Source organism: Thermomicrobium sp. 4228-Ro (assembly GCF_026241205.1).
GTDB lineage: Bacteria > Chloroflexota > Chloroflexia > Thermomicrobiales > Thermomicrobiaceae > Thermomicrobium.
The window spans coordinates 403,701-460,381 of record NZ_JAPFQM010000006.1 but is presented as its reverse complement, the minus strand read 5'-3'; the positions used below and the strand labels follow the sequence as shown (position 1 = coordinate 460,381).

At 69.3% G+C, this 56,681-nt stretch carries 51 protein-coding genes and 1 riboswitch (2 of these 52 cut by a window edge); of the genes, 28 read left to right on the top strand and 23 right to left on the bottom strand.

Features of this window, described 5'->3' with window-relative positions:
- Both OO015_RS11670 and OO015_RS11665 read left to right on the top strand, forming a co-directional pair.
- Positions 1-3,322, top strand: partial view of a hypothetical protein gene (locus OO015_RS11670; protein WP_265941441.1) — the 3' portion only. 470 nt of this gene lie to the left of the window's left edge; the window shows 3,322 of its 3,792 coding nt (coding positions 471-3,792); its start codon lies off the left edge, out of view; its stop codon occupies positions 3,320-3,322.
- A gap of 272 nt (positions 3,323-3,594) precedes the next feature.
- Positions 3,595-5,580 (top strand): EAL domain-containing protein, encoded by a 1,986-nt coding sequence (locus OO015_RS11665; protein ID WP_265941440.1) that lies wholly within the window; start codon positions 3,595-3,597, stop codon positions 5,578-5,580.
- A gap of 254 nt (positions 5,581-5,834) precedes the next feature.
- On the opposite strand, the gene OO015_RS11660 is transcribed toward OO015_RS11665, so the two are convergent.
- Positions 5,835-6,602 (bottom strand): hypothetical protein, encoded by a 768-nt coding sequence (locus tag OO015_RS11660; protein ID WP_265941439.1) that lies wholly within the window; start codon positions 6,600-6,602, stop codon positions 5,835-5,837.
- A gap of 972 nt (positions 6,603-7,574) precedes the next feature.
- Between OO015_RS11660 and OO015_RS11655 the strand changes: the two genes are divergently transcribed.
- Positions 7,575-9,239, top strand: coding sequence for a DnaA N-terminal domain-containing protein (locus OO015_RS11655; RefSeq protein ID WP_265941438.1), 1,665 nt, complete (start codon positions 7,575-7,577; stop codon positions 9,237-9,239).
- A gap of 185 nt (positions 9,240-9,424) precedes the next feature.
- Here OO015_RS11655 and OO015_RS11650 read toward each other — a convergent pair whose 3' ends face one another.
- Complete coding sequence (locus OO015_RS11650) at positions 9,425-10,363, bottom strand: hypothetical protein (RefSeq protein ID WP_265941437.1); 939 nt, start codon at positions 10,361-10,363, stop codon at positions 9,425-9,427.
- A gap of 212 nt (positions 10,364-10,575) precedes the next feature.
- Here OO015_RS11650 and OO015_RS11645 point away from each other — a divergent pair, with 212 nt between their 5' ends.
- Positions 10,576-11,337: a DsbA family protein gene (locus tag OO015_RS11645; protein ID WP_265941436.1), complete on the top strand. Its 762-nt coding sequence runs from the start codon at positions 10,576-10,578 to the stop codon at positions 11,335-11,337.
- 118 nt (positions 11,338-11,455) lie between these two features.
- Positions 11,456-11,827 carry a vitamin K epoxide reductase family protein gene (locus OO015_RS11640; protein ID WP_323053866.1) on the top strand — a complete coding sequence of 124 codons (372 nt, stop codon included), beginning with the start codon at positions 11,456-11,458 and terminating at the stop codon, positions 11,825-11,827.
- Here OO015_RS11640 and OO015_RS11635 read toward each other — a convergent pair.
- Genes OO015_RS11635 through OO015_RS11620 form a run of 4 tightly spaced genes read right to left on the bottom strand, consistent with a single transcriptional unit; the run spans position 11,809 to position 14,551 of the window.
- On the bottom strand, positions 11,809-12,408 hold the full coding sequence (locus tag OO015_RS11635) for a YkoP family protein (RefSeq protein WP_265941435.1): 600 nt from the start codon (positions 12,406-12,408) through the stop codon (positions 11,809-11,811). The genes OO015_RS11640 and OO015_RS11635 overlap by 19 nt on opposite strands.
- Positions 12,405-13,109 carry a glycosyltransferase gene (locus tag OO015_RS11630; RefSeq protein WP_265941434.1) on the bottom strand — a complete coding sequence of 235 codons (705 nt, stop codon included), beginning with the start codon at positions 13,107-13,109 and terminating at the stop codon, positions 12,405-12,407. Before OO015_RS11630 ends, OO015_RS11635 begins: the two co-directional genes overlap by 4 nt.
- Positions 13,110-13,122: 13 nt before the next feature.
- Complete coding sequence (locus tag OO015_RS11625) at positions 13,123-13,836, bottom strand: glycosyltransferase family 2 protein (protein ID WP_265941433.1); 714 nt, start codon at positions 13,834-13,836, stop codon at positions 13,123-13,125.
- Positions 13,811-14,551, bottom strand: coding sequence for a polysaccharide deacetylase family protein (locus OO015_RS11620; RefSeq protein ID WP_265941432.1), 741 nt, complete (start codon positions 14,549-14,551; stop codon positions 13,811-13,813). The genes OO015_RS11625 and OO015_RS11620 overlap by 26 nt, the downstream gene beginning before the upstream one ends.
- A gap of 243 nt (positions 14,552-14,794) precedes the next feature.
- Between OO015_RS11620 and OO015_RS11615 the strand changes: the two genes are divergently transcribed.
- Together OO015_RS11615 and OO015_RS11610 are read left to right on the top strand one after the other, a co-directional pair.
- The gene (locus tag OO015_RS11615; RefSeq protein ID WP_265941431.1) at positions 14,795-14,974 is read left to right on the top strand and encodes a hypothetical protein; all 180 of its coding nucleotides are present in this window, start codon (positions 14,795-14,797) and stop codon (positions 14,972-14,974) included.
- Between the two features lie 24 nt (positions 14,975-14,998).
- On the top strand, positions 14,999-15,205 hold the full coding sequence (locus OO015_RS11610; protein WP_265941430.1) for a hypothetical protein: 207 nt from the start codon (positions 14,999-15,001) through the stop codon (positions 15,203-15,205).
- A gap of 40 nt (positions 15,206-15,245) precedes the next feature.
- Here the strand turns inward: OO015_RS11610 and OO015_RS11605 are convergent, their stop codons facing one another.
- The 3 genes from OO015_RS11605 to OO015_RS11595 all read right to left on the bottom strand — a co-directional run bounded on the left by OO015_RS11605 (position 15,246) and on the right by OO015_RS11595 (position 17,819).
- Positions 15,246-15,470, bottom strand: coding sequence for a hypothetical protein (locus OO015_RS11605; protein ID WP_265941429.1), 225 nt, complete (start codon positions 15,468-15,470; stop codon positions 15,246-15,248).
- Between the two features lie 88 nt (positions 15,471-15,558).
- Positions 15,559-16,155 carry a hypothetical protein gene (locus tag OO015_RS11600; RefSeq protein ID WP_265941428.1) on the bottom strand — a complete coding sequence of 199 codons (597 nt, stop codon included), beginning with the start codon at positions 16,153-16,155 and terminating at the stop codon, positions 15,559-15,561.
- 260 nt (positions 16,156-16,415) lie between these two features.
- Positions 16,416-17,819, bottom strand: a complete 1,404-nt coding sequence (locus tag OO015_RS11595; RefSeq protein WP_265941427.1) for a dipeptidase — start codon at positions 17,817-17,819, stop codon at positions 16,416-16,418.
- 125 nt (positions 17,820-17,944) lie between these two features.
- Here OO015_RS11595 and OO015_RS11590 point away from each other — a divergent pair, with 125 nt between their 5' ends.
- The 11 genes from OO015_RS11590 (at position 17,945) to OO015_RS11540 (ending at position 30,570) form a co-directional block, all read left to right on the top strand.
- Positions 17,945-19,285: a peptidase domain-containing protein gene (locus OO015_RS11590; RefSeq protein WP_265941426.1), complete on the top strand. Its 1,341-nt coding sequence runs from the start codon at positions 17,945-17,947 to the stop codon at positions 19,283-19,285.
- Complete coding sequence (locus OO015_RS11585; protein WP_265941425.1) at positions 19,282-20,160, top strand: zinc-ribbon domain-containing protein; 879 nt, start codon at positions 19,282-19,284, stop codon at positions 20,158-20,160. The genes OO015_RS11590 and OO015_RS11585 overlap by 4 nt, the downstream gene beginning before the upstream one ends.
- Before the next feature lie 9 nt (positions 20,161-20,169).
- The gene (locus OO015_RS11580; protein WP_265941424.1) at positions 20,170-20,976 is read left to right on the top strand and encodes a S1C family serine protease; all 807 of its coding nucleotides are present in this window, start codon (positions 20,170-20,172) and stop codon (positions 20,974-20,976) included.
- A 13-nt stretch (positions 20,977-20,989) separates the two neighbouring features.
- Positions 20,990-22,144, top strand: coding sequence for a type III-B CRISPR module RAMP protein Cmr1 (gene cmr1, locus OO015_RS11575; protein ID WP_265941423.1), 1,155 nt, complete (start codon positions 20,990-20,992; stop codon positions 22,142-22,144).
- Positions 22,137-23,951 carry a type III-B CRISPR-associated protein Cas10/Cmr2 gene (gene cas10 / locus OO015_RS11570; RefSeq protein WP_265941422.1) on the top strand — a complete coding sequence of 605 codons (1,815 nt, stop codon included), beginning with the start codon at positions 22,137-22,139 and terminating at the stop codon, positions 23,949-23,951. Before cmr1 ends, cas10 begins: the two co-directional genes overlap by 8 nt.
- Positions 23,948-25,018: a type III-B CRISPR module-associated protein Cmr3 gene (cmr3, locus tag OO015_RS11565; RefSeq protein ID WP_265941421.1), complete on the top strand. Its 1,071-nt coding sequence runs from the start codon at positions 23,948-23,950 to the stop codon at positions 25,016-25,018. Before cas10 ends, cmr3 begins: the two co-directional genes overlap by 4 nt.
- 1 nt (position 25,019) lies before the next feature.
- On the top strand, positions 25,020-25,943 hold the full coding sequence (gene cmr4, locus OO015_RS11560) for a type III-B CRISPR module RAMP protein Cmr4 (protein WP_265941420.1): 924 nt from the start codon (positions 25,020-25,022) through the stop codon (positions 25,941-25,943).
- Between the two features lie 14 nt (positions 25,944-25,957).
- A complete protein-coding gene (cmr5, locus tag OO015_RS11555; RefSeq protein WP_265941419.1) occupies positions 25,958-26,368 on the top strand; it encodes a type III-B CRISPR module-associated protein Cmr5 in 411 nt (136 codons plus the stop codon).
- 4 nt (positions 26,369-26,372) lie between these two features.
- Complete coding sequence (cmr6, locus tag OO015_RS11550) at positions 26,373-27,320, top strand: type III-B CRISPR module RAMP protein Cmr6 (protein WP_265941418.1); 948 nt, start codon at positions 26,373-26,375, stop codon at positions 27,318-27,320.
- Between the two features lie 4 nt (positions 27,321-27,324).
- Positions 27,325-28,659, top strand: coding sequence for a TIGR02710 family CRISPR-associated CARF protein (locus OO015_RS11545; RefSeq protein ID WP_265941417.1), 1,335 nt, complete (start codon positions 27,325-27,327; stop codon positions 28,657-28,659).
- A 567-nt stretch (positions 28,660-29,226) separates the two neighbouring features.
- A complete protein-coding gene (locus OO015_RS11540) occupies positions 29,227-30,570 on the top strand; it encodes a polysaccharide deacetylase family protein (RefSeq protein ID WP_265941416.1) in 1,344 nt (447 codons plus the stop codon).
- 110 nt (positions 30,571-30,680) lie between these two features.
- Here the strand turns inward: OO015_RS11540 and OO015_RS11535 are convergent, their stop codons facing one another.
- From OO015_RS11535 to OO015_RS11525, 3 genes are read right to left on the bottom strand one after another with little or no spacing between them, the layout of a single operon-like run.
- Positions 30,681-31,451: an enoyl-CoA hydratase/isomerase family protein gene (locus OO015_RS11535; protein ID WP_265941415.1), complete on the bottom strand. Its 771-nt coding sequence runs from the start codon at positions 31,449-31,451 to the stop codon at positions 30,681-30,683.
- A gap of 23 nt (positions 31,452-31,474) precedes the next feature.
- Positions 31,475-33,688, bottom strand: coding sequence for a 3-hydroxyacyl-CoA dehydrogenase NAD-binding domain-containing protein (locus OO015_RS11530; RefSeq protein ID WP_265941414.1), 2,214 nt, complete (start codon positions 33,686-33,688; stop codon positions 31,475-31,477).
- Positions 33,685-35,280, bottom strand: a complete 1,596-nt coding sequence (locus OO015_RS11525) for a long-chain-fatty-acid--CoA ligase (protein ID WP_265941413.1) — start codon at positions 35,278-35,280, stop codon at positions 33,685-33,687. The genes OO015_RS11530 and OO015_RS11525 overlap by 4 nt, the downstream gene beginning before the upstream one ends.
- A gap of 456 nt (positions 35,281-35,736) precedes the next feature.
- Between OO015_RS11525 and OO015_RS11520 the strand changes: the two genes are divergently transcribed.
- From OO015_RS11520 to OO015_RS11495, 6 genes are all read left to right on the top strand, one after another.
- Positions 35,737-36,753 carry an amidohydrolase family protein gene (locus OO015_RS11520; RefSeq protein WP_265941412.1) on the top strand — a complete coding sequence of 339 codons (1,017 nt, stop codon included), beginning with the start codon at positions 35,737-35,739 and terminating at the stop codon, positions 36,751-36,753.
- Between the two features lie 78 nt (positions 36,754-36,831).
- Positions 36,832-36,910, top strand: a riboswitch (Fluoride riboswitch).
- A 41-nt stretch (positions 36,911-36,951) separates the two neighbouring features.
- Positions 36,952-37,938, top strand: coding sequence for a hypothetical protein (locus OO015_RS11515; protein ID WP_265941411.1), 987 nt, complete (start codon positions 36,952-36,954; stop codon positions 37,936-37,938).
- Positions 37,939-37,954: 16 nt separating this feature from the next.
- The gene (locus OO015_RS11510) at positions 37,955-38,362 is read left to right on the top strand and encodes a HEAT repeat domain-containing protein (protein WP_265941410.1); all 408 of its coding nucleotides are present in this window, start codon (positions 37,955-37,957) and stop codon (positions 38,360-38,362) included.
- On the top strand, positions 38,359-39,363 hold the full coding sequence (locus OO015_RS11505; RefSeq protein ID WP_265941409.1) for an AAA family ATPase: 1,005 nt from the start codon (positions 38,359-38,361) through the stop codon (positions 39,361-39,363). The genes OO015_RS11510 and OO015_RS11505 overlap by 4 nt, the downstream gene beginning before the upstream one ends.
- Before the next feature lie 2 nt (positions 39,364-39,365).
- Complete coding sequence (locus tag OO015_RS11500) at positions 39,366-40,604, top strand: DUF58 domain-containing protein (RefSeq protein ID WP_265941408.1); 1,239 nt, start codon at positions 39,366-39,368, stop codon at positions 40,602-40,604.
- On the top strand, positions 40,588-41,994 hold the full coding sequence (locus OO015_RS11495) for a DUF4129 domain-containing protein (RefSeq protein ID WP_265941407.1): 1,407 nt from the start codon (positions 40,588-40,590) through the stop codon (positions 41,992-41,994). Before OO015_RS11500 ends, OO015_RS11495 begins: the two co-directional genes overlap by 17 nt.
- 6 nt (positions 41,995-42,000) lie before the next feature.
- On the opposite strand, the gene OO015_RS11490 is transcribed toward OO015_RS11495, so the two are convergent.
- Positions 42,001-43,197, bottom strand: a complete 1,197-nt coding sequence (locus tag OO015_RS11490; protein ID WP_265941406.1) for a trans-sulfuration enzyme family protein — start codon at positions 43,195-43,197, stop codon at positions 42,001-42,003.
- A gap of 101 nt (positions 43,198-43,298) precedes the next feature.
- On the opposite strand from OO015_RS11490, the gene OO015_RS11485 reads away from it, so the two are divergent.
- Positions 43,299-44,330, top strand: coding sequence for a TIGR03557 family F420-dependent LLM class oxidoreductase (locus OO015_RS11485; RefSeq protein WP_265941405.1), 1,032 nt, complete (start codon positions 43,299-43,301; stop codon positions 44,328-44,330).
- A gap of 2,171 nt (positions 44,331-46,501) precedes the next feature.
- Here OO015_RS11485 and OO015_RS11480 read toward each other — a convergent pair.
- Positions 46,502-46,699 (bottom strand): hypothetical protein, encoded by a 198-nt coding sequence (locus OO015_RS11480; RefSeq protein ID WP_265941404.1) that lies wholly within the window; start codon positions 46,697-46,699, stop codon positions 46,502-46,504.
- 1,192 nt (positions 46,700-47,891) lie between these two features.
- On the opposite strand from OO015_RS11480, the gene OO015_RS11475 reads away from it, so the two are divergent.
- Both OO015_RS11475 and OO015_RS11470 read left to right on the top strand, forming a co-directional pair.
- Positions 47,892-48,176, top strand: coding sequence for a hypothetical protein (locus OO015_RS11475; protein WP_265941403.1), 285 nt, complete (start codon positions 47,892-47,894; stop codon positions 48,174-48,176).
- Entirely contained in the window at positions 48,173-49,372 is a 1,200-nt protein-coding gene (locus tag OO015_RS11470; protein WP_265941402.1) for a right-handed parallel beta-helix repeat-containing protein, read from the top strand. The genes OO015_RS11475 and OO015_RS11470 overlap by 4 nt, the downstream gene beginning before the upstream one ends.
- Here OO015_RS11470 and OO015_RS11465 read toward each other — a convergent pair.
- Complete coding sequence (locus tag OO015_RS11465; protein ID WP_265941401.1) at positions 49,291-49,953, bottom strand: hypothetical protein; 663 nt, start codon at positions 49,951-49,953, stop codon at positions 49,291-49,293. The genes OO015_RS11470 and OO015_RS11465 overlap by 82 nt on opposite strands.
- A 172-nt stretch (positions 49,954-50,125) precedes the next feature.
- A complete protein-coding gene (locus OO015_RS11460) occupies positions 50,126-50,935 on the bottom strand; it encodes an SIR2 family NAD-dependent protein deacylase (protein WP_265941400.1) in 810 nt (269 codons plus the stop codon).
- Positions 50,936-51,877: 942 nt separating this feature from the next.
- Between OO015_RS11460 and thiO the strand changes: the two genes are divergently transcribed.
- On the top strand, positions 51,878-52,996 hold the full coding sequence (thiO, locus tag OO015_RS11455; protein WP_265941399.1) for a glycine oxidase ThiO: 1,119 nt from the start codon (positions 51,878-51,880) through the stop codon (positions 52,994-52,996).
- 9 nt (positions 52,997-53,005) lie between these two features.
- Here thiO and OO015_RS11450 read toward each other — a convergent pair whose 3' ends face one another.
- From OO015_RS11450 to OO015_RS11420, 7 genes are all read right to left on the bottom strand, one after another.
- Positions 53,006-53,269, bottom strand: coding sequence for a hypothetical protein (locus OO015_RS11450; protein ID WP_265941398.1), 264 nt, complete (start codon positions 53,267-53,269; stop codon positions 53,006-53,008).
- Positions 53,270-53,525: 256 nt separating this feature from the next.
- A complete protein-coding gene (locus OO015_RS11445) occupies positions 53,526-53,873 on the bottom strand; it encodes a hypothetical protein (RefSeq protein ID WP_265941397.1) in 348 nt (115 codons plus the stop codon).
- A gap of 334 nt (positions 53,874-54,207) precedes the next feature.
- Positions 54,208-54,507, bottom strand: coding sequence for a hypothetical protein (locus OO015_RS11440; RefSeq protein WP_265941396.1), 300 nt, complete (start codon positions 54,505-54,507; stop codon positions 54,208-54,210).
- A 276-nt stretch (positions 54,508-54,783) separates the two neighbouring features.
- On the bottom strand, positions 54,784-55,122 hold the full coding sequence (locus OO015_RS11435; RefSeq protein WP_265941395.1) for a hypothetical protein: 339 nt from the start codon (positions 55,120-55,122) through the stop codon (positions 54,784-54,786).
- A gap of 62 nt (positions 55,123-55,184) precedes the next feature.
- Positions 55,185-55,568, bottom strand: a complete 384-nt coding sequence (locus tag OO015_RS11430; RefSeq protein ID WP_265941394.1) for a hypothetical protein — start codon at positions 55,566-55,568, stop codon at positions 55,185-55,187.
- Positions 55,569-55,759: 191 nt separating this feature from the next.
- Entirely contained in the window at positions 55,760-56,095 is a 336-nt protein-coding gene (locus tag OO015_RS11425; protein WP_265941393.1) for a hypothetical protein, read from the bottom strand.
- Positions 56,096-56,165: 70 nt separating this feature from the next.
- A protein-coding gene (locus tag OO015_RS11420) for a Tat (twin-arginine translocation) pathway signal sequence domain-containing protein (protein ID WP_265941392.1) crosses the window boundary here: on the bottom strand, positions 56,166-56,681 show its 3' portion. The gene runs 501 nt beyond the window's last position; the window shows 516 of its 1,017 coding nt (coding positions 502-1,017); its start codon lies beyond the right edge, outside the window; the stop codon is at positions 56,166-56,168.

Below are 56,681 nucleotides of genomic sequence, written 5' to 3'. Positions count from 1 at the left end.
CGGCACCGTCACGGTCGAGCTGGCAGCGGGCGACACGATCCAGGTGAGCGAGACGGTCAACGACCCGGACTGGGTCGCCGTGGCTGGCCCTGGGACCTATACCTTCCAGGGGTTCCAGACTTCCACTCCGATCGACCCCAACCCGGTCCTCCCTCCCTCCTACCCAGGATATAGTGGGACGACGGTCTGGGACTGCCTCAACCCGGAGGTCTACTGCGGGCTCAAGCTCCTCAACGAGCACCGTACCAAGCGGCTGCAGATACTCAAGCTTTGGGACGACCCGGTCACCCGTCCGCCGGGGCCAGCGACCCTGGAGGTGACCGCCTATGACGCCAACAATACTGTGCTCGGGACCTACACGGTCACCTGTGGCGTACCCGGCGTCGTCGGCGGCACTGTCGCGTGTGCCCCCGACCTCGACCTTCCCGACGACACCGCAGCCGTCGAGGTCCGCGAGGTCTCCATGCCACCCGCCTGGTTCACGCGTCCCCACACCGTAGGGCGTCGACCGTGGCGCTGGTTCTACTGGGTGTCCTATGATGGCTGCCTCGGTAACGGCTGCGTGTGGTACGCTGTCGAGAATTACCGCCGCATCGTCATGCTTCAGGTCTGGAAGACCTGGGACGACCCGTACGGACTCGACCCGCGGGACCCCGGCGCGACCGTCGACGTCCAGCTCAGCGGGTCGGGCGTCATCGACAACACGGGCGGTACGCAACAGGCAACCGTCAACTGCCCGATGGGCGGGTGGTCAGGACCATTCGAGCCGACCAACGTCAGCTGCGGCGTCCTCGTCCTCGCGGGTCTCAGCGATGGCGACCAGATCACCCTCACCGAGACCCTGCCGCCCGGTACCCCGAGCTGGCAGCCGGTCCAGCCGGCTGGCGGGACCTTCACCTTCACCTGGAGCTGGAACCCCTTACCCGCTAGCGGCCAGTTCCTGGCCTGCCGCGACAACCTCGGTCGCATCGAATGCGATGTTCGGTTCCTGAACCGTCGCGAGCGCCCACGCACCTATACTCTCGACGTTCATGTCATGAAGACGTGGCGCAGCTTCGACTACTGGCCCGCGAGCGATGCGACCATCGAGCTGACGCTCGCCGGTCAGACGCAGACGGTCACCTGCCCGAAGGCCGACCCCAACGACCCCGCACGGCCGCTGAACGCCCAGATCAGCTGTGGCATGGTAACCTTCACCGGCTACTCCCCGCCTGACCATACCGTGCTGTCCTACGTGGAGAACCCGCCGCTTCCCGACTGGCAACTCGGCCTCACCCACCCATATGCGAATCGACCGTCCTTCCCACTCGCGTACTGTGGTTGGGTCGTCGTCGGTGAGCGCGTTGGCTGTCACGTTGGATTCCTAAATACCCCCTACCTCTCCTCCCTGACCGTCGAGAAGGTCTGGACCGATCCGAGCGGGAGCGGGGCGACACCGGGTGGGCCGGCCACCGTCCAGGTCACGAACAGCCGCACCGGTGCGGTCTTCACCTTCACCTGCCCACCGGCCCCGCTCGGCCAGGTCGTCACCTGCGGGCTCGCCCGCGGCGACCTCAAGGCCAATGACCTGTTGACCGCCGGCGAAACGCCTCCCGCCCAGTGGCAGCCCGTCTCGCATCTCGGCCCGCATCTCGTGAGCACGACGTCCTCGGATCCCAACTTCTCCTGCCGGAGCGTGGGGAGCAACGACTTCGCCTGTACGCTCCGGATCGTCAATCAGTATCGCCCACCGTGGCAGCTGACGCTCCGCAAGCGCTGGCTCGATGCCCTCGGCAATGACTTCGTCGGCCCGCCGACCACGCTCCTGGTGACGGTCGATGGCCAGCAGGTCCTGGTCCCGTGCCCAGCCGGTTTCTCGCCGGTCACCTGCGCGACCCTCACCTTCCCCTCCCGCCCGTCCCAGCTGATCGTGGAAGAGCCGAATCCGCCGGACGGCTGGACCGTCATCGGTGGGACCGGCGACTGGAGCAACGCGGACTGCCCCGCTTCGGGGTGTACGGTCACCGTCCGCAACCAGCTCCGGGACCTCGTCATCACGGTCTGGAAACTCTGGAATGCGCCCAGCCCACCTGGCAGCCCGGCGACGCTGACGCTCGACACACCAGGAGGCCCGGTCACGCTCACCTGCCCGGGCACAGCGAACCCTGACTCGTGCACGCCGGGTCCAGTCACCGTGCCGGACTGGGCCCACAACCGCGGCCCCATCACGGTCCGCGAGGAGACCATGCCGTCCGGCTGGTCCCCCTGGCAAGGTTTCGGCACCTGGGACGGGTGGACTGCGACGCCGATGGGTGGCGGCGGTCCCGTGCAACCGTACTCGGTCGGTCCCGGGTGGATTCTGGTCGGCAACAACCTCATGATCTCCGTCAGCAACCGGGCGGGCCGGTGCTCCCCAGACGACAAGACCTGTTCTCCCACTGGCGAGCCGCGTGACGGCATCTGGCTCGAGTTCACCAAGCTCTGGGCCGGTTCCCAGCCGCCCGGTCAGGACGCGACCGTGCAGGTGACGCTCTGGCCCGAGTGGTACCCCGACCACCAGGTGGTCACCCTCACGTGCCCGGGCACGGCCTCCCCAGCGACCTGCACGCCACGCGTCTTCCTTCCCTTGCCGAAGGTTTCCTCCGACTGGCGGGACTTCGTCCTGACGATCACCGAGCTCAGCGGTCCGCCGGGCTGGATACCGACGCAGGGCTTCGGCTCCTACGACTTCCCCGGCTTCCTCGAACTCCTCGGTTGCCCGGACGGCGATCCGGACAAGTGCGACATGCCGAAGGCGTGCTCCTTCGACAAGGAGACCGGCGAAGTGCGCTGCGTCGTCACGCTCGCCAACCAGTCCGTACCGGTCCCACCGCCCCCACCGGGCGGCGGGAACCCGCCACCCACCGGCGGCAACCCACCGTCCGGCGGCAGCCCACCACCCACCGGAGGTAGCCCCCCGACCGGTGGCAACCCGCGGTCGGGTGGGAGCCCGCCACCGACCGGTGGGAATCCACCGGCACCGGCGAACCCGCCCGCCGGTTCGCCGCCAGCACCCGCTGGCCAGCCTGCCGGTCCCGAGAATCCGTACCTGGAGACCGTGACCAACCGGCCGCCGGCACAGGACCTGGACAGCGCCAGCCTCCAGTCAGCGAGCGACCGGAACACATCGCAGGCCCAGTCGGCCCAGGGGACGGTCCAGCTCCTGCCCAAGACGGGGTACGGCCGGCTCCACGCACCCTGGTGGGTCGCCCTGCTCCTGGCGCTCCTGCCCACCCTCAGTGGTCTCGTCTTCGCGCTCCACGCCCGCAGTCGGCGACGTCCACCTCTGCAGCGGCGTTGCTGACCGACGGCGCAGCGAGACACCGGGAGAGCCCTCTCTCGGGCTCTCCCGGTGCGCCGCCCACCGGCCAGTCGGAACTCCGCACGGACCACCCTCTTCCGATGAGCGGATACATGCAGTGAGCTGAGTCATTCTCCACATCGATGAATTTTGAACAGATTTGATTGATTTGAAAAATCGGTCCCGCATACAGCTGTACCTTGCTTGAAGTGTGTTTCTGGTGATAAAATACAAAGTCGTGATATATCAGATGACAGGGGATAGGGACGGCTCGGATGTTCACCGACAAGCCCTCTCAGGCCCTGGAGGCCCTCGACACCTTCCTCGGTACCCTGCCGTGCAGTGCCAGCGCGCTCTGGCTGCGGATGACGCGCCAGGAGCCGTTCGTCCTCGTCACGAGTTCCCAGACAGGCGACGACGAGATCCCGCTGCTCCTCCCCGCTGCAGTCCTCGATGCCCTACCCGCCGAAGCGGACCTGCTCCGACTGCCTGCCCCCATCCCGACACTCACCATGCCCGCCCTCTTCCGTAAGGCAGGCGTCCTCCTGCCGCTCCGCCGCAGCGACGGTTCTCCTCACGCCCTGCTCTGGTGCCAGCCACGAGACGGCACCGACCCAGATACGCTTTCCGCGCTCCTCGGGACGGTCACGCCCCTGCTGGAAGCCGCGCTGGCTGGTGTCATGACGTCCGTGACACTGGGCGAACTCTGGTCGCTCAGTAGCTCCCCCCTCTGTCTGGTCGACCCCGAGTGGCATGTGCTAGCTGCCAACCCCGCCTTCTTGTCCCTGACGGGCCAGCCAGCAACCGGGAGAAAGCTCGAGGACCTAGTGCAGGCCTTGCCTGGCTGGGACCGCCTGCGTGCCGCCCTCCAGGAGCACCACCGGGCGACCGAGTACGCGGTGGTGCTGGTGACGCAGGAGACGGTGGCCACCTTCCGCGTCGACGCTCAAGTCATCCCCTGCCAGGTCACTGACCAGTATGGCGCGGGTGTCCTCCTCCAGTTCACCCCCAGGCAGCGCAGTATGACGACCTCGCGATGGGATGCCATCGACCTGAGCGAGCGACCACCCGGCTCCGCCCAGCTCTCGCTCGCGAACACGGCACGCATCCTCGCGCGCCGAGCAGCCCAAGGCCTGGCGACGACCCTCATCGTCGGCTACCTGAGCTGTCCCTCCACCATCGCTTCCTCACTCGACTGTCTGACGCTCGATACCGTCTCGTCCATGCTGCTCGATCAGCTCCGGTCCAGGCTCCGGCCCCTCGTCGCCGTCCGGCTCGATGCCAGTACCCTCATCGCTGTGACCGACGAGCCAGCAAGCCAGCAGCTCATCGAGACGCTGCACGATCTCCGGGATGCGACTGGCGACCGTTTCCCTTCCCTCACCGCCTGGCCCTTCCTCATCCGGCTGATCTTCGCGGTCATCCCGGTGACCGAACGCTGTGTGGTCAGCGAGGAGACGCTCCACACCACGATCGAGCGAACACGACAGCTCGTCACCCGCCTCGATCACCCTGTCGCCGTGTTTTCCCCGGACGAGGCCAATCCAGCTCCACCACCACTGACCGCTGTCGTCGAGGCACTTCTCGACCGCCGGTTCACCTTCGTGGGCCAGCCGATCGCACCGCTACAGCCGAGCCAGCCACCGCGTGTCGAACTCCTCGCCCGCCTCACCGTCGGTGATCGCCGGCTCTCGCCAGCCTTCTTCCTCCCGCTCGTCCAAGAACTGCGGCTCCAACCTGCTCACCTCCAGGCGTCCCTCGAACAGGCCAGCCGCCTCGCTGCCACCGGTGCCATCGTCCACGTCAACGCCGAACCGTCAGCCCTCCTCGAACTCGCTGCGGAAGGAAGACTCTCCTCGCTTTCTGCGCGAACCTTGCGCGGGCGGCTGGTCCTGGAGGTCACCGACGGGCATGTCGGCGCAGATGTATCTCGACTCAGCGCGACGCTCGAAGCCCTCCGGCAGGAGGGCATCGAGATCGCGCTCGACGACTTCGGAGCCGGCTTTCAGGGCTGCCTCCCGCTCACCCTCCTTCCGGTCGATCTCGTGAAGATCGACCGGGCACTGACCCGGACTCTCCCCCACGAACGAGGCCGGATCGTCACCGAAGCGATCGTCCAGACCTGCCGCAAACTCGGTTTGGCGACGGTCGTGGAGGGGGTCGAAGACGCAAGGCTTTTGCCTATCCTGACGTCCTGGCGTGTCGACTATGTCCAAGGCTTCGCGACAGGCCGTCCGTACCCACTCCCCGTCGGATCGTGAGCACGAGCGTCGGTTCAGGGGACCCCGCCAGCGCTGGTCGGTACAGACCCAACGTTACCCGCAGTCACGCACCCCGACGGCTCCGACGTACCATCGCAGACGCGTACCGGTCACCGTTGCACCCCCTCCGCGTACCCGGAACGAGACGGTCCTATCTGGTACGAGCTCGAAGGGGGAGACCAACTGCTCAGTGCGTCTCCGCTCCGGTGATGCCCGCCTGGAACCCGCTCGGCATCACGCCTCACCGGTGTTCCTCAGCGTTCGTCGCGCAATGGCACGACTCCGAGTAAGCGGAAAAACGCATCGATCTTTTCCAAATCCCAGGCCGTCAGGTCCACCGTCACCGTTACGGCGACCGCGACACCACTCGCTCCGGCCAGCCTCCGCTCGAGTACTGACGACGCTTGGCCGGGCTCAGGCACGGAGGCGGCACTCCCGGGCTCGGCTGTCTCGACCGTCTCACCCTCCGGGGTCCCGCTACGCCCCTCGACCAGCAGCGGTCGCAACGCACGCACCTGCTCCTCGCTATCGGACGCCAGGATGAGCCGCGAGGGCTGCCCCCGCACACCGCGCCGGAACACTCCCAACCCAGCCTCCTCCGCGAGCTTGAAGAAGAAGGTCCGCGCCTCCTCGACGCGGTTCCGCGGCTGGCCCAGCCGCATCTCGACTTGCCACACTCGCTCCACCCACGGACCGTCGATGACGGCAAGCCCCTCGCGCAACGCCCGCTCGATCGCCCCACCGTACGGTGGATAGCCGAGCACCGCGCGGGCCAGTTCGCGCCGTCGCTCGGCGGCATCCGTCGCATACGCGAGACGCCTCCCCGCTTCCGTCAAGCGAATCTCGGCATCGTCGCGTTCGATCAAGCCGAGCTGCTCGAGTGCATTGAGCGTCTCGCGGAGCGGCTCTCCGCCGCCGAGCCGTGCCTCCAGCACACTGCGGTCGACCCCACGCCCCTTCGCGTACTCCAGCACCTGGAACAGTAAGCGCGGATCGGTCCGATACGGCAGCAAGATCTCCATCGCCATTCCTCCAGCACTATCGCTCACGTAACTATTCTAGCGCATACCCACGTTACTCGTCAAGCAAAACGGCACCCTGAAGCACGCATTGTTACACGCAATCCATCACGCAAGCGATGCGGCCGCTGATGCGTATGAGCGTGCGCTCGCGTCACGCGAAGCGAATGCGGTGAACGAATCTCCAAGCACGCGTGTCGTGGAAATACGTCACGCACCCTGTTCTCCGCGCCTTCTGCTCGAACGAACCCACCCCGCCCCGGTGCCGGGAGCCACGGATCCACGAACCGGCACGCATACCGCCTCGGTCGCCCTCTCGCACTCCTGCACGACTCGTCCACCCCCACGCGCGTGCCAGCAAGACGCCCGTTGTCGTGCTGCGTGCTCGAAGTCCGCCGTGACGGTGTCCAGGAGCTCCGCCGCGTGGTGGACGACGACCTCGCTCTCCGCTTTTCCCTGCTTGCGAGTGTGTCCCGGTTCTGGAGCGGGGGCCGAACCGCGTCGATCGCTCACTCGACGTGGGCGTTGCTGCCGCCATGGCGCCGGAGCCGGGGTTGCGCGAGTGCATCCGAACCAGCTAGGAGCGTCATGCCACCCAGCGAGTGCTGGACGCCCGTCCCGGTCGACCGGGACGCGCGGTACGAGAACACCACTTCCTCGGCACTGTTTCGTCACATGACCGGCATCGGGGGCCGTCTCCGCCGCCAGGTAGCGTTCCCTCCCGTCGTCCTCGGCACGAGCGTCACGCCAGCAGGCAGCGAACTACTGCACGTCCGATCGCACAGCGACGACTCCCTCTGCCGCGGGTGCGCTCCTCCGAGAGACTGGACACCCTCACGCGAACGAAGACTCGGCACGCGTGCACAACGATCGCGGAAATATCACGGAAGCAATGGAAAGAAATGACCTGACACTTGAATCACGCGGCACGTGCTACTATGCTCGACGGTGGGGACGCAGGAAAGGGGCCGGAGCATGGCCGACCCACCGGCTGAAGCGAACGCCCAGCCGGAACGCAGCGGTGAGGACAGCCGTCGCCGCGGCTGGTTCTGGCACTGGAACACCATCATCACGCAGTTCGCCCCCTTGATCGGCCTCAAGGGGGTGGGGTTGCTCAACTCCTACACGGTCTGGACGGATCGCCGCGAAAACTCGCCCTACCGCGGCTATGCCTTCCCTTCCCAGCACGCCGAGGCAGCCTTCTACGGCGAGGACCGCGGTGAGCTCATCACGATCAACAAGATCCTCGTGGCGCTCGATCTCATCGAAATCCGCAAGGAGATGGTGACCCGTACCGACGAGGCCGGTCGGCGCTGGCGCGTCCCGCACAATTTCTACCGCGTCAAGGATCGGCCCGAAGGCTTCGTTCTCACCCCGGAGGCGGTGCTCCGCGTCATCGAGCTGGCCGAACGCGACGAGGCGGTGTACCGCTACATCCGCCACATCTTCTCGTCGCGCTTCGCACCGATCGACCGCGAGAACGTCTGGCACCAGATCCTGCCGGTCGTTCGCCGGCACCCCCTCTGGCAAAAGCTGGCCGCTCGAGCAGCTGCCGAGGACGCCCGTTTCTCGGCTCGCACCCGAGCCGGTCATGCTCGCCGCAAGGCCGCTGCAGTCGACGGCTCTCCCGCCGACCCGACCAGTGTTGGAGGGAGCGACAGTGGTTCGGTGACCGATGTCGGACTGAGCAACGATGGTTCCCCGACCGTCGTTGCAACGAGCGACAGTGGTTTCCCCCTCGGCGACCTGACCACAGTTGGCCCGTCCAACAGAGAGGAGGCAAGCAGTGTTGCTCCTTTCGACACGACGTATGACCAAGTTGTTGCAACGACTACGACGACTGCTGACCTCACCGGAGAAGCACCCCCGGCCGATGCCGCTGGTCCGGTGCTCGAACCGTCGCCGGAGGTGGTCGCCTGCTACGAAGCAGCGAATGCCCGACCGGCTTCGCCGCTCGAGCGCTCGTTGCTGGCCGAACTGGAACGCGAGTTCGTGCTCCTGGCTGCGGCACGCGGTGAGCGACCAGCCGAGGTGGTGGTCGCGGCGATCCGCGAGGCGGTCGCCAGCGGCTCGCGGTACGTCGCGCCGAAGCGGGTCCGCGAGATCCTCGCCCGCTGGTCGCGCCATGCCGTTCGGTCGAGCAGTGGACCGCCCCGCGAGCTGAACGCTCGTGCGGCACCGCCCCTCCCGCCGGCATCCGCCGATGCACGCGTACCGCTCGAGGGGCTGTTGGCGCCGGAGACGCTCGATCGGCTGGTCTCACTGCTCGAAGAAGCGATGGCTGCACGCCTCGCCCGGGCGATACCGGTCGAGGTCGAGTCTACCGGAGGGCCGACAGCATCGTCGCTTCCCCAACCACCGGCGGGGCTGGCGCCGCTCTGGTCGCTCGCGCAGGAGCACCTCAGCGAACGCTTGCCCCCAGCAGTCTTCGCGGAGTGCATCCGCCCGGCTCGTCTGCTCGCGGTCCTCTCCTCCGGGGAAGTCGTGCTCGGCGTCCCCAATGCCTCGGTGCGTCGCACGCTCGAGCGTCGCTGGCTCTCGCAGCTCGAGGATGTCCTCGCGACGCTACTCGCTCGCCCGGTGCAGGTACGGATCGTCACGTTCGCGGAGTGGGGTGAGAGTCATGCGTCACCGTCCTGACGACCGCTGCCACCGGATGAGCATCCAACGAGTCGCGTGCGGCCAGTTGTCCGATCGGCTTCCGGTGCCGGGCGTCGTGGCTTTGCGAGCAGGTGACGGCACGCGACACCGTCTGCCGCTGGCTTATGTGCAGCACACGGTGTTACCAGAGAGGGCGCGTGACGACGAGTCCCGGCCGGATACCATCACCACGCGACGAGCGGTATCGGCATACCTGGTCGCGCTCCGCCCGCTGCCGGCGATCCGCGCCGGGGATCGAGCAAGTGTTCGCCGACTCGACGTACTGCCGGGTGCGGACTCTCCAGCGCTGCCTGGGCTGGCAGCGGATGACGGTGCTGGGTCCAAAGAAGATCTGCCGCCACTTCGGCGAGTTCACGGGCAGAGTCGACGACCGCTGCCGCCAGCAGGGGGGCGATCTCGGCAGTCGTCATCACCTGTGCGAGTGCCCACAGGGCGTCGCTCCGCACGTCGGCGGGCAGTCGCTCGTTGTACATGAGTGCCAGTGCCTGCTCGCGCGCCAGCGGATCGGCCCGCAGGACGCTGCGCCAGGTCGCACGGCGGGCGCGTCGGCTGGCATCCAGCACCCAGCGTCGCCAGTGCGGGAGGACGAGGTCGGGCACGCGTTGCGCGGCGATCTCGACCGCTAGTCCGCGTATCACATCGTCCGGATCAGCGAGGGCAATGGCGAGCAGCGCGCGCTCGGCACCGGCCGGTAGTTCCCGCTCCCGGGTCGGATCAGCCAGAAGGAGCGTGAGCGCGGTTTCCCGCGCGATCCGCGTGCCCTGCCGTAGGACACGCAGCGCGGCTGTGACGAGCGTCGCTGTCCCTTCCTCCATCAGTCGCGCCCACAGCGCCAGTGCCGCATTGCTCCCAGCCAGCCAGTCCACGTTGGCGAGCAGCGCTTCCCGGTCCAGTCGTTCGATCACGGTCCAGGTGGAACGGTCGCGCCGCCACGAGAGAAAGTCGTCGCGGTACGCCAGCAGCGCTGCCGCGAGGAGGGCTGCTTCGCTCGCTGGGAGTGCTGGCAGCACGGTACGCCGGAGCCAGCGGCGTCCTGCTGCGGTGGCGAGTGCCTCGCTCAGCTGAATCGGCTCGCTGTGTGGAGGAGGCGAATGGCTGTGCATCGGGTGCCGCATCCTTCCTGTAATCGAGTCTACGGCACGGGGGAGTGTGTGCCGCAGCATCGCGGCGTGGTATGAGAACGCTGGCTCGGTACCACCGGCGCTTCGGATCGCGGAGTCCCCTCCGTATGACAGTCCGGTCTTCGCTCCGGTCCTGTTGCCTCTGGTACCATTCCGCGCGACGGAAGACGGTAACTCGACGGAAGGGTCGGACGATGTCGACATCGCAGAGCTTGCCACCGAAGGCCGGAATGCAGTCCGCGCGGGGAGGCATGCCGCGCCGGGTGCAGCGCAAGCTGGAAGCCGACCGGCGGGCTCGCCGGCGTCGCCTCCTCTTCATCACGGTTCCGGTCGTCCTCGCCTTGGTCGCTGCGGGGATCGGGATCTGGCTCAGCCAGCGCAGTACTGAGCAGGTCGCGGCCGTCCAGATGCCGGACGTCTCTAAGTACACGAGTGTCCCGCGTGACGGTCGCATGCTCGGTGACCCCAATGCACCCGTTCACGTGATCGAATGGGGTGACTACCAGTGCCCAGCCTGCCGAGCCTTCGAGCAGCGCTTCTTCCCGACCGTGCTCGAGCAGTACATCGCGACCGGTAAGGTGCGCTGGGAGTTCCGCGACTTCGCCTTCATCGGACCGGAATCGACCCGGGCGGCTGAGGCAGCCTATTGCGCGCTCGACCAGGGGAAGTTCTGGGAGTTCCACGCAGCGCTCTACGCCAACCAGAAGGGTGAGAATGTCGGCTCGTTCAGCGACCGGCGACTCGAGGAGATCGCCCGGGTCGTCGGGCTGGACGTGGACGCCTTCCGGAGCTGTCTCCGTGACGGCACGCACAAGGACGACGTCCAGCAGATGGTTCGCGAAGCCCAGTCGCTCGGTGTGCGCGCCACACCGTCCTTCAGCGTGAACGGGAGCGCACCCTTCACGATCTCCAGCCTGGCCGATCTCACGAGCCGGATCGAGGAGGCGCTCCCGTGAACCGGCGACCGCGCTGGCTGCTCCTCTCGCTCGTCCTGGCAACGGCCGGCGTCGTCGTGGCTGGTTATCTCACTGTCGTCGCCTTCGACGATGCCCTCCTCGTCTGTGGCATCGGTGATTGCTCGACCGTGCAGAACAGTCCGTACGCCAAGATCGGGGGATCCCGATCGCGCTGCTCGGCCTCGGGATGTATCTCGTCCTCCTGGCACTCGGCATCGCCCGTTGGCGCTGGTGGCAGCAACGCGAGCTGCTGACGAGCGTCGCGATGGGTATCGCACTGGCTGGCACGCTCTACTCGGCCTACCTCACGTACCTGGAACTCTTCGTCATCCACGCCATCTGCCAGTGGTGCGTCACCAGCGCCAGCCTGGTCACTGCACTCCTCCTCGTCGAAGGCTGGGGGCTGCGTCGGCTCTTGCGTGGTGCGGCGCACGAGACGATCCATGCAACGCCGGGAGCGCGCTCGCGCCGTCAGCAGCCCGCACCGTAACGGGCGAGCAACGCCGTCCGACTCATCCAGGCGCGTCCTGGCCAGGCCCGCTCGCGGTACCGATCGGCCATCTGCCAGCCGAGCGGATGGTAAATGGCGATCAAGCCGACGAAGAAGAAGCGCTGCAAGCGGTGGTACCAGGTCGGCGGCAGCGGATGCACCTCGAAGCCCAGCCGCCTCCCGGCCCGTGCGAAGAGCGTGATCCCGACCAGTGCCTGTACCTCGCCGAGTTCGCCGCGCGCGATACGGCAGGCGAGTTCAGCCAGATCCAGGCGTGCCAGACGCAGGAGATCCCAGGGGAGCTGCGCGCCCGCGAGCGAGAGCGCCAGGAGCCGGCGATTGTCGAAGTGGAGTTCGACCACCAGGTCACCTGGCTTCACCCGAGTCCCATCGGCCAGCACTGCCACCGGGCCCCGGTAGCGGACGATCCGGTAGCGGAAGAACCCGCCTGGGCGTACGGGGCGCGGTCGCCAGAGGAGATCCGTCAAGCGTTCCCAGCCCAGCCAGACGGCGAGCAGCCCGATCGCCCGGCCGCCGCCTGCGCGGCCGAGCCGGATCAGCCACCAGGGAAACGCTTTCAATAGCGCCAGCGCCGACCGATGCCGAGTTCGGCGAGGAGCCAGCGGAGGAACGTCGTGACCAGCCCCAGCCGGAGCGGGAGGCGGTGCAGGCGGCGCGGCGACGTCGCGATCCAGCTCGTCGTCAGGTGGCAAACCGGCACGCCCCTTCCCTGGAGTCGCTGGAGGAACTCTCGATCTTCCGCGATCTCGAGCGACTCGTCGAACCCTCCGCTGCGTTCGAACCATTCACGGCTACAGTACAGCATCTGTGCCCGGATGCGGAAGGAGGTCTTGCCGATCTCCATGAGCTCGAAGAACCAGCGGTCGAAAAAGTCGGTCGTCTCGGCGATGACCCGCACGCTCCCCGCTGGATAGCCGGTATGCCGGTGCGCGATGATCTCCGCTGCCAGTGTCGGTGCCATCACCGAGTCAGCATCGAGGAAGAGCAGGATGTCACCGGTGGCGACCGCAGCCCCCCGGTTCTTCGCCCGGCTGCGCCCCGGCTTGGCCTCGCTGACCAGTACGACCCGGAGCGGGACGAGTACCGGGGCGAGGTGCTCGACGATGGTGGCCGTGCCGTCCGTCGAGCCGTTGTCGACCACGAGCGCCTCGAGGCGCTCGAGTGGCCAGGCTTGCCGGGCGACCGACCGGAGCGCGCGACCGATGAACGCTTCCTCGTTCCGCGCCGGAATCACCACGGAAAGGTCGATCCGGTCGTCCACGCCGGGCCTCGTTTCAGTACGGCCAGTCCCGGCCGATACCGACCAGTGCGAGCAGCCAGTGCAGCGCGGTGACGAGGAGACCGATCCGCAGCGGCCAACGGTGGAGGCGTCGGGTCGAAGTCAGGACGACGCTCTCGGTCACGAAGCCGACCCGATACCCTGCTGCACTGATTCGGCGCAGGAGATCGTAGTCCTCAGCGACCCGCAGGCGCTCGTCGAAGCCGCCCACTGCCCAGAAGACGTCGCGGCGCACTGCACAGAGCTGCGTCGGGACGCGCACCCGCTCCTTCATCCAGGTCGCCAGGAAAAAGAAGGCACGGTCGAGCGGGTCGTTCGAGTCTGCGACCACGCGGAGGCTCACCGCGGCCTCGCCGCGATGCAGGTGGGCCAGGACGGCCGGCACCATCGTCGGTGCGAGGCGCGAATCCGCATCGAGAAACAGGAGGACTTTCCCGCGCGCGACCCGTGCACCGCGGTTCCATGCCCGGCTCACGCCGGGACGCGGCTCGTGCACGACCTGGAGCTGCAGTTCGGGATGCGCGTGCGCGAAGCGACACACGACGGCAGCAGTACCATCGGTCGAACCGTTATCGACGACGATGACCTCGAGCCGTTCGAGCGGCCAGGCCTGGTGCAGGACCGAGACCAGCGCGCGCTCGATCGTCGCCGCCTCGTTGCGAGCCGGGATGACGATGCTCAACTCAGGGCAGTGCGATCGCTGCTCCATAGGTCGACGGTTCGCCTCCCCGTTCCAGCTCGCGTGCCAGTTCGCGTAAGGCTCGTCGGCAGACCGGTGAATCGGGTGCTCCCTGTGGATGGAAGAAGACGGAGATCGTCCGGGCTCGTGCCCGCCAGGGAGCGAGAAGCCGGGCGCCGAGCTGCGCGAGCCCCTCGTGCAGCCAGGGGGTTCCCATGAAGCCCGTCCAGGGGGTCGGCAGACGGCGCTGGTCGCGGACATCGACGAGGAAGAGCATCTCGACCAGGTAGGCGAAGCCGAGTTCCGCGAGCAAGCCTGGCAGTTCCGCGGTATGGAGCCACCCCGGTGGACAGAAGCCAGTCGTCTCCAACCCACACGCGGCCAGGATCTCGCGCCCAGCGATCAGCCGAGCCCGTTGCTCCGGCCACTCCAGGCTGGCGAACTCGGCCACCTCGCGCGCGAAGAGCGCCGCGCGTGCCACGGTGAGCGGGTCGCCCCGCCAGCGCCCGGCTCGAGCGTGCGTGTAGCCGTGGAGCACGACCTCCGAACCGTTCGCGACCTCCACCTGCAGTAACTCGACCAACTCGGGGCAGCGGCGCAGATCGTCCCGGCCGTTGTGGCAGGGGATCACCAGGAGGCTCCGCGGGCGCGCGCCGATCGTATCGAGTTCGCGGAGCAGCCAGCGGACTTCCTCGACCCAGGCTGGTGCGACATCGTGTACCGAGACGAGTACCCGACGGGCCATGGGTGCCAACCCGCCCTCCCGTTGGTATCTTAGCCGCATGGCTCGCGTGCGGAAGTCTGGATCGCATACCCAGTGCACGTTTTGGCACAGTGAGCGCAGCCTTCAGCAGCAGACGCTGCCAGGAACTGCCGAACGGCAGGTCGTTCAGAGCCCCTGGTACCGTTGTGTCTACCGGTGACGCCTTCGCGTACAATCCAGTGCAGGACGGCGTTTTCTCATCGTGAGTTCGACGAGGTGGCGGCGATGTTCGTCCCCGGACGCGAGTACCGGCGCGAGGATATCCACCGGCTCGTCGGCGGCCAGCGTCAATCCGGTATCGTCACCCCGCGCGGGAGCCGCTTCGTCTTGCTCTTCTCGTCACCTCGCGGGGGCGACTATGGCTACCGGGATGGGTGGAGCGAAGACGGCCGGTTCTATCGGTAGAGCGGTGAGGGGCAGCACGGCGACATGACCTTCACGCGAGGCAACCGTGCGATCTTGGAACACCGCGAGAAGGGCCGGGAGCTTCATCTCTTCGAGCTGGTACGACCTGGCGTGTACCGGTACGTCGGACAGATGGAGTACGCTGGCTACGAACTCTGCCCTGGTGTCCCCGACCGCAACAATCGTCCCCGGACAGCGATCGTCTTCCACTTGCGACCGATCGCGTCCTGATCCGCGATCGAGCCGTTCGGGCTTGCAGCGGTGTGCCTGCTCAGGCTGCTACCACCCACTGTTCGATCGCTTCGTCCCAACCAGTGAGCGTCCCGGCGCGAACGATAACGACCCGTTCCTCTTCCGGCATCTTCCGTGCCTGGTCCACCGGCTGGTCACCGGCGACGACGGGAAGGACGTTCGGGACGACACGACGGAGCAAATTCGCACGGGCCAGCGCCCGCTCCACGTCGCTCGCACCGACCGTCGTCGAGACTTCGATCACCAACCAGACCTCGGAGTCACTGGGTGCTCGTCCAATACACCGGTCACGATGAGGTCGGCATCCAGCAACCGCTGCAGCTGGCTCCGTGTCAGGCTCTCGCGGACGAGCCTCCGTCTCTCCATCGGTGGGACGACCCGCGTGGCATCCATCCAGCTGCCGAAGATCGCCGGAGCGCGGTCGCGCATGCGGTCCTCGAAGAACCCTCCCGCAGCTGTGCCAGGTCATCGGTATGCCGCCGTACGACCGTGGTGAGTTCCGCGATCTGTTGCTCGACGCGCTCCATCCGGTCGGTGAGCTGGGCGATCTGCTGCTCGACTCGCTCGATCCGGCTCGTCAGGGCCTGGATCTGCACGGTCGTCTCGGCCTGCTGCCGCTCGACCCGCTCCATCCGGTCGGTGAGCGCCTGCAACAGGTTCGTCGTCGCCCTCTGCTGCGCTGCCAGCTCGTCGACGATCCGGCTCGGTTCGGCCAGGCGGGCGTCGATGAGGGCGAAGCGGTCACCGATCGCCCGGAAGCTGCCCTGCACCGTCTCGGCCAGTCGTCCGAGCAGGGCAGCGAGCTGACCGATCTGGTCGGCGAACCGCACCGACTCCGGCCCGAAGACGAGCTGGGCGAGTCGCCGACGGAGCTCGGGGTCCTGCCGGATCCGCTCGAGGAGCTGTTCCACCGCGTGGTCGATCGTCATCGGCGCGTCGCCTCTCGCGTACCGCGCATACAACGATGGACGCTCGACAACGGAAAGGCGACTGTCTCGTCGCTCGTCGTGTGGTCGGTGGTGCGACGTTCGCAGCGAGCGCGGCACCGGAGCCCGCGCTGGCGAGGGCGAGCACGTTCCGGCGGACCGTGTAACCGGATGCGTGCTCGCGCCTGGTTCGCCGAGTCAGCCGGGAGCGAGCGCGAGACGGTGCCGCCCTCGCTACCAGGGTGTCGGAGGCCGCTCCTCGCCTACCGGGCCGCTTTCGCTCGGGTCGTCTCGGCCAGGCGCGGCAGGAGCCGCACGTACGCGCGGGCCATCGTCCGGAAGTCCTCGATCCGATACGACTCGTTCGGCGCGTGCACGCGGTTGTCCGGCATCCCCCAGGCGAAGAAGAGCATATCGGCCCCGAGTTCGCGCTGGAACACCTCGGCGACAGGAATCGTCCCGCCGACGCGGATCATCAGCGGCTCCTTGCCGTACAGCTCGCGCAGCACCGCGCGTGCAGCAGCCAGCGCCGGGTGATCGCGCCGGATCGCGAACGGGCGAGCCGAGCCGGGGAAGCGCGTCACCCGCACCTCGGCCCACGGCGGACAGTGTGCCTGCACGTGCCGTTCGATCAGGTCGAGGATCTCGTCGGGATCCTGGTCGGGGACCAGCCGGCAGGTGATCTTGAGGTGCGCCTCGCAGGGCGTCACCGTCTTGATCCCTTCGCCCTGGAAGCCGCCCCAGAAGCCGTTGAGGTCGAGCGTCGGACGAGCCCAGGCGCGCTCGAGCGGCGTATACCCCGGTTCGCCCCAGAACGCCTTCGCCCCCACGTTGGCCAGGATCTCCTCCGGATCGAACGGGACGGCGGCGATCTCGGCCCGCTCCTCCGGCGAGAGTTCCCGCACCTTGTCGTAAAAGCCAGCGACCGCCACGCGTCCGTCCGGCGTGTGGAACGTCGCGGCCAGCTGCACCAGCGTCTGCACCGCGTTGGCGATCACCGCGCCGTACTGACCGGAGTGCATGTCGGTCGCGGCGGTCCGCAGGTCGACCTGGCAGGCGCAGATCCCCTTGGAGGAGAGCGTGAGCGAGGGCTGGTCGTGCCCGTACATCCCTCCGTCGGCCGAGATCACCACGTCGCAAGCCAGCAGCTCGCGGTACTGCCGGATCGCCGCAGCCATGCTCGGTGAGCCGATTTCCTCTTCTCCCTCGAAGAAGAACTTCAGGTTGATCGGCGGATGACCGATAATACGGACGAGTGCCTCGATCCCGCAGAGTGCCGCGAACAGGTTGCCCTTGTCGTCCGAAGCGCCGCGGGCAGAGAGGCGACCGTCGCGCAACGTCGGCTCGAAGGGCGGTGTCTGCCAGAGCTCCAGCGGGTCGGGTGGCTGCACGTCGTAGTGCCCGTAGACCAGTGCGGTGGGGAGGGAGGGATCGACCGGCCAATGTCCGAAGACGATCGGGTTCCGCTCCGTTTCGAGCAAGCGCACGTCGGGAACACCGAGTGCCCGCAGCCGGGCTGCGACCCATTCAGCTGCCCGCTGGACGTCCGCCTGATGTTGCGGCAGTGCGCTCACGCTGGGAATCCGCAGGAGATCCTGCAGCGCCTCGAGGTGCTCCGCTTCGTGCTCGGCCAGATACGCATCGCAGCGCTGAACCAGCTCGTCCATCGTCGGCCCCCTTTCCGGAGCGGAGTATCGCAGACTCGGTGGAATCGCGCAGCACGGGAAGACCAGTGTTCCCGCCGTTCCGCGACACTGTGCGGTGGGTGTTCGACTCGAGGAGGGAGAGGGCGATGATGCGGCGGTGGTTCGTTCTGGTGGTGACGCTCGCTGTCCTCGTGGCTGGATCGGTGTCCCCGCTCGCAGTCGGTGCGGCGCCACAGCCTGGTCTCAATGTGGCCTTCTGGCGTACCTGGGCGCGGGCCGATCGGCCGGTCGCCGAAGGACGTGCTGCCCGCACCTGGATGTGGGGACCGGCGCCGATCACGAACGTGCTGGTCGAGGAGTACGACGAGGCGACCGACCTCGAAGGCACCCCCGCCGGGATGCGCTTCGTCCAGTACTTCGACAAGACGCGGATGGAGGTGACCGATCTCGCTGGCGATCCGGTCAATCCGTGGTACGTCACCAACGGTCTCTTGGCCAAGGAGCTGATCACCGGGCAGCTCCAGGTCGGCCACAACCGATTCCGGCAAGGACCGCCGGCGCAGGTACCGGTCGCCGGTGACCTCGACGACCCCAACGCACCGACCTACGCGACCTTCGCGCCGCTGATGCGCTACCAGCCGTTGCCCGTCGGCATGGCGATCATCCAGACAGTCGACCGCAACGGCACCGTCGGAGCCGATCAGTCGCTGGCCCGCTTCGGGGTGACTGCCGCTGTGCTGGTCGCGGAGACGAACCACACGGTGGCCAGTGTCTTCTGGGACTTCATGAACGCGCGCGGCACGGTGTATGCCGACGGTGCTTTCCGCGACGACCGGCTGTTCGAGAACCCGTTCTACGCGACCGGCCTACCGCTGACCGAGGCCTACTGGACGACTGTCCTGGTCGCGGGCGTTCCCAAGCGGGTGCTGGTGCAGGTCTTCGAACGGCGCGTCCTCACCTACACGCCGGATAACCCGCCCGGCTGGCGCGTCGAGGCGGGCAACGTCGGGCTCCACTACTACCAGTGGCGGTACCGGCAACTCGGGCAGCAGCCGATCACCTGGCCGTTCGCCCGTCCCGAGGAGGTGAGCTATTACGACGCCATGTATCTCACGCTGGTCGGCTTGATTCACAACTACGGACCGCTCGGCGCCTTGCTCCGGTACCCAGCGCTCGACAGCCCGAGCTGGCGCGCCGACGTCGAGCGTCGCCTGATCTTCCTCCAAGACTGTGCGCGCGCGATGCGCGAGGCAGCGCCGCCACCGACGCTCTCCGGTTTCCATTCCCAGCTCATGGCTGGCTTGAACCTGGTCGAGCAGGGGGCAGCGCGCATCCGCCGGGGACTCGATACGCGCGACCCGTTGCTGCTGCTGCAAGGGCTCGAGGATCTGGGGCGCGGGCTGGAGGCGATCGGCGCGGCACTCGATGCGTTACCGCTCCGGCATGAGGGAACCGTCACGCTCGAGGAAGGGAAGGTCGTCGCATGATGCACTGTCTCTCCTGCGGGCAGGAACTGGCTGCCGGCACGCGCTTCTGCCCAGCGTGTGGCCACCAGGTCGAGCGGTCGTCGTCGCCGGAGACTGGGCAGCCGGCAGTCCGGCTCGAGGGTTCGCCGACGGAGTCGCTGGCCGGGCGGAGCAGCGAGACAGAGCGAGCCGATCGTGACGCCTCGCTGGCCGCTGCGGCAGCCGACCCGCGTCCGCCGAGCACCGGCCTCACCGCTCCCGGGCACTCGACCGTGGTACCCGGGCCGGTCGTGACTCGGCCGTCTCGCCGGACCGTTCGGCTCCTCGGAGTGCTCAGTGGGATCCTCGCGCTCGCTCTCTTGGCCGGCGGTGTCCTGGCATACGTGGAACTCGATCGACGGGCTGACCGCGAGGCGACGCTCCGGGGGCAAGTTGCGAGCCTGACCCAGGCCAACCTGGACTTCCAGGCGCAGGTCGACTCGCTCACCGGCGAGCGCGATGCGCTCGCGGCCGAGCGGGACCGCTTGCTCGCCCGCGTCGACGAGTTGGAAAGGACGAACGCTGACCAGGAAAAGCGGATCCAGGAACTCACGAGCCAGGTGCAGGAACAGAGCCGCCAGCTCAGCCAGGCACGCGAAGAGGCGACGCGGAAGCAGCAACTCGCTGAGGCTGCGACCGGCGTGAGTGTCATTCTCTCCCAGGTCGTCGCGATCGACGACGAGATCCACGCCGAGTTCGGCCGCTTCTTCGAGGCGGTGATCGAGATGCAGGACGCCTACTACCAGCGCAACAGCCTGGCGTTCGAGAGTGCGGCGCGTCGTGCTGACCAGAGTGCCCAACGCCTCGAACAGCTCTTCGCCCAGCGCGAGCAGCTCCTGGCGCAGCTCGGGTACTAGGGGGCGGGCATGGGACGGGCCAACTCGCTGCTGCTCGTCGCAGTGTTGTTCGCTGGACTCCTGACGCTGGCGCTGGCTGGGCTGGCCGTCGCCCGCTGGCAGGCGCCGGTCGACGTCCCGGCGCTCGACACGCGGGTGGTGCTCACGGTCACGCCGATCCCGACTGTCCCGCCGCTCACCCCGGTGCCGACCGCACCCGCGCCGACACCGGTCGCGAGCAGCCCAGCTGACCCGGGCGACCTGGCGACGATGGTCAACCGCGCGCTCCACGGTGTCGTCCAGGTGCGGACTGCGGACGGGCTCGGCACCGGTTTCGTCTGGTCACGCGAGAGCGACCGGACGCTCGTCGTCACGGCTGCGCACGTGGTTGCCGGCTGGGAACGTGTCGAGGTGATCGCACCCGATGGGACGGCACACCCAGCGACCGTGCGCCAGCGTGACGAGCGCCACGACGTCGCGCTGCTCGAGGCGCCGGTGCTGGTCGGTGTCCAGGCCCTGCCGCGCGGCCAGTCGCGCCGGCTCCCGCTCGGGAGCGCCCTCACGGCGCTCGGCTACGCACTGGGCGACCAGCTGCTGGGCGAACCGACCGTCACGCGTGGCGTGCTCTCTGGACGGCGTACCTTCGATGGCATAGAGTTCCTGCAGACCGACGCAGCCCTGAATCCCGGTGTCAGTGGTGGCCCGCTGCTCGACGAGACGGGCGCGGTCGTCGGGATGGCGGTTAGGGCGATTCCCTGGGCTGGCGATATTCCCGCGCAGGGTGTCAACTTCGCGGTCGCGATCGAGGAGATCGAGCAGGTCATATCGGGCTCGTAGAAGGGATTGGCGGATGAGTAGCGGCCACGGTGTTCCATCGCTTCGTCTCCCCCTCGTCACGCTCACGCCGCTCTTCCTGGGCGGTGCCGACCCGCGCGGTGACCCGGAGTTGCGCGCGAGTTCCGTGCGCGGCGCGCTCCGCTTCTGGCTGCGCGCGCTCCTCGGCGGCTGCTACGGGACGGACGACCAGGCACTCGCCGAGATCCGCCGCATCGAGGCCGAGACCTTCGGCGAAGCCGGAGGTGAGGGGAAGGCCGGAGCCTCGAAGATCGTCGTGCGGGTACGGCAGGAACAGCGGAGCGCGCCACAGGAGTGGCGGGCGGCGCGGGACTCCGGTCGCGCGTACCTCCTTTTCTCCATGGCACCCCCGCGTGCTCATGGCCAGGAGATTCCCGCGCGGCGGGCTCTCGTCCCTCCGTACCCGTTCTCGATCGACCTTCTCGCTCGGCCGGGCCTCGACGAGCGGGAGGCCCGCGAGGCGCTCTACCGCGCTGTCCGTGCCTTCTGGCTCCTGGTCCACCTCGGCGGGCTCGGTGCCCGGGCCCGCCGGCTCGGTGGTGCGCTCGCGCACCGGCCGGTACCGCGGCGCTCGCCCGACGGCGCAACGACCCAGGCTGTGCCCTCCCACCTGAATCTCCCGTTCGCGTTGTCCCCCGAACCCCAGCAGGCAGCGCGCCAGCTCGCTGAGGGGCTCCGTCTCCTGCGCCAGCGGTCGCAGGCGCGAGCCGACGCCAATCCCGAGCGGCCCGGCTGGGAGGTGCTCGACCCGCGCTGGTGCCGCATCTGGGTCTTCGGCGAGCGTGGCTGGACGAGCGGGGAGCGCGGCTGGCCGACCGTGGCCGATGCGATCGGAGAATGGCTCCGCGAGACCCGCCGCGCGCTCCCGACCGAGCAGCGCCTCGTCTTCGGCGCACCCTTGGTCATCCCACAGCAGCACAAGACGATCGATCCGCCCAGTGGGTACGAACGCCAGGAGCGCCGTCCCTCACCGCTCTGGCTGAGCGTCACGCGAGCGGAGAACGGGAACCTCCTGGGCGTGGCCACGCTCTTCCAGAGCCGTTTCCTCCCGCTCCGTCGAGGTGGCGAGGAGCAGCTCGAGCGGTTGTACGCGCAGATCGCTGCCGCGGTCGCGCAGCTTCCCAACGTCGCGGAGGTGCACTATGCCTGACGCGGTCCTCCGCTTCACCTTCGGCCCCGTGCAAGCGTTCATCGCCGAAGCGCGCCGGACAGCCGACCTCTACGCCGGGAGCCATATCCTGGCCGAGCTGGCTCGGGCCGCTGCCCGCTCGCTCCAGGAGGCCGGTGCTGATCTCGTCTACCCGGCCGACCTCGGCTTCGGCGACCCGCCCAACGTCATCGTCGCCCGCGTACCCTGGGAGGACGCCGAGCAGCTCGCCGAGCGAGCAGCAGCAGCCCTGCGCACTCGCTGGGAACAGTTCGCCAGCGAGGCGCTGGCCGAGCTCGAGCGGTGCGCGCGGCTCGACGATGCCCTGCGTGCCCAGTGGCGGGCGCAGACGGGCGACGTCTGGGAAATCTACTGGGCTGCTGCCCGCATCGAGCAGGACGACTACGCGACCGCCTTCCACCGGGCCCAGGCCGGCGTCGCCGCGCTCAAGAAGACACGGACCTTTACCCAGCGTGCCGAAGCTGGTGCCAAGGACTCGCTCGGCGGCAACCGCGCAGCGCTCGCTCCCGCTGGGCAAGACCCCCGGACGTTCTGGCGCGCAGTGCGCCGCCACCCGCAGGGTGCCCGACTCGTCGGCGAGCACGAGCGGCTGGATGCGGTCGGCGCGGTGAAGCGTTTCGCCTCCTCCGCGGAAGCGTATCCCTCCGTGCCGACCATCGCTGCGCGGCCCTTCGCGCGCCTGGCGGCCGAGCGGGCTCGACCGGCACTCGAGTCCTACCGCGATGCCTTCGAACTCCTGGTGACGGCGTTCGGCGAGCCGCCAGACCGGTACCGCCGCACGCGCCACACCGTCGAGGCGTTCCCCTACGACGGTGCGTTCCTGTACGAGTCGACCCTCGAGTGGCCAGCGCTGGTGGAAGAGCTCGGCCTCGATCCGCAGCAGGCCGAGCGCCTGCGCAGCCAGGTCGAGACGACGCTCCGCACTGCCCGCCGTCGCCTCGCCGAGCTCTACCAGGCGGTCGGCCAGCGCCCGTCCCGCTACGTCGCGGTGCTGGTACTCGACGGCGACTCGATGGGGCAGTGGCTGACCAGTGCGCTCGGCGAGGGCGGCGTCGAGGCGCACCGCGAGGTCAGCCGCAAGCTCGCCCGTTTCGCGGGCAAAGCCGAGGAGGCTGGTCGGCAAGCGGCGCCCGATGCGGTCTTCGTCTACCAGGGAGGGGACGATGTCGTGGCGCTGGTGCCGGCCGAGCAGGCGGTCGCGCTCGCCCTGGCACTCGCTGCGGCGTTCGCCGGGGAGACGGACGGACGCTCCGCCTCGGCCGGGATCGCGATCGGCCACTGGCTGGAACCGCTCGGCGACCTCCTCCAGAGCGCACGCGAGGCGGAAAAGCGTGCCAAGCGGTTGCCCGGCAAGAACGCCGTCGCCGTCGAACTCCAGCCGCGCGGCGGCGAGATCGTGCGCGTCGTCGCCCGCACCGAGCAGCTCACGGCGCTCGACCTGGCTGACCTGGTCGACCGTTTCCGCCGCGACGGCGCGGGGAGCCTCTCCGGTCGCCTGCCGACCGATCTGCGCCAGGTCGCTCTGGCCTTCCCCCAGGCCGATGCGGCCTTCCGTGCCGTGCTCGCTCGTTCGGTGAAACGCCAGGGCGAGTGGCCGAGCGGTACCGCGGACGAGCGCGAGCGGCTGGTCGAGCGGCTGTACGGCTTCGCGACCAGCTACGACCGGCTGCGCGCGAGCCTGCCGGGCGCGGACGACTCGCGACGGTTCGAGCGCGTGCCCTCCGGACCGGCACAGTTGGCCGACTGGCTCGCGCTGGCGCGGTTCCTGGCGAGAGGAGGTGGCGAGTGAAGACGCTGTTCCTGGAGCCGCTCGATGTCTGGCTGTTCCGCGACGGCCGCCCCTTCACGGCGGGTGAGCAGTTCCGCGCCGCCAGCCGCTTCCCACCCAGTCCGCTGGTGGTGCAGGGAGCGTTGCGCGCCTACCACCTCATGGTCCACTCCACCGTTCCCGCCTGGGACACCGCAGCGGTCGCCGAGGTGGTCGGTGGACCGGACGACTGGGGGCCGCTGCGCCTGGCCGGACCGCTCGTCGCACGCCGGACCGCATCCGGCCAGCTCGAGGCGTTGCTCCCCCCGCCGGCCGATGCAGCGTTCCACGATCGCCAGCTGCGACGCCTCCCGGTGCCCGAGCAGCCGCCGGAGTGGCTCCGTGTGCCTGCACCGACACCCGCACTCTTCCCACTGTGGCACGCAGGCGAGCCAGTGTCCGAGAAGGCGAGCCAGCCGCTGTGGCTGCGCCTGACCGATTTCGCTGCCTACTGCCGCGGCGAGCCGGTTCCCGGTGTCCCGCAGGAGGAACTCTGGGCGGAGGAGGTGCGCATCGGGATCGCCCAGGACTCGTCCCGCCGCACGACGCGCGAGGGGCTCTACTACGAGGCACGCTACGTCCGGCCAGCGCCTGGCGTCGGGCTGCTGGTCTCGTTCACCGGGCTCGACTGGCCGGAGGAAACCGGCGTCCTGGCGCTCGGCGGGGAGCGACGCTCGGCACGGTTCGAGGCCGTCTCCGCGTTCGCGCCACCACCGGTTCCCGAGCCGTTGCCCGAGCGGTTCGTCCTCTCCTTCCTCACCCCCGCCGTCTTCGAGCGCGGCTGGCTGCCGCGCGATTGGGGCGCTTTCTTCGATGGTTCCGTCGTGCTGGTCGCGGCGGCGCTCGACCGCTACGAGACGGTCGGTGGCTTCGATCTCGCGCGCGGTCGCGAGCGTCCGGCGCGCCGGGCAGTGCCGGCTGGGAGCGTCTACTACTTCGTCGCCCGTGGCGAGGCCCGGCTCCGCCGCACCAGCGACCTTCCCTGGTCGACCGTGAGCGACTGGGGTGCCGAGATCGGTTTCGGGACAGTGCTGATCGGAGGATGGTGAGATGGCCGAAGCGAGTGCCTTGCTCTTCGCCTACTGCGAGACACCGGTCCATGCCGGTACCGGCCGCTCGGTCGGAACCGTCGACCTGCCCATCCAGCGCGAGCGGATCACCGGCTTTCCGATCGTCCAGGCGTCCAGCGTCAAGGGCGTACTCCGGGCGGCGACCCAGACCAACGGTGCCGATGCCGAGCGCCACCGCGCCCTCTTCGGGCCGGACCGCCCCGAAGAGGCGTCGGCGCACGCTGGCGCGCTCCAGGTGACCGACCTCCAGGTCGTCCTCTTCCCCGTGCGCTCGCTGGCTGGTGTCTTCGCCTGGACGACCAGCCCCGCTGTCCTGGCCCGGCTCGGCCGCCTGGCCAAGCTGGCCGGGATCGAGGGGCCGGTCGACCCCACCCGCTTCGCCGGTCTCCAGCCGGGTCAGTGCGCTGTGGCCAACGAGAGTACGCTCCTCGTCCAAGCCGGTCAACAAGTCGGTGTCGTCCTCGAGGAGTACAGCTTCACGCTGGCCGGCGAACTGGCCGGTCTCGTCTCGGCGCTCGCCGAGTGGTTGGCAGCGCATGCCCTGCCTCAGGCGCCGGAATATGCCTGGTGGCGGGAGAACCTGGCCAAGCATCTCTGCGTCCTGCCCGACGATGACTTTCGTGATTTCGTCCTCTATGCCACCGAGATCGAGGCCCACGTACGGCTGAAAGACGAGACCAAGACGGTCGAACCGGGAGCCCTCTGGACGACCGAAGCCCTGCCGGCCGAAACGCTGCTGGTCGGTCTCCTGGCAACGACCCGCTCGCGCTACGACAAGGTGAACGAGGACGGCCGCGCGCTGCTCGGCTGGTTGACGAGCAAGCTCGACGGCCGGCGTGTCCGCCTCGGCGGTGACGAGACGACGGGCCGCGGTGCCGTCGTCCTGCGCGTCGCACGGGTATGAAGGGAGAGTGAGCGATGAGCCAGCCCGCACAGCGTACGACGCAGCAGCGCACACTGGAGCAAGAGCGTGCAGCGCGCGCCTGGGAATATGTGGCCGCGGTCAAGGGGACGAGCTATGCTGCAGAATACGGTCAGCTCGCTCGCGAGGCTGCCTCGCTCGTGCAGCTGCACGGCCTGGGCCAGACGCTGGCGTTCCTCATGTCGAAGAAGCCGAAGAAACAGAACGAGGTCAACGAGCACCTCCAGCTTGCCCGCGACCTTTCCAGGTGGGTGAGTCAACGGATACTCGGCGAATCACTCGACGACCTCCGCGAGTGGATCGTCCGCCAGGCCAGCGTCGCCGAGTACCGCCGCGCCACGCTGGAGGCGCTCGCCTTCCTCGCCTGGCTCAAGCGGTTCGCCGAAGCCGAGCTGGTGAAGGAGTGAGCCGATGCGCGAGCGACCACGACCCGACCAGCCGCGCGGGAACGGTCGACCACCCCACCGCGGTGCTGGACGACCACCTGGGGATGGCCGCTCCGGCCCACCACGCGACCGTGACCGGTCAGCGGAGCGCCCCGACGGCGAGCGAGGGCGGCCGCACCCGCTCCTGCCGTCCACCACGCGGACGTTCTGGAGCAGCGCACGAGCTCACGTGACGAACCCGGCGCTCCTCTTCGACCGCTTCGCGCCGGAAGCCGCCGTCTTCGGCGACCGTACCGACGCGACACCGCGTCGCGACTTCCTGCGCGAGGTGATCGCAGCAGCCGAGCGGCTCGCCAGGAGCGACCTCGCCGGGCATCTCCTGGCTCGCTGGGAGGCGACGGTGCGCGCAGCGGGAGCGGAACCGTTTTCCGTCGAGCTGGAGTCGCGCCTGGTCACCGGTCTCGGTGCGCACGGGCCGCTCGAGATCGGCTTCCGCTTCGACCGGCTCGGCTTTCCCGTACTCCCAGGGAGCGGCCTCAAGGGTGTCGCCCGTGCCTACGCGCACCTCGTCGAGCGGCGCGACGAGTCGGAGCCCGATTTTCTCGCCGTCTTCGGCCGCGTGCCCAGGTCGGGAGAAGCGCACGAGGTCGGCCAGGCCGGTGCACTCGTCTTCTTCGATGGCTACCCCGAGCCGGGCTGGCGCCTCGAGCTCGACGTGATGACGCCCCACTACCCGGACTATTACAGCGGGAAGGAGCCACCGACCCCCTGGCAGAACCCGAACCCGGTCACCTTTCTCGCCGTCGCGCCCGGTACGCGCTACCGGATCGCCATCGGGCTCCGCCAGGGGGCGAGCGATCCCGACGGCCGCCTGCGAGCGCTGGCGGCGGAATGGTTGCGGAAGGGACTGGCTCAGCTGGGCTTCGGGGCCAAGACGACGAGCGGCTACGGCGTGTTCCGGAGCAGGGAGTGAAACGATGAGCCAGCCAGTGCGTCGGGTGCTCGTCCTCAACGTCGGGAAGCCGATGGACGGGAATGTCGCCGATCGTCCGGAAGCGTTCGCCTTGCGCGAGGCGCGGCCGGACTACGTCGTCTTCGTCTGTTCGGTACCGGGCGATACCCAGACCGGGAGTCTCGACTTCGTCGCCGAGTACGCGGCGCTGGCTGGCCTCGCACCGGAGCGTTACGACGTCCTCACCCTGACCGACCCCGATGACCTCGTCCGCTGTTACGAGGCGCTGGTCGCCCGGTTCGCCGAACTCCGCCAGCGTTTCCCGGGTGCCGAGATTCTGGCCGACTACACAGCCGGTACGAAGTCGATGAGCGCTGCCCTCGTCCTCGCGGCGCTCGACAACGAGGGCTCGCCCGAGGTGCAGCTCCGGCTCGTCCGCGGCGCGCGCGGTCGCCAGGCGACCGTGATCCCGGGTACCGAGAGCTTCGCGCCGGTCTCCGGTGTCCACGACGTGCGCGCTCGCCGCTTCGCTGGCCTCGCGCGCAGTGCGCTCGAGCGGTTCGACTATGCCGAGGCAGCCGCGATGCTCGACGAAGCCATGCGGCGCGAGCTCTCGCCCGCTCTGCGGAGCCAGCTCGAGCGGGCCCGCAACCTCTGCCGGGCCTTCGACGCCTGGGACCGCTACGAGCTGCCAGCGGCGATCCGGCTGTTCGAGCTGTACCGCCGCGACTGGCACCGTCAGCTCGGCATCCTCGAGCAACTGGCTGGTGTCGTCCAGGCGTTCTCCAGCGAGCCGGCACCCTCGACCGCTGAGCCGCGCCTGGCGGCGCTCGACCGGCTGCGCGATCCCTACCTCGCGGTCGAGGACGTGCTCTTCAACGCCGAGCGTCGCGCCGCTCAGGCACGCTACGACGACGCCATGGCGCGGGTCTACCGCGCGCTCGAGCTGTTCGTCCAGTTGCGCCTCTGGCTGGGGCACCGGATCGATACCGCTGACGTCGATCTCGCCCGGGTCCCCGAGGAGTGGCGCGCGAGGCTCGCCGCGCGCGACCGCGGGAACGGGCCGGTCCGCCTCGCTCTCGTCCAGGCCTGGGATCTCCTGGCCGACCTGCCCGCCGAGCCGCTCGCCGATTGGCTCCGTGCCGAGCGCGGCCGGCTCCTCGACTGGACGAAGCACCGCAACGCGTCGCTGCTCGCGCACGGGTTCTCCCCGGTGACCGCAGCGGTTTGGCAGCAACACGGGCAGGCTGGCCTCGCGCTGTGCCGAGCCGGGCTGGCCGAGCTCGCTGCACGTCAGGTACGCCGGCCACTGCAGCACGGCCAGTTCCCCCGGGCTGAACTCCTGAGCGGTCTCGGCTAGCGGTGCGAGACATGCCCCGCCGCGCCCTGTAGGGGTCAGGCGTGCCTGACCCGTTCGCGTCAGGCGTGCCTGACCCAGCCCGGCCGTCAGGCCCGGGAACGAACCACGTACCTGCGCCTTTCGGCGCAGCCGGGCGAGGCACGCCTCGCCCCTACGGGGAAAACGCGGGCGCGGCACGTCGCGCCGCTACACGGCGATTCGGGCGACGCACGCGTCGCCCCTACGGAGAAAACGTGGACGGGGTGCCGCGCCAGCGAGCCGGGGTGAGGGGTATCCCCGCGGGCGCGGCACACCGCGCCCCTCCATGGGAAACAGGCGTGGCCGGTCGCCGACGGTCACCTGCCGATCGCCCACCGGCACCCGATCGACCACGGTCGTCCCGGTAGGGGGCACGCGTGCGTGACCCGGCGGGGCAGGCGTGCCTGACCCAGCCGCCCCGCCAGGGCCGGCGAAAGAACATGCGGTCGAGCCGAAACTGCCGACGCGCCTCGTCCGTTAGAAACAGTGGGTCGCTTCCCTCGGGGTCGCCGCCCTCGGCATGAGGGCTCGAAGGAGGGAGACGTCGCGGTGCGGTGGCTGGTCGGCCTGACGGTGCTCGGCCTCTTCGTCTCGCTCGCCGCTCGACGGCTCGAAGCAGCGAGCGCCCAGGCGGCACCTTCGATCGTCTATTTCCCAGCGACCGGCCACCATCTCGCCGAGCCGTTCCTCTCTTTCTGGCGCAACCATGGTGGACTCCGCATCTTCGGCTACCCGCTCAGCGAGGCGCAGGAGCGCGAGGGGCTACTCGTCCAGTGCTTCGAGCGCGCTCGCGTGGAGGCGCCGCTGGGGTGCCTGGGAAAGACGGACTGCCCGGTGCAACTCACCCGTGTCGCTGCGCGCCTCACCGCCGGCCGAACCGATCCCGCGTTCGCACCGCTCTCTCTCGAGACGCGACCTCCCGATACGCCGCTCCGCCGCTTCTTCCCCGAGACAGGGCACTTCCTCTCCTACGGCTTCCTCCGCTTCTGGCTGCGGAACGGTGGGCTACCGGTCTTCGGCTACCCGATTTCCGAAGAGTTCAGCGAGGTCGACCCGGTGACCGGGCAGACCTTCACCGTCCAGTACTTCGAGCGCGCCCGCTTCGAGTGGCACCCCGAGGCGCTCGGCACGCTCTGGGAAGTCCAGTTCGGCCGCCTGGGCGCCGAACTCGCCTTGCGCGATGGTATCGACACGAGGCCGGTTCCCCGGCAGGACGGCGTACCGGACTACGATCCGGCGCTCTTCCCGCGTTCTTTCCGCTTGCCGGTGCTCGTGTACCACGACGTCGGCGAGCCGGCTGCCCGCTACCGCATCCCGCTCTGGCGACTGGAGCAGCAGCTGGACTGGTTGCTCGCCAACGGCTACGTGACGGTCTCGCTCGTGCAGGCTTTCGAAGCGTTGCTCGCCGATGGCCCGCTTCCCGAACGGGCGGTCGTCATCACGTTCGACGACGGCACGCGGAGCCAGCTCGCCGCTGCCCGCGCGCTCGCCGTACGCAACATGACGGCGACCTTTTTCGTCGTTCCCGGCCGGAGTGCGCTCGGCCCAGCGGAGCTGCGCGAGCTCCGCAGCATGGGGCACGAGGTCGGCTCGCACTCGATGACGCACCGTGCCTTGACACGGCTCGGCGACGGCGCGCTTCGCTGGGAAGCGCTCGCCAGCCGCCAGCAGCTCGAGCAGTGGCTCGGTGAGCCGGTGCGCTTCTTCGCCTATCCAGGCGGGGACTGGGACAGCCGGGTCGCTGCAGTCGTCGCCACGACGGGCTATCGCGGGGCGATGGCCGCCTGGGGCGGGACGCGCTGGACGCGCGAGCGTCGCTGGTCCGAGCCGCGTATCGAGATCGATGGTCACCTCGCACTCGACCGGTTCGCCTGGTACGTCGAACGCTTCTGAGCCGGACTCTCCTCGGCCGCGATGCCGCGCGAACGCCGACCGGGCCACCATGCGGTTGCCCGGTCGACGCCCATCCCTTCCCTCTCCCGCGTCGCGCGGAGTCGGAGTGTTCAGCCGCCTTGCTGCTTGGCGCGCCGGCGCTCGAGGAAGGCCTGGATCGCGCCTTGCGCCTCCGGCGTCGTGAAGACGCGCAGGAAGAGTTCGCGCTCGAACCGCAGCGCCGCGTCGAGCGGCATCTCGAGCCCGTGCACGATCGCCGCCTTCGCCGCTCGTACGGCTGCGGGCGAGTGCTGCGCGATCTGTCGCGCTAGCTCGAGCGCCCGGTCGAGGTATTCCTCCGGCGGCGTCACCACGTTGACCAGTCCCAACCGCTCGGCCTCGTCGGCCGAAAACTCCCGGCCAGTCAGCACCAGTTCCATCGCTCTGTACTTGCCGAACCGCCGGGTCAGGAGCTGCGTTCCACCGGCTCCGGGAATGAGTCCGATCCGGATCTCCGGCGCCGCGAACCGGGCGGTCTGCGCAGCGACGACGATGTCGCAAGCCAGCGTCAGTTCCAGCCCGCCACCGAAGACGATCCCCGCGACAGCCGCGATGAGCGGCTTGGGGAATCGCCGGATGATGTCCCACTGGGGAAGGTCGGAGCGGCTGGTCGCCAGCTCCTCCACGGTCACGTTCGCGAAGCCGTCGATGTCCGCCCCAGCGGAAAAAGCGCGCTCGTTCCCAGTAAGGACGACGACTCGCACCGCATCGTCGAGGCGTGCTTCCTCGAGTGCGGCGCACAGTTCGCGCAGCATCTGCTCGTCGATCGCGTTCAGTTTCTCCGGGCGGTTCAGCCGCAGCAGCAAGACCCCGTCCCGGCGTTCCTCGACGATCCGTTCCATCCTCGCTCCCCTTTCCCTCCACCTCAGCGGCGCGGTGCGGTCAGCGCCTGGAGCGTCGTGCCGGCCTGGCTCCGCGCCTCCGCTCGCTGCAACACGTCGAGGACGGCCGTACGCTCGGCTGCCAGGAGGTCGTCCAGGTTCCCGGCACGTCGCAGGGCGCGCGCGACGGTCTCGATGACCAGCCGGGCGGCCGGTTCCAGCTCGGCCAGCTTCGGCCCGACCGCGAGCCTCTCGCCTGCTTCGGCCAGCGGTTCGCCGAGCGCGAACGGGCGCGCTGGCACGCTGCGCGCCAGTGCTCGCGCCAGTCCCGCTGCTGCCTCGAGCAGCCCGTCGCGATCGACCGTCACCAGCCAGCGGTCACCGAGGAGCCCCAGGGCACCAGCCCGCGCTGCCGAGTCGACCCGCTCGGCCGCGAGGAGCCCCGCCAGCGCGTTCGCCGTACCCAGCTCGGCGCGGAGCGGAGTCGCGAGCGTGCTCGCGCGCGCTTCGCTGCGCACGCGGAGAGCGACCGCCGCGCCGACCGGCAAGAGACCAGCACTCATGCCCGGAAAACCGGTCGCGGCCGTCAGGTAGGCCACGGTCGCATCGCTCCAGAGGGCCAGTGTCGTCGCAGCACCGCGTGCCTCGCCGTCGAGTGCGGTGACGACCGGCACTGGCGCGCTGGCGACAGTCCGCAGGACCTGCTGCAGCTGGGCGAGGCGCGCTTCGAGTTCTCCCCAGTTCCCCGCTTCGGCCAGCTCGAGGAGTTCACCGTACGGGTAACCGAGTCCCTCGAAGGTCGGTACCAGGACCAGTGCCGCTGGCCAGTGGGCGAGCGCTCGCTCCAGCGTTTCGGGAAACCCAGCGAGCGACCGCACACGCAGCGCCAGCACACCGTCGCCGAGGTCGCGCAGCCCCTCCCGGTCGAGCGCCTCGCGGACACGGATCTGGAGCGTGCGGCGCGTCGACGGGAGCTGTTCCTCGGGGACGAGGTCGCCGGTGACTGGATCGAGCACCTGTCCATCGACGAAAAAGCCACCGTGCCGTTCGGCCAGATCCAGGAGTTCCGGTGCAGGCAGGCCGGTTTCCGCGATGAGCGCCCGAACGCGCGGGAGACCCAGGAACTGCATCTGCGCGTACGGCCCGGCTGCCCAGCCGAACCCCCACTCCAGTGCCCGGTCGACGCTCGCGATGTCGCGCGCGGCGTCTTTCGTCCGCAGCAGCACGTACCCGAACGTCCGGCCCAGGAGGTGCCGCACGTAGTCGCCGTAGGGGGACGGCAGTTCCAGCGCACCGAGCAAGCGCTGGGGAAACGGTTGTCGGAGCAGGTCCTCGAGACCGGGAACCGCCGCCGGGCGGGCTGGTCGATCGGCGCGCAGTACCGGATCGTAGGTCAGTTGCTGGTCGCCCTCGCGCCGGAAGATCCCGCCCCCTGTCTTGTCGCCGAGCCGGTTCGCCTCATAGAGGTCGAGGATCCAGTCCGGTACCGCGTAATCGTCGCCGGTCGATTCCTGCAGGCTCCGCGTCCCCAGGACCAGGATATCGAGTCCGGTGAGGTCGATCGTGCGGAACGTCGCTGACCGTGGCCGCCCGAGCAGTGGGCCGGTCAACGCGTCCACGTCCTCCGGTGCCAGCCCCAGCTCGCCGGTCAGCCGGACGGCATGGACGAGCGCGTAGATGCCGAAGCGGTTGGCCACGAATCCTGGCGTGTCGCGCACCAGCAGGACGCGGCGTCCCAGCCGCTGCTCGAGGAAGCGAACGAAGCCGTGGAAGCGCTCCGTCTCGCCTTCCGGGAAGGCCGTCACCTCGCAGAGGAGGAGAGCACGCGGCGGGTTGAAGAAGTGCGTCACGAAGAAGCGCTCCCGCCAGTTCGCCAGCTCCTCCGGCAGGAGCTGCTGGAGCGTGAAGGTCGAGGTGTTCGTCGTCACGATCGTCTGCGGCGGGAGGACGCTGTGCAGGCGGCGGAAGAGGTCGCGCTTGACTCCGCGGTTCTCGATGATCGCCTCGAGCACCCAGTCGCAGTCGGCGAGGAGCCCCAGGTCGTCCTCGACGTTGCCGAACCGCACCCGCGCGATCGCCGCCGGGTCGAGGAAGGCTCGTTGCTTGGCCGCTCGCTCCAGCCCACGGCGCGCGGGGCCGGCTGGATCGTCCTGTCCCTTCACGTCGAGCAGGATGACTTCCAGCCCGGCCGAGGCAGCGAGCGCGGCGACGGCCGCACCCATCGAACCGGCGCCGAGGACACCGATCTTCTCGATCACTTGCTCTCCTCCCACTTCCAGTCACGGAACCGCTCGCGGAGCGTCGCCTTGGCGAGCTTGCCGGTCGACGTCTTCGGAAGCTCGTCGACGAAGACGAACGCGTCCGGCACCCACCAGCGGACGAACCGCTCCCGCAAGTATTCTTTCAGTTCTTCCTCGGTGACCGACTGGCCCTCACGCAGGACGACGACCGCGATCGGTCGTTCCTGCCAGCGCTCGTGCGGCACGCCGATGACAGCCGCTTCCTCGATCGCCGGGTGGCTCATCAGCGTGTTCTCCAGTTCGATCGTGCTGATCCACTCGCCGCCCGACTTGATGACGTCCTTGATCCGGTCGACCAGCTTGACGTACCCCTCGGAGTCGATCACTGCCACGTCACCGGTGCGCAGCCAGCCGTCGACGAACGAGTCCGGGCTCTCGCCGCGGTAGTATGAGTCGGCGATCCAGGCGCCCCGCACCAGGAGTTCGCCCATCGTCTGTCCGTCCCAGGGTGCTTCCTTGCCGTCGAAGGTGAGGACCTTGGCCTCGACGAACGGGCAGGGCATCCCCTGCTTGAGCAGCCACTGCATCCGCTCCTCGGGCGGGAAGTCCTCCAGCTTGACGTGCGACTGCAGTCCGAGCAGTACCTCGCTCATGCCCCAGCCGTGGATCACCGTCACGCCGAACGACTGCCAGCGGCGGATGAGCGCCTCTGGCGCGGCACTGCCACCGAGGATGAGTCGCAGCCTCGGCGAGAAGGTCCACCGTCCGGGGTACTTCTCGACTAGGTTGGCGGCGTCGTGCCAGACGGTCGGGACACCGGCCACGAAGGTACCCTGCTCGTCGGAGAGCAGGTTCAGGAGGTCGACCGGCTGCGGGTGCGGGCCCGGGAGGACCATCTTGGCGCCCACGACCAGGCCAGCGTACGGCAACGCCCAGCTCGCCACGTGGAACATCGGGACGGAGAGGACGATCGAGTCGTCCTTGCTCACGTAATAGGTGATCGTCGAGGTAAGCGCCAGCGCTGCCAGCGCCAGCTGCGCGTGGACGTAGAGCACGCCCTTCGGCCGGCCGGTCGTCCCCGACGTATACAAGAGGAACGCTGGCGTGTCCCAGTGTACGTCGGCCAACGCGTTCCGGTCCGGCTCGTGGGTCCGGATCAGGTCGTCGTAGGACAGTGCACCTGCGACCTTCGAGGCGTCCCCGACCACGATCACGTGCTGGAACGGTGCCTTGTCGCGGAACCCCTCGTAGAGCGGGAGCAACGACTCCTCGACGATCAGGACTTTGTCCTCGGCGTGGTTGGCGATATACGCGAGGTCGTTGGGATGCAGGCGCAGGTTGAGCGTGTGGATCACCGCACCGATATTGGGGATCGCCAGATACGCGACGAGATGCGGCCAGGTGTTCCAGAGCAGCGTCGCCACCCGGTCACCCTGGCCGACGCCGAGCTGCTTGAGCGCGGTCGCCAGGCGCAGGGCCTCCTCGGCCAGCTGGGCATACCGGAAGCGCCGGACTTGCCCCTCGCCGATCCGTTCGACGATCTCGGACCGCGGGAAGTAGCATTGGGTCCGGAGCAGTACATGCCGGATGGTCAGCGTATCGAGGTTCATACCGCGCGTCCTCCCGCCTCGTTCGGCACCGCTTCGTCCACGAGTCGATCGCTGTGAACGCTCGAAACTCCTCGCCTCCCCACGGGAAAAGGTCGAGCATGGCCGGATCGGGCACACTTTGTTCACGCATAAAATAGCTGTGGCTTCTCGTCGCGTCAAGCTGCTCCGTTCTTCATAGCCGAACGCGTTTGGTGCAGTGATGTCTGCGGGTGTCCCCCTCCCGCTCGTCTCGTGTCCAGTATCGTCCCGCTTCCTTGAGCGGCTGATTAGGTTCGTGCTAAAGTGAGACCACGGCAGGAGCACCCGGTGGTGCCGGTCGCCTGCCACGGACGCTCGATCGGGCGCTTTGCGGCGACCCGTGACTACCTGGTAGCACGGTTCTCGCCGTCTCGGCTGGTATAGCCGCAGCATCCGCTGGAGGTGTGTCTCGCCGCCCCGCGGAGTTTGTGAGTCTCGATGCTGCCGTTGGCGCACCGGCGAGCGCCGAACCGTTTGGGATTGCAGGAACGCGAGCAGCCGGTTGCCCGCGAGGGTAAGGCGAGCGATTGGATACAGAGCAGGGGACGATTCGAGGAGGTCGACACGGTGACGAGTTCACGACGGATCGAGATCATCGATATCCACGTCCACGTTCGCACTGGTGACCACGCCAAGGTCTGGGAGCGCGATCGCTATGTCCCGGTGACTGCCGAGGGTTTCAGCGACCACCCCGCTGCGATGGCCGATATGTACCGCGAACTCAACGGCATGGCCGTCATCTTCGATATCGACGACGAGACACGGACTGGCCTCAAGGCGTCCAACGAGGAGATCGCCCAGTGGGTCGCCAAGCACCCGGACGTCTTCATCGGCTTCGGTACGGTCGACCCCTGGAAAGGGAAGGCGGCTATCATCGAAGTGGAGCGCTGCGCCGACCTGGGGCTCAAGGGCATCAAGTTCCATCCCGCCGTCCAGGACTTCGCTCCCAACGAGCCCCGCTTCTTCCCCCTCTGGGAAACCTGCGCTCGCCTTGGCCTGGCCGTCCTGTTCCACAGCGGCACCACGATGGCCGGTGCCGGACAGCCTGGCGGCGCCGGTATCCGGCTCGAGTACGGCCGCCCCATCCCCTACATCGACGATATCGCCGCGCGTTTCCCGGAGCTGCGCATCATCATGGCTCACCCAGCCTGGCCCTGGCACGAGGAGCAACTGGCCATCCTGCGCCACAAGCCGAACGTCTACATGGACCTCTCCGGCTGGGCCCCCAAGTACATCCCGGAGAGCGTCATCCGCTACGCCAATTCGCTCGTCCAGGACAAGGTGTTCTTCGGTTCCGACTTTCCGATGCTCTCCCCGCACCGCTGGCTCCGCGAGTTCGCCGAGCTGCCGATCAAGGACACGGTGCGGCCGAAGATCCTGCGCGACAATGCGGCCCGTTTCCTCGGGCTGACGCACCTCGTCGAGGAAGGTCCAGCCGCCAGCGAGGCGCGTTGATCCTCGGTACGGGTAACTCGCCCGGGACGCAGAACGCGTTGCGTCACAGCCTGTGGGACGGTGCTTTTGCTATACTGAACGCACGAGGGTGATGAGGCTCACCCGGTGGCACGCGCCACCGAACTGCCGGTCTTCGGCTGATAGCCTCTGTCGATCCAGATCGGGTCGGCAGAGGCTTTCGCTCTTCTGGGGAGCACGATGGTCGAGGGATTCCCGTCGCGAGCACTGGAACGCTTCCGTCGCCTCACCGGGCAGGCATCGCGTCCGGCACTCGATCGCTACCTCGCGGCGACGCTGCGCGAGGCGTTCGCTGTGCCGGGTTGTCCCCTTTGCCGCCTGCTCGAGGAAAAAGAGCGTCGCCTGCTCCCCGCCCTACTCTGGGAACATGTCAACGATCCGATCACGGCCGAGCAGCTCGCAGTGTCCCGCGGCTTCTGCTGGGAACACACTTGGGCGCTCGTACCGGCCGGTGCGGCCGTCCACAGTCACCTCGGAGTCGCTATCCTGCTCGAGCGGATCCTGCGCGACGTATTCCGTTCGTGCCCTGACCGGGCGGCGCTCGACCGGTGGCTTCGCCCTCGTGCCGCTTGTCTCGTCTGCGCGTGGCTGGCCAGCGCTGAGGACGGTCTCCTCGCGACCGCGGCCGAGCTGACCCGTCAGCATCCGGCACTGCTGCGCGATGCGCCCGCGCTCCTCTGCCAGCAGCACGCGACAGCACTCGGTGGGCTGCTTCCGGACTTTCCCTGGTCGACCTGGCAGGCTCGGGTCGGACGCGAGCGCCACGCTCGGTCGCGTCTCGAGGCCCTCGCCAACGAGGTCGGTCGCCGCCCGTGGTACCTCCCGCGGCCGGCGCTGCTCCCCGCCCTGTGCCCTTCCTGTCTCGCCGAGCGACCTGGCCGTGGCCGTCTCTGGGCCTGGCTGCACGTGTTCTGGCAGTCGCCGTCCCCCGATATCCCGCTCGAGCCGTGTCTCGGCCATGCTGCTACTGCCGACCACCCCGACTGGCGCCACCAGCTCGCAGCGCTGCTCGACGATCTCGCGGTGTTCGTGGCCGCGCACGATTACCGCTTCCACGGTACCTTGACGGCCGCGCAGCGAGCGAGCTGGCTCCGTGCGGTCGTCCGGCTCGTCGGTGTCGTGCCGGCGGCCGGTGCGCACGAGCGCTGGTCGACTGGAACGGTGTAGGATGGGAGCGTCCGCGATGCCGGGCGAACAGCGAGTCGAGCGCTACGATATGACCGCGATCGAGGGACTTCGGCACCCACGGCCGGATATCGCCGAGACCTGTGCGTGGATCCTCGGCCAGCGGCGCGTGCGTGCGGCGGTTCCTGCGCTGCTCGCCGCGCTCGAAGCGCGACCGCGCGATATCGACGTGCAGGCCGCGATCGTCACTGCCCTCGGCCGAATCGGTGATCCCGCCGCCTTCCCGGCGCTGGTCGCAGTGGTGCACTCCGGTGCCGTGCCGGTGCGCCGCGTTGCCCTGGCAGCGCTCTGGGCGATCGACCCCGAGCGTGCTCGACCCGTTCTCGAAACTGTCCTGGCGACTGACCCCGCCGCTGGTATCCGTGCCGAGGCTGCTCGGCTCTTGGGAAAGGGGGTCTCTCGGTGACTGCGCCGTTCCGTCCCCCAGCTGAACCGCTCCCGCTCGAGCGCGTCCACGCTCTGCAGGCGCTCCTGCACCGCATCCGCGATACCGTCGAGCGGGTGATCGTCGGCAAGCGTGAGGTCGTCGAGCTCCTCCTCGTCGCTGTCCTTTCCGGTGGCCACGTCCTGGTCGAGGACGTTCCCGGTATCGGCAAGACGAAGCTCGCCCGCTCCTTCTGCCAGGCGATCGGCGGTGTCTTCCGGCGCATCCAGTTCACGCCCGACCTCTTGCCGGCCGACGTCACCGGCTCGCTCGTCTACGAGCCGGGCCGCGGGGCCTTCGTCTTCCATCCCGGGCCGGTCTTCGCCAACGTCGTGCTCGCCGACGAGATCAACCGCGGCACGCCCCGTACCCAGGCGGCCCTGCTGGAGGCGATGGAGGAGCGACAGGTGACGGTCGAGCGCGAGACCTACCGCTTGCCGCAACCGTTCCTCGTCGTGGCCACCCAGAATCCGATCGAACTCGAGGGGACGTTCCCCTTACCCGAAGCGCAGCTCGACCGGTTCGCGATGCGCGTGCGTCTCGGCTATCCGTCACCGGAGGACGAGGCCGCGATCGTGCGCCGCTTCCTCGCCGGTGACCCGCTGGTCGAACTGGATCCGGTGACCCGCCCCGAGGAGCTCGCTGCGGCGATCGAGGAGAGCCGGCGCGTCTTTCTCGGACAAGCGACGCTCGACTACCTCGTCGCACTGGCGCGGCGCACCCGCGAGCGGGAGGAGGTCGAGCTCGGTGCCAGCCCGCGCGCCACGCTCGCACTGGCTCGCGCGGCCCAGGCGCGGGCGCTCCTGGACGGGCGCGGCTACGTCCTCCCCGACGACGTGCAGGCGGTCGCTGTCCCCGTGCTCGCGCACCGGTTGACGCTCGCCCCGCGAGCCGCCCTGCACGGCACGACCGGCGAAGGTGTCGTCCGCGCGGTGCTCGAGGAGGTACCCGTCCCGGTCGAGGAACCCGTCGGAGGCGCCTGACCGTGGAGCGTGCACCGTCGGTCGTCCCGCTCGAGCGCGAGGAAGTCCTGCCCGGTACGCTCGTCGCTGCACTGGTGCTCGGCCTGGCTGGCGTGGCGCTCTCTCGGCCGGTCCTCGCCCTGGTCGCCTTCTCCGTCGCAGCGGTCCTAACGCTCGCGTTGCTCTGGCGCAGGTTCGGTTTCTCCCGTGTCCGCTACCGGCGGAGCGTGGATCCGCCGCGCGTCTTCCCCGGCGAGACGGTGACGCTGAGCCTCGTCATCGAGAACGCCAAGCTCTTGCCGCTTCCCTGGGTCGAGGTCGTCGAGGAACTGCCTGCTGCGCTCACTGTACCCGATGTGCCCCTCGGCCCCTCGCCCAAGCCGGAGCGCCGGGTCCTCCGCACGCTGCTCGCGGTCGGTGCAGCGGAACGGGTCGTGCGGCGCTACGCTGGCCGAGCGGTACGCCGTGGCTTCTACCGGCTCGGTCCCGCAGTGCTGACGACCGGCGACCCTTTCGGCCTGGCGAGAGCCCGGCTCGAGGTGGAAGCCGGTGCGACGCTGCTCGTCTACCCGGAGATCCGGCCGGTCGAATCGTTCGGCCTCCCGGCCGAACGCCCGCTCGGCGATGCCGTGCCGCTGCGCCCGCTGCTCGAGGATCCGCTCCGCATCCAGGGTGTCCGTCCCTACCAGCCGGGTGACTCGCCGCGGCAGGTCCACTGGCGAGCCACCGCACGACTGGGTGAACTCCAGACGCGCCTGCTCGAGCGGACGGCTGCGCCAGCGCTCGCGCTCTTCCTCGACGTCAACACCTTCGAGCACTTTTGGGAGGGGGTACGCCCCGGCGAACTCGAATGGGCGATCTCCCTCACTGCCTCGCTGGCTGCCTGGGGGACAGACCAGGGGTTCCCGGTCGGCCTCTGGGCCAACGCACCACTGGTCGGTGGCGAGCGGATCGTGCGCGTGCCGCCCAGCCGCCACCCGCGCCAGCTCCAGCGGGTGCTGGAGGCGCTCGCCATGCTGGTCCCGCACACGGGCTACCGCCTCGAGGCGCTGCTCGCCACCGAAGCGCGTCTCTTGCCGGGTGGCTCGACCATCGTCGTCGTGACGGCGCTGGTCACCGACCCGCTCCGGCGGACGCTGCTGGCGCTCTGGCGCCAGGGATACGGGATCGCGCTCCTCGCGGTGGCCTGCGAGGCCGGGCTCCCCACCCGGCGCGGGCTCGTGGTCTACGAGCTGGAGGCCGACGGTGCGCTGGCGCGTTGACCCGCTGTCTCTCGCGCTCACCGTGAGTGCCGCTGCCGCTGAGGCGCTGGCCGTCGCACCCTGGGTCGCCTGGCTCGCAGTCCTCTCCCAGGCCGAGCCAGCCGCCGTGCCCAGCTGGCTCACGCTGGCCGCTACCGGGCTGGTCGCCTTCGTCCTCGCCCGTACGGTGCTCGCGCGGACGGCCGACCTCGCCTGGGCCCGCCTGCTGGCCGCTGGCGGCTGGCTCCTCTGGACGTGGAGCTGGTGGGCGGTACGCCATACCGGGGAGCCGTTCTGGGGGTATGTCCCTGCGCTCTTCCGGCTCGACTCCGGTGCCGTCGGGCTCGCCCTCCTGAGCGCGCTCGCCTGGTGGCGCGCGCTCGTCCTGGCCAATGAGCCGTTCCCGTTCCAGGGCGACTACCTCCGCTGGGCTGTCCTCCGTGACGCGGCGGCGGTCGGTGGCGCGACGCTGGTCGCCGCGCTGAGCGGCGGGGCGGCCGCCCAAGCCGCCTGGGACCGTCTGGCGCTCGCTGTTCCCTCGCTCCTCCTGTTCCGGCTCCTCACCGCAGCGCTCGTCCAGGCGCAGGCAGTGCGGCTCGCTTATCCGGAAGCCGGGACGCCGGTAGGTTGGATCGTCCGGTCGCTCGTCCTCGCCGGGGCGATCCTCGCCGCCGGCGCGCTCGCCAGCCTGGCAGCTGGTCCGGCCCTCTGGCCGCGCATCGCCCAGGCGGTCACCTGGCTCTTCACGCTCGTCGTCGCCGTGCTGGTCACCTTCGCTGTCGCTCTCGCACTGGTGGTCTGGTGGACGGTCCGCCTCCTCGCCTGGGTACTGCGCCTCCTGGCGCGACCGGGCGCACCGGGCCCGCCGCCGAGCCTACCGGCGCTGCCGGAACTCCTCCGCCCGCAGGACGTCCTGGCAACGCTCCCCATACCGGGCTGGCTCGTCCAGGGGCTCGCTGTCCTGGCCGGTGGCGCCCTGCTCGTGCTGCTCGCCCGCCTGGTCGCTCGCTCCGTCCGCCGCCTCCGGCGTGCGCCCGGAGCGCCAGCCGCCAGCGAGGCGCGCGAGCGGATCCCGCTCGACCGGTCGGGGTTTCTCCCTCGCTGGCGGCGCTCACGACGGCTCGGCCCGGCGCTGCGCCGCGGTCTCGCTCGCCCGCGCGACGTGCGCAGCGCCTACCGGGCGGCGCTGGCTCTCCTCGCGGCGCGCGGGCTGACCCGCCGCCCGAGCGAGACGCCGCTCGCCCTCGCCCGGCGAGTCGCCCAGTCGTTCCCGCACCTGTCGCCCGCCTTCACCGACCTCACGGCACGCTACCTCCTCGCCCGCTACGCGGAGCGCGAGACACCCGACGACCGGGCTGCCGCGCTCGCCGACTGGCAGGAGCTGCGCCAGCGCGCCAGCGTGCGCGACTGACCTGCCTCAGCTGGCTGCCGCCAGCGCCTGGGCGAGGTCGCGCCAGAGGTCGGCTGGATCCTCCAGCCCGACCGAGAGCCGCACGAGCCCGTCCGCGATACCCAGCGCGCGCCGTTCCTCGGGGGCGAGCGCCCGGTGCGACGTCGTCGCTGGGTGCACGACCGTCGTCACCGTCCCGCCCAGCGTCTCGGCGAACCGTACGAGACGGAGCGGGCGCAGGAAGCGCCGGACCGCTGGCTCGCCCCCAGCCAGCTCGAAAGCCAGGACGGCCCCGAAGCCGCCGCTCAGGAGTCGCCGGGCCAGCTGGTGCTCCGGGTGGCCCGGTAGCCCCGGGTAGGAGACCCGCCGGACGGCCGGGTGGCTCGCCAGCCGGGTCGCCAGGTCGAGCGCGCTCGCGCTGCTCCGCGCGGCCCGGAGCGGGAGCGTCGCCAGCCCGCGCTGGATCAGCCAGGCATCGAAGGCGCCACCGCGGCCGCCGAACCGGATCACCTGGCGCCGGATCGGCTCGACCAGCTCGGCCGGGCCGATCACCGCGCCGCCGCTCGCGTCGTGGTGTCCGCCGATCGACTTGGTCGTCGAGTGCACGACCAGCGCCGCGCCCCAGGCGAGCGGCCGGCAGTGGAACGGCGTCGCGAAGGTATTGTCCACGACGAGCAGCGCGCCAGCAGCGCGGGCCAGGCTGGCGAGCTGGGGGAGGTCGCGCACCCGCAGCGTCGGGTTGGTCAGCGTGTCCACCCAGAGGAGCCGGGCCGGTGTGGCCAGGGCGCGCTCGACGGCTGCGCGGTCGCCGCAATCGACGAGCTCGACCGTCACGCCGAAACGCGCCAGGTCGTGTTCGAGGAGCAGCTGCGTACCGCGGTAGACGGCGACGTCGGCGACCACCCGCTGGCCGGGCGCGGTCAGCGCGAAGAGCGTCGCGGTGATCGCGCTCATCCCGCTCGCCGTCACGACCGCCGCTTCCCCGTCCTCGAGCCTGGCCAGGGCTCGCTCCAGTTGCAGGTGGTTCGGCACTCCGTACCGGGCGTAGACGAAGCCGGGCTGCTCACCGGCTAGGATCGCTTCCATCGTCTCCAGGTCGGGGTAGGCGAAGGCTGCCGCTGGCCAGATCGGTGGCGCGAGCGGCTCGGTCACGCTCGGCGTCGGCTCCAGCCCCGCCTGCACGCAGAGCGTCGTCGCAGTCGGCTCGGTCTGCGCGTCGGACATCGCCTCGCTCCTCTCGGCACTCGCTCGGCTCGCTCGCTGCGAGCATACTCAGGCCGGAGGCAGCGAGCCGACGAGAGACGCGCGGCAGGGAAGGTGGTGCGATGAGCCGGCTCGGTTATTCGGCGAGTTTCGAGCAGTTCCATCCGAGCGACCTCTTGCGCTGGTGCCAGCTGGCCGAGCAGGAGGGGTTCGACAGCGTGCTGGCCGCCGACCACTTCCATCCCTGGACACCGGAGCAAGGGCAGAGCGCCTTCGTCTGGGCCTGGCTGGGCGCGCTCGGCGCGACGACGCGGCTCCGCTTCGGCACCGGTGTCACGCCACCGATCGGGTACCGCTATCACCCGGCGGTCGTCGCTCAGGCGGCGGCGACGCTGGAGGCGATGTTCCCCGGGCGCTTCTGGCTGGGGCTCGGTGCGGGAGAAGCGCTCAACGAGCACATCGTCGGTCGCTACTGGCCGGAGCCGGCCGAGCGGATCCGCATGCTCCTCGAGGCGATCCAGGTGATCCAGAAGCTCTTCACCGGCAAGGTGATCCGGCACGAGGGGACGTACTTCAAAGTCGAGAGTGCCAAGCTGTACACCCTGCCGGCAGTGCCCCCGCCGGTCATCGTCGGCACGGCCGGGCCGTACATGGCCAAGAAGACCGGCGAGCTCTGCGACGGCATCCTGACGCCGGGCGCCAGCGACGAGAAGCTGCGCCTGCTGCTGGCCCGCTTCGAGGAGGGTGCGCGGGCAGCGGGCAAGGATCCTGGCCGGATGCCGCGCCTGCTCCAGGTGCACGTCTCCTGGGCCGAGACCGACGAGGAGGCGCTCGAGAACGCGCTGCGCGAGTGGCCGAACGGCGGCATGGCGTTCCCGAAGGGAGATATCCGCAATCCCGAGGACTTCCAGGCGATGGCGCGGCTGGTGCGGCCCGAGCACTTCCAGGGGCGCGTGCTCATCTCGGCCGACCTCGACCGGCACGGCGAGTACCTGCAGCACCTCATCGACCTCGGCTTCACCGAGATCTACGTGCACAACGTGGGACGCAACCAGGAAGCGTTCATCCGGGCCTACGGGCGCCACGTCATCCCGCACCTGCGCTGGCCGGCGGACGCCCCGGTCGCGCAGGCGGCTCGACCGGTCGCTCGCTGAGCTGCCCGGATGGGGCCGGCCGGTTTCGTCGGAGCGGAGGGCAGCCGAGCGGCTGGGGCATCCGCTCCGTCGGCTGGTGGGGCGGGCTTGACACGGGAGCGGATGGGCCTACAATGAGAGCAGCGACGTACCTTGACAACGGAGGACGGGTGAGGCGAGCGAGAGCGCGGAGGCGAATGCACGATGCGAACATGCGCTCCTCACCCAAAAGTACTACGCGAGTAGCCAAAAAGTCCGGGGTCGGTCGCAAAGGCCTCAATCCCCTTCAGGGGATTGCAACCGCTCGAGAGCCTCGTTCAGGATATCCTCGAGATCGGCCGCGAGTCGCAAAGGCCTCAATCCCCTTCAGGGGATTGCAACTACACTCTTCTCCCACTCTGCCGCGTAATCTACCACATGGTATGGTCGCAAAGGCCTCAATCCCCTTCAGGGGATTGCAACCCCTGCCCTCGAGCAAGGCCCGAAGGGTCTCGTATGCATCACCGTCGCAAAGGCCTCAATCCCCTTCAGGGGATTGCAACGCCACACATAGCGCTCGAACCCCTCCTGAACTTCTCCCCGTGTCGCAAAGGCCTCAATCCCCTTCAGGGATTGCAACGGCCGTTCTCGAGGCCTGGGTAGAGGACCGGCTACCGGTCCTCGTCGCAAAGGCCTCAATCCCCTTCAGGGGATTGCAACGCGCCTCTCCCGCTGCCGCGCGGAGCAGCGGGATAAGTTCGTCGCAAAGGCCTCAATCCCCTTCAGGGGATTGCAACCCGCCGCTCGAGCTCCTGCCCCACCGCTTCCCCAGCCTCGTCCCGTCGCAAAGGCCTCAATCCCCTTCAGGGGATTGCAACCCGTCTCCTCCGCTCGCTTCGCTCGCTCCGCTCGCCTTCGGGTCGCAAAGGCCTCAATCCCCTTCAGGGGATTGCAACCGGTGCTCGACCAGCGGAGCCTGACCTGCCCGGCTGGACACCGCGTCGCAAAGGCCTCAATCCCCTTCAGGGGATTGCAACCTCTTTGTGCCGCCCCCGCAGATACAACTCTGCGAGGCATGCGTCGCAATGGGCTCGATCCCCTTCAGGAAACTGCAAGAGCACATCGCTCTTCCCCCTCCTTCCGCTCCACCCCGTCCCGGGTCGCAACGCCGCCCGGCGGATCGCGCTGTCCCACGTATCGGGCGGGAGGTGCTGACAGGCCCAGGATCCCCGCGCAGGGCCGCAGTGCGTTCCGCCGATCGTCTCTCCGTGCGCGCCGTCGGCGCGGCGCTGCCTCGATGTCCGACCGGAACTGCCGGACGCCGGTGCGTGCTGGTCTCTGCACCGCTTCCGGTGTGCGCGGGCCGCACACCGGTACGGACGGCATCCTTCTGGCGCACGACTGCGGGCAACGGGCCGGATACGAGGGCGTGGACGGGGTCACGCGCCGAGTCTCTCCACCGGCGATCGACACGGAGTCGGTCGCCGCCCCTCGTGGACTGGCTGGGCCAGGCAGGCCTGATCCCGACCGAGACGACGGTCGTCTGCTCTCCGCAGAGGGGCGACACATCGGTGACCATCGGGAACCGCTCGCGCTCTGTTTCCGGAGGGGCGACGCAGGCGTCGCCGGCATTTCCGCTGTGGGGGCGAGACGTGCCTCGCCCGTCCGCGCCGACAGGCGCAGATGCGTGGTTCGTTCCCGGGCCTGACGGCCCGGCTGGGTCAGGCACGCCTGACCCCGACAGGAGGTGGACGGTGGTCGACGGGGGCCGGTCGGCGCTGGGGAAGCGACCGTCGGTGTCGCGGACCGGTACGACACCCCTCACCCCCGCCCCCTCTCCCGCACGCTGCGGGAGAGGGGGTGGCGAGCGCCAGCGAGCCGGGGTTGAGGGGTTTCGTCGCGTGCCGCGCCCATCCACGCCGGAATGTGTGGCAACGCGTCGATTTCCCCGGGCCTCATGGCCCGGCTGGGTCACGCACGCGTGACCCCTGCAGGGGATGGTGGTGGGCAAACGGGGTGCCGGTGGGCGATGGGGCAGGCGACCGTCGGCAGACGGTGACGCTGTTGTTTCGTAGGTGCGACGCACGTGTCGCCCGGCCGCTCCGGCACCTCGGTGAGCGGGCTTACGACGAACGCTCCAGCACGAACGGACGACCCCCGCCGGGTCGCGTGCCCGCGGGGGTCGATGTTGTCGCGCCGACTGCCGGTGGCAGTCACGAACCGCTCGCCGCGCGGCGTTCCTCGCTGGTCGCCTCGAGCGTGCGCTCGCTGCGCACTGCTGTCTCCGGTCGTGGGCTGGCCGTCTGGGCCGGCGGTGCGACCCGTGCCGTCGACGGGTACACCACACGCACGGCCCGGATCACCGGCTGCCCGTCCTGGTTGACGATGGTGTAGCGGATCAAGGTGCGCATCGGTTCACCCCCTTTCCGTCAGGTTGTTCGTCGACCTGACCGGCCGCCCCCGGACCGGCCGGGGGCGGGGAGGTGCCGTGCGCTCGAGGCGTACTGCGGCTTACTGCTCCGACCCGGACGGCCCGCGGGAGCCGGTACTGCGTTCTGGAGGCTGACTGCGTTCCACGCCTGGTACCCTCCACATCGGACCGACTCAGGACGCGCGACCCGCCCGGGCCGCAGCGCCCAACCTTGCACAGTATACGCCCCGACAGGCCCCCGGTCAAGCCAGCGCGCTTTCGCGTTCCGCCCAGCCAGGCGCTCGCCGCTCGCTGCACGATCGGACGACCCCTCGTCCGGATCGACCGCCACCGTTGCCGGGGACGCTGTGGCCATCGTTTCCCTGCACGGTCGCTCCGTGCTGCCGCTCGCCAGCTCAGGCTCGGCCACCGTGCGGCGCCCACGGTTCCCTGGCGGGGCGCGGTGTGCCGTGCCCGCGTTTTTCCTGGAGGGGCGACGCGTGCGTCGCCCGTCCGCGCCGACAGGCGCGGATACGTGATCCGCCCGACCCTTCCAAGGAGACGACGGTGATCGATGCCAGCCGGTAGACGACCGGCAGGCGATGGTGCCCAAACCACCCATTTCCGTAAGGGCGAGGCGGGCCTCGCCCAGCCGCGCCGAAAGGCGCGGGGACGTGGTTCGTTCCCGGGCCTGACAGCCCGTTCGGGTCACGCACGCGTGACCTGATCGGGGCCGGCACGCCTGACCCGAACGGGTCAGGCACGCCTGACCCCGACAGGAGGTCGACGGTGGTCGGTGGGGACCGGTGGGCGACCGGCAGGCGACCGTCACCGACCGACTGCGCGTCGTTGTCGTCGAGGCGAGGCGTGCCTCGCCCACCCGCGCCAGGAGGCGCGGCAGCAGGAATGACCCTCGGGCCGGGTCAGCGGGCCGGGCACGCCTGACTCTTCCAGCGCACGAGTGGTGGTTTCGCGACTGCCCGAAGCGATGGGGCAGCGATCGCTGGTGCTGCCTGCCGGTCGACGATGACCGCGCGTCGGCCCGGCGCTCCTCGCCCGTTCCGGAAGACTGGCAACGCGGGGGTTCAGCCGCTCCTGCAGCGGGTACCCCTTGCCGCCATCCTCCAGCGTATGCTATCCACGAGGACGCACCAGCCAGGTCGAGTCGTTCGTGTCCGATGCAGGAGCATCCGATGCGCCGACCCGGAGCGTGGGACGATCCGTACTCCGAATACGCGCTCGACGACTGGGACGAGTTCGGCCGTCCAGCCCGGCACCGCCGGCTCGTGCGTCGCGAGACGGTCTCGCTCGAGGAGGCACGGCGCCTCTGGGAACCGGTCGTCTGCCCGTCCTGCGGTACCCGCCACGCCGATCCTCGGTCCGTCCGCCTGCGCCGCTCCGGTCGGACGGTCGAGGCGCGGTGCGGTGCCTGCGGTGCGGTCGCTGCCCTGTTCGCCGGTGGCGTGTGGACGTCGTGAGCGGCTGGTTGGCACGCTTCCGCTCCCGTTTCCGCGAGCCTCGCGCGGGGCTCGTCGTCACCGCATCGACCGAACTCGCGCCGGGACGCTACCTGCTGCCCGATCCGGCCGGCGGCGCGCTCCGGATCGCGGCCGATGACCTCGTCCTCGACGGGCAAGGCGCGCTGCTCGATGGCGGTGGGCGCGGCGGTGTCGGCGTCGTCCTCGCCGGCCGCCGGCGCGTCGTCGTGCGGAACCTCACCGTGCGCGGCTACGCCTGGGCGCTCGTCGCTATCGACTGCGAAGAACTCCTCGTCGAGGACTGCGACTTTTCGGCGAACGGCCGGAGTGACGGCACCTTCCTCGATATCACGCGCAGCGACGAGGGCGCTGGCGGCGGTGCCCGCCTGCTCCGCACCAGCGCCAGCCGGATCGCACGACTCCGCGCCACCGGCCAGGATATCGGTGTCGATCTCGTCTCCTGCCGCGGCATCGTCGTCGCCGACTGTGATCTCTCCCACAACGCCGCCTGGGGGATCCGCCTGCACGGCTCGACCGAGTGCCGCCTCGAGCGCAACCGGGCCCGCCACGTCAACCGCTGCGGCGGCACCGGTTGCGACGCTGCCGGGATCCTGCTCACTTGGGGCTCCCACCGGAACTGCATCGCTGGCAACGACCTGCGCTGGTCGGGCGACGGCTTCTTCCTCGGCAACCAGTTCAGCCCGCCCTCCAACGACAACCTCGTCGTCGGCAACGACGGCTCCTACTCGCCCAACAACGCGTTCGAGGCGACCTTCTCGCGCGGCAACGTCTTTCGCCGCAACCGGGCCTGCTGGAGCAACTACGGCTTCTGGTTGGGCTTCTCTACCGACACGGTACTCGAGGAAAACCTGATCACCGACAACCGCACCGACGGTGTCCACTGGGAGCACGGAGCGCGCGGCACGCTGCGTGCCAACCTGATCGCCCGCAACGGCCGCGACGGTGTCGCCTTCACCCTCGATCCGGCCAACCGCGACTTCCCGGACCGCTCCGTCTCGACGGGGCACCAGCTCCGCGACAACCGCTTCGTCGCCAACGGCCGGGCGGCCGTCTTCCTGCTCCATACCACGGCGACGCGCCTCTCCGGCAACCGCTACGAGGCCGAGCGGACGCCGGTGCTCCTGGCCGGTGACACGCGCGAGAACGAGATCCAGGACGTGTTCGGGACGACCTGAGCCTCGACCGGCTGCAGGAAAGCCGGGCGCTGCTCGCGACCGGTCGGCCCGGCTCGCCGCTCGGCAGCGGCGGTCGCGCGCCGGCGGGCAGCTCCCCCCGCCGTGCCTGTGCGCAGTGCCTGCACGAGCGCGACGAGCGCGACGGCGAGCTGGCTCCACAGTCCCCAGGCGAACCAGAGGAACCAGCTCCCGAGGTCGCTCCACCCATGCGGGACGACGAGAGCCTGTTCGGACCACTGCCAAGCGACGAGGGTATCCAGCGGGTCGCTCCAGGTGCCGGTACGGAGTCCGGTGACGAGTTCGACGCTGAACCAGGCCAGCTGCTGGCTCCAGAAGGCGACCAGTGCCAGGCACCCCAGCACCACCCAGGCCGCTCGAGCCTTCCAGCTGCGCCAGAGCGCGACGCTGGCGAGGAACGGCGGTACGCCGAGCGCGAGGAACCAGGCAGCGATGATGCGGAGGTCCGTGTCGCCCCCATACCCGCCGTACCAGGCCGCGAGCGACCAGCCAGCCCAACCCCACAGCCAGATTCCCCAGAATCCGAGCACCAGCGCGAGGACGCGCCGGACCGCTGCCGTCATGCTGCACCCCCGTCTCGGTTCGGAGCGGAGACCGTACCCGAAGCATAGCTCGAGCGAGTTCCGGTGTCGAGCCGAACGTTCGCTCGCTGCGCAGCGTTGTTGCCCCCAGCATCCCGGCGCGACCGGTCGCGTGCAGGATCTGCTGTTCCGTTCGCCGGGCCCCGCTGCTGGCTCAGCTCGCGCGTTCGCGAGCGGAGTCGGCCGGCGCACCGACCAGGAGTTCGGCGAGGTAGGCGAGCGCGGCCCCGGCCCGGGCGCGGAGGACGACCGCCGCTTCGCGGTCGAGCGGCGTCGGCTCGTCGTTGACGATCGCCACGAAGGCGCCAGCCCGGGCCGCCCGGCGCGGGACGTGCGCGGCCGGTACCACGGCGAGGGAGGTGCCGACGACCAGCATCACGGGTGTCGTCTCGGCCAGCGCCAGCGCGCGCTCGAGGATCGGCCGGGGAACCGGCTCGCCGAACGAGACGGTGGCCTCCTTGACGATGCCGTGGCAGACCGGGCAGTGCGGGACCGTCCCCGGCGGGCCGGGGTCGAACCGCTCGGCTGGCCAGAGGGCCTCGCACGAGAGACAGCGGATCGCGTGGGCCGTCCCGTGCAGCTCGATCACCCGTTCGGGCGGGCTACCGGCCTTCTGGTGCAGCCCGTCGATATTCTGCGTCACGATCGTGTCCAGGTACCCAGCTGCCTGCAGGCGCGCCAGGGCGATGTGTCCGGCGTTGGGCTGGGCACTGGCCAGGATCGGGTAGCGCTGGCGTCGTCGGTCCCAGTAGCGTCGCCGGACATCGGGATCGCTCAGGAAGTCGCGGAAGCGCGTCGGGTTCTCCCGCGACCAGAACCCGTTGGGGCCGCGATAGTCGGGGATGCCGGACTCGGTCGAGATCCCGGCTCCGGTGAACGCGACACCAGGCCCGCGCTGGTAGAGCGCGTCGGCGATCGCTTCGACCAGGCGGCGTTGCTCCACCGTCAGGATGTCCTCCGGCATGCCGCTCCCCCTCTCCGGCAGCAATGCTACCAGCCGGCACGGCCGGTGCACGGTTTGACGATCGACTCCGTTCGCACGCCTCGTGGCTCGGCTGGGCGAGGTACGCCTCGCCTCGACGACAACGACGCGCGGTCGGTCGGTGACGGTCGCTTGCCGGTCGCCCACCGATCCCCACCGACCACCGTCGACCTCCTGTAGGGGTCAGGCGTGCCTGACCCGTTCGGGTCACGCGTGCGTGACCCAGCCGGGCCGGTAGGCCCGGAAGATCGAACCCGTTCCCACACGATCCTGTGTAGACGGACGCGGCACGCCTGTGCCCCCCGACTCCCTCGACCCCTCTCCCGCACGGCGCGGGAGAGGGGGCGCCGCGACAGCGGCGGGGGTGAGGGGTGTCCCACGGACGACGCACGCCTCGCCCCGACGAGGGGAAACGCGGACCGGGTGCCGAGCGTCAGCTCGGCAGGAGTGAAGGGGTGCCCGGCCAGGCGACACGCATGGTCGACGGCCGCCTGCATACCACCGACCCGTGCCCCGCCGACCGCGGTCGTTCGTGTAGGGGTCGGGCGTGCCCGACCCATCGCGTCAGGCGTGCCCGACCCGTCCGGCCTGATAGGGCCGGGAAACCGACCACGTTCCCGCGCCACGGCCCCGGACGGGCGCGGCACACCGCGCCCCGACACCGGAAATGCGGGCGACGCACGCGTCGCCCCGACGACAACGCGGTGTGGTCGGTTGGCGACCGTCGCTGGCCGATCGTCCACTGGCACCCTACCGACCACCGTCCCCCTGTAGGGGCCAGGCGCGCCGGACCCGCCCGATACCGCACGACGCCACAGGTCTCACCTCGGCCGGTGGGGCGTGCCGTTCTGCCTGCTCTCACGCGTCGCGACTCTTGCGCCGGCCTCCACGCTGCCCGACAATCCACCAGGAAAGGGGGTCGCGATGCCGGAACGCGCGTCGGTCGTCATCGTCGGCGGGGGGATCATCGGCTGCGCCGTCGCTGCCGAGCTGGTCCGCCGTGGCTGGCGCGGTGTCCGCGTCCTCGAGCGGTCGACCGTCGGCGGCCAGGCCAGTATCGCCTACGCCGGCCTCCTCAGCATTCCCGGCAGCGGGAGCGCGAGCGATCCCCTGAGCGAGCTCGGTGCCGCCAGCCTGGCGCGCTTTCCGGCCGTCGCAGCGGATCTCCGCGAGCGGACGGGGATCGACGTCGAGCTGCGCCACACCGGCGCGCTCCTGCTCGCCTTCACGGCCGACGAGGAAGCAGCGCTCCGCGCTGCCCTGCCGATCCTGCGTGCCCGCGACGCCGCCTGCTGCTGGCTCGACCAGCACGAGCTGCGCCAGCTCGAGCCAGCCGTCTCGCCGCTGTTCCGCGGTGCCCTGCTCCTCCCCTTCGAGCACCAGGTGCTCAGCCCGCGACTCGTCGAGGCGTTCGCTCGAGCAGCAGCGCTCGGTGGTGCCCGCATCGAGGAAGGCGTCGAGGTGACCGGTTTCGAGCGGGACGGCGACCGTGTCGTCGCGGTGCGTACCCGCACCGGGCGCATCGAAGCGGAGCGAGTCGTCGTCGCGGCCGGTGCCTGGAGCGGTGCGCTCGCGGCTGGCTTGGGTGTTCCGTTGCCGCTGGGGCCGCTACGCGGCCAGCTGGTGCTCCTGCACGCCTGGGACGCTCGCGTCCGGCATACCCTCTACCGCGGCGACCTCTACCTCGCCGTCAAGGCCGACGGGACGGTCGCGGTCGGCTCGACCGAGGAGCTGGCGGTCTACGACCGCCGGCCGACGCTCGAGGGAGTGCGCCAGCTGGTGACCTTCGCCCACGAGACGGTACCGGCGCTCGGCCGGGCCGTCTTCCGCGAGGCGCTCGCTGGGCTCCGTCCCTGGTCGGCGGACGGCCTCCCTGTCCTCGGACGCCTGCCCGGGTACGAGAACGTCTGGATCGCGAGCGGTCACGCGCGGCACGGCATCCTGCTGAGCCCGGTCACCGCCGAGGTCGTCGCTGACCTCCTCGAGGGGAAGGCGCCGGTGCTCGACCTCGCCCCCTTCGACCCGGCCCGCTTCGTCCGCTGACCGCTCCGGTTACCGCGACGCGCGCCGTTGCCAGGCGGTCGCGGCCAGCACGGCGAGCGCACCGACGAGGAATCCCAGCAGCGCCAGCAGCAGCCCGCCCCTCCAGGCTGCGGGACTGCCGCCCGCAGCGAGGACAGCGAGAGCGCCGGACAGGAATGCCCCGGCGGCTACACCGACCAGACTCTGGCCGAGCGACCAGCTGCGGCGCAGCGTCGCCAGCCGGATCGCGACGAGCACCAGCAGGAGCAGCGGCAGGAACACCGAGCAGTCCATCGCCGTCACCTCCCTCCCCACGCAGGATCGCCCCTGTGTCAGTGCAGACGGGGAGTCACCGATACCGGCCTGTCGAACGTGCTGGTGGATTCGCCCCTGCACCCGTATCGTACCGCATGGCAGTCTCCCAGGCGCGTGACCGAGGCGTTGCGACAGGCGAATGGCAGTGCACAGCGACAGCGGGTGCGTCGCCACGTCGTGTCCGTTCCGTCATCGCTGGCACGGCCGTATACGGCCCGAAACGAGAGACAGCCCGTCATGACAGCGCGGATCGCGCCTGGTTCTCCGGCTGCTCCAGCCGGTTCGCCTTCCGGATGAGCCACCAGGTCCCGAGAATGGACACGATCACGGCGACCAGAGCGATGAGGCCGCGCAGCCAGACTGGACTCCCCGGCAAGTCGGTATCCCAGACCGGTCCCCGGCGGATCCCGCGCCAGATGGCTACCGCGATCGACCAGGTGACGAGCAGCTCAGAGGCCCAGTCGAGCGCGCGGAATGACCGAAAGCGCCGGACGATCCAGAAAACATGAACTGCGATCAAGATCGACAAGCTGCCGAAGTAGGCGATCACCGAGAAGAGCGGGTACCAGCTGTCCCAAGCCATGCGTCGACCCACCTCTCGTCCAGTCTGCGTGCGACACTCACGGTGGCTCGTACCAGCAGCAGGTGCGGCAGCACGGCCGTCGACCGAACGAGGAGAGGGGCTTTCCCGGCACGGTGCACACCCGAGCCGACCTCTGTGTCCGGAAGTCCGCAGCAGGCCGTGCAACAGTCCGATGCCCTACCCCGATCGACCGCTGCCAGCCCGCCATGCCCTATCCCGCTTCGCTCGGCCACCGGCCCGCCGTTCGCCTGTTCCGTGCCGCCTTCACCTCTGTCCCCTTTTCCCGCTGGGTCTGTCAGTCGCGTCATCCTGCTCCCCGCGCAGTGCCGAGACTTCATGGCGTGTTCGCGTGCTCGTTCACGCACGCTTCATCGGTACGCCTTTCTCTCGCCTTCTTGATCGCCCAGATGACGCTGGCGAGTCCACCGACGAACCAGTATGCCGAGACCAGTGCCTCCAGCCAGTCGGGTTCTTCTGGGAGGAGTGTCGGTTCCCTTCGGACTGCAACCCAGAAACCGAAGCAGGTCAGCAGGAACGTCCAGTACACGATGTCCGCCATGGACGGTTGGGAACTGGTGCGCAGGCTGGAGACGAGCAGGCCGAGACCGAGCACACTGACGACACCGCCGATCACGCGGCGGTACCAGCGGCTCGGCCCTGACTCTCAGGGTCGTCGTCCACGTATCAGCTCGATGACGGCGATCGGCACCGCGTAGAGCAGCAGAGCCAGCCAGAGGATCCAGAAAATGCGTGCCCAGTCCATGAGTGGACCTCCCGTGCTCAGCAGCGCAGCGGGCGGAGCCGAACCAGCATGCCGGCCCTCCTTCACCTTCCCGGCTCAGCACAACACGTCGTCCAGGACCGGCCGCCCGGGCAAGAGACAGACAAACACCCAACGCCGTGAACACGACTATCCCTCTTCGCGAGCACGCCCGTCAGCGTGCGTTGTCCGCTGCTTCCTTCGCGCGCCTGTCCCGGGCTTGCTTGAGACCGCTGACGAGGTAGGCGAGCGCGACCATGAAAAGAGCGTCACGAGCGTCGCCTCTGCCCAGGGCAGTAATCCCGGTAAGAGGATGGTAAAGAGTGTCTCCTCTCTGCGGAGACTGACCCAGAGAATCCAACCCGTCCAGACGACCATGATGCTCCAGTACACGATGTCCCAGACGCGGCGGTGCCGGACCGCCGTGAGCAGGCGGATCACGATTCCGATCAGGGTGAGCGTCATGCCGAGCACGAACGCGGCGAGCACCGGACACCTCTCCGAACGAACGCGTCGCATCTGCAGGAGCCCAGCCGAGCGCCGCGCCTCCCTCACGGTCCCCACGGCGGATCTTGCCAGCAACAGTCGCACCACCAGACGCAGGCGCGGATCAGACACGCCGGGCAGGCGATGGCCAGGCAGGTCGCGCACGCGAGTCTACCGAGGAAGGTGCACGCAGCCTGACACCATTGCGAGCAACAGTCATATGCCCTACGCAGATTGACCTGACAGCAGCGGCGCTCGCTGCAGGGCCAAGACCCCGGTGGACAACCCGCCGGGCTGAACGCGCCACCGGCGACCACCGGCCAGGTCACCTGCCCACCCTCGCTGGCTGCCAGCAGCACTGCGGTTTCCCCGTCGAGCCGGTACCGGAACGCTGCCACCCGCCCGGCATCGTCCCGGTACGCGGCCACCACCTCGTCCGCTCCCGCCACCCCAGCCAGGGCCTCCACAGTGGTTACTTCTGTGCGTGACTCGTGTCTGCCCGTGTCTCATCGCTCTCGCTCGCGTTGGCGAACTGTACGGCCATGTCACGGAGTGTCGTTCGGCACGCTGCTCATTGCTCTGGGCTCCGACGAATAGGCACCGCTCCGGCCGCTGCTCTCGGAGCCCGTCGGTAACCTGTTCAAGTACCCCTCGAAGTCATCGCGCCGTCCATACGTCGGTTGCGGTGACGACCCCGCAGGAGCGTGAGCCAGGGCCAGAAGGAGACCAGCACCAAGCCCGCGAAGAGCAGCGTCATGACGGGGTCGTGCATCCATGACTGCGGGCCACGGCGGACACCGTAGGCGACCCCTGCGATCAGCAGCATGCAACTGAGCGCGCTGACGAGCCGACTACGCCAGCTGCTGGGTTCCGGGCGACCTGGTCGGTGACCAGTGAGTGTCTCAATCCCGAACAGCACGATGAAGTTACAGAGCAAAAGCAACCAGAGCACCCACGTTATCGTCCCCCATGCCATGGTGGGCGACCTCCTTCTCAGTACGTGTGTGGGACATTCTGAAACGACCATACCTGGTCCGATATCGTCCTCATGTTCCCGGCTCCGCACAGCAACAGGTGCAGGGCCAGCCAGCTCGGCACGCGCGCCAGAGGCATGCGGGGCATAGAACGAGAATACACGCAGCACAGGCGATCCACCAGCGTGACCTGCAGATCCCATAGCACCCCAAGCCGCAACACGTAAGCAACTCGAAGAGATCGAGATTGCCGCAGCAGCATGAACAAGGAATGAGAGGAGGAGAACACGTTCGTTGAGCCAGGAGCTCTCTTTCGGGGAGTGTTGACGCACGCTGTACGCCGCCGGTCGGAGTCACGGGCGCGAGCTGGGGCCGAACACCGTGCGTCACTATACGATAGTGCAGCACGATCTTCTGGCCAGCGTCATCCACGTAGTAGGCCAGTACCTGGTCATCGGGCAGTGCCAGAGCTGCCGCCCACAGCGTCCGCCCGTCGGCCAGCCGGTGCTCGGCCGCCTGCACCGCGGCAAGCTCTGCCGCACCGAGCACCGCCGGAAGGTCAGGCCCGGCCACGAACTCCGCCAGGAG

Bases quoted from the DNA above. Each gene is read 5' to 3' on its own strand.
- OO015_RS11580 (WP_265941424.1), top strand. From the start codon at position 20,170: ATGGGACGGGCCAACTCGCTGCTGCTCGTCGCAGTGTTGTTCGCTGGA.
- OO015_RS11600 (WP_265941428.1), bottom strand. From the start codon at position 16,155: ATGACGATCGACCACGCGGTGGAACAGCTCCTCGAGCGGATCCGGCAG.
- OO015_RS11535 (WP_265941415.1), bottom strand. From the start codon at position 31,451: ATGGAACGGATCGTCGAGGAACGCCGGGACGGGGTCTTGCTGCTGCGG.
- OO015_RS11510 (WP_265941410.1), top strand. From the start codon at position 37,955: ATGCCGGGCGAACAGCGAGTCGAGCGCTACGATATGACCGCGATCGAG.
- OO015_RS11585 (WP_265941425.1), top strand. From the start codon at position 19,282: ATGATGCACTGTCTCTCCTGCGGGCAGGAACTGGCTGCCGGCACGCGC.
- OO015_RS11595 (WP_265941427.1), bottom strand. From the start codon at position 17,819: ATGGACGAGCTGGTTCAGCGCTGCGATGCGTATCTGGCCGAGCACGAA.
- OO015_RS11445 (WP_265941397.1), bottom strand. From the start codon at position 53,873: ATGGCTTGGGACAGCTGGTACCCGCTCTTCTCGGTGATCGCCTACTTC.
- OO015_RS11620 (WP_265941432.1), bottom strand. From the start codon at position 14,551: ATGGCCCGTCGGGTACTCGTCTCGGTACACGATGTCGCACCAGCCTGG.
- OO015_RS11625 (WP_265941433.1), bottom strand. From the start codon at position 13,836: ATGGAGCAGCGATCGCACTGCCCTGAGTTGAGCATCGTCATCCCGGCT.
- OO015_RS11490 (WP_265941406.1), bottom strand. From the start codon at position 43,197: ATGTCCGACGCGCAGACCGAGCCGACTGCGACGACGCTCTGCGTGCAG.
- OO015_RS11610 (WP_265941430.1), top strand. From the start codon at position 14,999: ATGACCTTCACGCGAGGCAACCGTGCGATCTTGGAACACCGCGAGAAG.
- OO015_RS11665 (WP_265941440.1), top strand. From the start codon at position 3,595: ATGTTCACCGACAAGCCCTCTCAGGCCCTGGAGGCCCTCGACACCTTC.
- OO015_RS11425 (WP_265941393.1), bottom strand. From the start codon at position 56,095: ATGGCATGGGGGACGATAACGTGGGTGCTCTGGTTGCTTTTGCTCTGT.
- cmr6 (WP_265941418.1), top strand. From the start codon at position 26,373: ATGCGCGAGCGACCACGACCCGACCAGCCGCGCGGGAACGGTCGACCA.
- OO015_RS11650 (WP_265941437.1), bottom strand. From the start codon at position 10,363: ATGCACAGCCATTCGCCTCCTCCACACAGCGAGCCGATTCAGCTGAGC.
- OO015_RS11545 (WP_265941417.1), top strand. From the start codon at position 27,325: ATGAGCCAGCCAGTGCGTCGGGTGCTCGTCCTCAACGTCGGGAAGCCG.
- cmr4 (WP_265941420.1), top strand. From the start codon at position 25,020: ATGGCCGAAGCGAGTGCCTTGCTCTTCGCCTACTGCGAGACACCGGTC.
- OO015_RS11615 (WP_265941431.1), top strand. From the start codon at position 14,795: ATGTTCGTCCCCGGACGCGAGTACCGGCGCGAGGATATCCACCGGCTC.
- OO015_RS11660 (WP_265941439.1), bottom strand. From the start codon at position 6,602: ATGGAGATCTTGCTGCCGTATCGGACCGATCCGCGCTTACTGTTCCAG.
- OO015_RS11480 (WP_265941404.1), bottom strand. From the start codon at position 46,699: ATGCGCACCTTGATCCGCTACACCATCGTCAACCAGGACGGGCAGCCG.
- cmr1 (WP_265941423.1), top strand. From the start codon at position 20,990: ATGAGTAGCGGCCACGGTGTTCCATCGCTTCGTCTCCCCCTCGTCACG.
- OO015_RS11485 (WP_265941405.1), top strand. From the start codon at position 43,299: ATGAGCCGGCTCGGTTATTCGGCGAGTTTCGAGCAGTTCCATCCGAGC.
- OO015_RS11520 (WP_265941412.1), top strand. From the start codon at position 35,737: ATGCTGCCGTTGGCGCACCGGCGAGCGCCGAACCGTTTGGGATTGCAG.
- OO015_RS11590 (WP_265941426.1), top strand. From the start codon at position 17,945: ATGATGCGGCGGTGGTTCGTTCTGGTGGTGACGCTCGCTGTCCTCGTG.
- OO015_RS11465 (WP_265941401.1), bottom strand. From the start codon at position 49,953: ATGACGGCAGCGGTCCGGCGCGTCCTCGCGCTGGTGCTCGGATTCTGG.
- cas10 (WP_265941422.1), top strand. From the start codon at position 22,137: ATGCCTGACGCGGTCCTCCGCTTCACCTTCGGCCCCGTGCAAGCGTTC.
- OO015_RS11450 (WP_265941398.1), bottom strand. From the start codon at position 53,269: ATGGACTGCTCGGTGTTCCTGCCGCTGCTCCTGCTGGTGCTCGTCGCG.
- OO015_RS11475 (WP_265941403.1), top strand. From the start codon at position 47,892: ATGCGCCGACCCGGAGCGTGGGACGATCCGTACTCCGAATACGCGCTC.
- OO015_RS11515 (WP_265941411.1), top strand. From the start codon at position 36,952: ATGGTCGAGGGATTCCCGTCGCGAGCACTGGAACGCTTCCGTCGCCTC.
- OO015_RS11460 (WP_265941400.1), bottom strand. From the start codon at position 50,935: ATGCCGGAGGACATCCTGACGGTGGAGCAACGCCGCCTGGTCGAAGCG.
- OO015_RS11525 (WP_265941413.1), bottom strand. From the start codon at position 35,280: ATGAACCTCGATACGCTGACCATCCGGCATGTACTGCTCCGGACCCAA.
- OO015_RS11655 (WP_265941438.1), top strand. From the start codon at position 7,575: ATGGCCGACCCACCGGCTGAAGCGAACGCCCAGCCGGAACGCAGCGGT.
- thiO (WP_265941399.1), top strand. From the start codon at position 51,878: ATGCCGGAACGCGCGTCGGTCGTCATCGTCGGCGGGGGGATCATCGGC.
- cmr5 (WP_265941419.1), top strand. From the start codon at position 25,958: ATGAGCCAGCCCGCACAGCGTACGACGCAGCAGCGCACACTGGAGCAA.
- OO015_RS11645 (WP_265941436.1), top strand. From the start codon at position 10,576: ATGTCGACATCGCAGAGCTTGCCACCGAAGGCCGGAATGCAGTCCGCG.